The sequence below is a fragment of the Pseudomonas sp. Eqa60 genome (assembly GCF_018326405.1).
Classification (GTDB): Bacteria; Pseudomonadota; Gammaproteobacteria; order Pseudomonadales; family Pseudomonadaceae; genus Aquipseudomonas; species Aquipseudomonas protegens.
Genome location: NZ_AP024342.1, coordinates 1,371,435 through 1,429,105, shown reverse-complemented (window position 1 = coordinate 1,429,105; position 57,671 = coordinate 1,371,435). Strand labels below are relative to the sequence as shown.

The following is a 57,671-nucleotide window of genomic DNA, read 5'->3' as shown; positions in this document are numbered from 1 at the left end:
TGGCCTACGGCGAGCGCTTTATCGTGCCGCTGGTTACCCGGTTCATGAGCCTTTATCCGCAGTTGCGAGTGGATATAGAGCTCAGCAACCGCCCCCTGGACCTGGTGCATGAAGGGCTGGACCTGGCGATTCGCCTTGGGCGCCTGCAGGACTCGCGCCTGGTCGCCACTCGCCTGGCCCCACGCCGCATGTACCTATGCGCCTCGCCCTCCTACCTGGAACGCTATGGACGCCCGCACAGCCTGTCGGAATTGAGCCGGCACAACTGCCTGATCGGTAGCTCGGATATCTGGCAGTTGGAAGTCGATGGGCGCGAATTCTCGCAACGGGTGCAGGGTAATTGGCGCTGCAACAGCGGACAGGCGGTGCTGGATGCGGCCTTGCAAGGGGTGGGGCTGTGCCAGTTGCCGGACTACTACGTCCTGGAGCACCTGCAGAACGGTACGCTGATTTCCTTGCTGGAAGCTCACCAACCGCCAAACACCGCAGTCTGGGCGCTGTACCCGCAGCAACGGCACCTGTCACCGAAAGTGCGCAAGCTGGTGGATTATCTGAAACAAGGGCTGGCGCAGCGCCCGGAGTACCGCGACCTGTAGCTGCTGCCGCAGGCTGTGACAAGGCCCGCAGGGCCTTCAGGGCCTCAAGAGCGGCGCCTCCTTCGGAGGCGTTCGCAGCCTGCACCAGCAGCTACAAGGTGCAGCGCAAGCCGGCAGTCAGCGGCGGTTGGACCAGCGCTGGCGCAACCATTCCAGGTCTTCGGGACGGGTGACCTTGAGGTTATCCGAGCGGCCTTCGATCAGGCGCGGCGCCTGGCCGGCCCATTCCATCGCCGAAGCTTCATCGGTAATCGCCACATCGGCCACCAGGCTGTCAGCCAGGGCACGATGCAGGGCACCGAGGCGGAACATCTGCGGTGTGTAGGCTTGCCAGATCAAACTGCGGTCAACGGTTTCCAGCACTCGACCGTGCTTGTCCACACGTTTCAGGGTGTCCCGGGCCGGAACTGCGAGCAGCCCTCCCACAGGGTCATCCACCAACTCACCCAGCAGTTTGTCCAGGTCATCCCGGGAAAGATTGGGCCGGGCGGCATCGTGAACCAGCACCCAGTCGTCATCGGCAGCGCCCTGGGCATGCAGATGGAGCAAGGCATTGAGCACCGAGCCGGAACGCTCAGCACCACCTTCGACCCGCTGGATCCGCGAATCATGGGCGCAAGCCAGGGCTGGCCAGTAAGGATCATCAACCGCCAGGCTGACCACCAGCCCCTTGAGGCCGGGGTGGTCGAGAAAGCAGCCCAGGCTGTGTTCAAGAATTGTGCGTCCACCCAGTTGCAGGTACTGCTTGGGGCGGTCCGCGGCCATGCGGGCACCAACGCCCGCGGCAGGAATCACGGCCCAGAAGGCCGGCAATACGTCGCTCATTGGGCCAACTGGTAGAGGGTTTCACCCTCCTTGACCATACCCAACTCATGGCGAGCCCTTTCTTCCACGGTCTCCATGCCTTTTTTCAGCTCCATGACTTCCGCATCGAGTACGCGATTTCGTTCCAGCAAACGCTCGTTTTCAGCGTGCTGGTCGGCAATCTGCTGAGTCAGGTCAGCAACCTGGGCCAAGCTGCCGTTCCCCACCCACAGGCGGTACTGCAAGCCAGCCAGCAGCAAGAGCAAGACCAGGAACAACCAATTGGGACTGCGCATCGAATATCGGGTATCCAGTGAAAAAAGACAGCCATGCCAACAACTTCGGACCTACTGATAGCACGAAGCCTGGAAGACCCAGGCTTGTGCTCTTAAGGCATCAGATTAGTGGCAAAAAACTCGCTGTAGCGATTTTCCCGACACAATCCGGTGTCTTTTTACCATCTACTGCTTAGCCGCGAAACTCACCGCGACCGTTGTACTTGGCCTTGCCGTTCAATTGCTCTTCGATACGCAGCAATTGGTTGTACTTGGAAACGCGGTCGGAACGGCACAGGGAGCCGGTCTTGATCTGGCCAGCCGAGGTACCCACGGCCAGGTCGGCGATGGTCGAATCTTCGGTTTCACCGGAACGGTGGGAGATCACCGCAGTGTAGCCGGCAGCCTTGGCCATCTGGATGGCTTCCAGGGTTTCGGTCAGGGTGCCGATCTGGTTGAACTTGATCAGGATCGAGTTGGCGATCTTCTTGTCGATGCCTTCTTTCAGGATCTTGGTGTTGGTCACGAACAGGTCGTCGCCGACCAGTTGAACCTTCTCGCCGATCTTGTCGGTAAGGATTTTCCAGCCGGCCCAGTCGGACTCGTCCAGGCCGTCTTCGATGGAGATGATCGGGTAGCGCTGGGTCAGGCCTTTGAGGTACTCGGCGAAACCTTCGGCGGTGAACACCTGGCCTTCGCCGGACAGGTTGTACTTGCCATCTTCATAGAATTCGCTGGCAGCGCAGTCCAGGGCCAGGGTCACGTCGGTGCCCAGGGTGTAACCGGCGTTGGCCACGGCTTCGGAGATCACTTTCAGAGCGTCTTCGTTGGAAGCCAGGTTCGGTGCAAAACCGCCTTCGTCACCCACTGCGGTGTTCAGGCCACGGGCCTTCAGCACGGCTTTGAGGTGATGGAAGATTTCAGTGCCCATGCGCAGGCCTTCCGAGAAGGACTTGGCGCCAACCGGCTGCACCATGAACTCCTGGATGTCGACGTTGTTATCGGCGTGCTCGCCACCGTTGATGATGTTCATCATCGGTACCGGCATCGAGTAGACGCCCGGAGTGCCATTGAGGTTGGCGATGTGGGCGTACAGCGGCAGGTCCTGGTCCTGAGCGGCGGCCTTGGCAGCAGCCAGGGACACGGCGAGGATCGCGTTGGCGCCCAGGGTGGCCTTGTTCTCGGTACCGTCGAGCTTGATCATGGCCTGATCCAGGGCCTTCTGATCGATCGGGTCCTTACCCAGCAGCAGGTCGCGGATCGGACCGTTGATGTTGGCTACCGCCTTGAGCACGCCCTTGCCCAGGTAACGGCTCTTGTCGCCATCACGCAGCTCCAGCGCTTCGCGCGAGCCGGTGGAAGCACCGGACGGCGCGCATGCACTGCCGATGATGCCGTTGTCGAGAAGCACGTCCGCTTCGACAGTGGGGTTGCCACGGGAGTCGAGAACTTCACGACCTTTGATGTCGACGATTTTTGCCATTGTTGTAAACACTCCAAAGTTGACGAAAACGACGCAGCTGTAGGAAATCTTTTACCGTCGGCAAGGCGGGGAAAGCGGGCAGTCTTGCAGACGATAAGGCTCAGGCCCGGGGGCCTGAGCAATAATCGTGCGGTACTTTACCGGAGAAATCGGTTTTACGCGGTTTCTACCGTCGGAAAACTCTTGACCAGCTCGTCCAGGGCCTTGAGCTGGGCCAGGAACGGCTCGAGCTTGTCCAGGCGCAGGGCGCAAGGACCGTCGCACTTGGCGTTGTCCGGATCCGGATGGGCTTCGAGGAACAGCCCGGCAAGAGACTGGCTCATGCCGGCCTTGGCCAGGTCGGTGACCTGGGCCCGGCGACCGCCAGCGGAGTCGGCGCGACCACCCGGCATCTGCAGGGCGTGGGTCACATCGAAGAACACCGGGTATTCGAACTGCTTCATGATGCCGAAGCCGAGCATGTCCACGACCAGGTTGTTGTAGCCGAAGCTGGAACCGCGCTCGCAGAGGATCAACTGATCGTTGCCCGCCTCTTCGCACTTGCTCAGGATGTGTTTCATTTCCTGGGGTGCGAGGAACTGGGCTTTCTTGATGTTGATCACCGCGCCGGTCTTGGCCATGGCCACCACCAGGTCGGTCTGCCGCGAAAGGAAGGCCGGCAGCTGGATGATGTCGCAGACTTCGGCGACCACGGCAGCCTGGGCCGGCTCGTGGACGTCGGTGATGATCGGCACGCCAAAGGCCTGCTTCACGTCTTCGAAAATCCGCATGCCTTCTTCCAGGCCCGGGCCACGGTAGGAGGTCACCGACGAACGGTTGGCCTTGTCGAAACTGGCCTTGAACACGTAGGGGATACCGAGCTTCTCGGTGACCCGCACGTATTCTTCACAGACCTGCATCGCCATGTCGCGGCTTTCCAGCACGTTCATGCCGCCGAACAGCACCATCGGCTTGTCGTTGGCGATCTCGATGTTGCCTACGCGGATGATCTTCTGCGCCATCAGGGTCACGCCTTCTTCTGGTGTTGAGCCAATGCTGCTTTGACGAAACCGCTGAACAGTGGGTGGCCGTCACGGGGAGTCGAGGTGAACTCGGGGTGGAACTGGCAAGCGACGAACCATGGATGATCCTGGGCCTCGACCACTTCAACCAGCGCGCCGTCACCCGAGCGACCGGAGATCTTCAGGCCAGCTTCGATCAGTTGCGGCAGCAGCTTGTTGTTCACTTCGTAACGGTGACGGTGACGCTCGATGATCACGTCCTTGGCGTAGCAGTCGTGGACCTTGGAGCCCGCTTCCAGCAAGCATTCCTGAGCGCCCAGCCGCATGGTGCCGCCCAGGTCGGAAGCTTCGGTACGTACTTCAACGGCACCGGTGGCGTCTTCCCACTCGGTGATCAGGCCGACGACCGGATGGCCGCTGGTGCGATCGAACTCGGTGGAGTTGGCGTCTTTCCAACCCATGACATTACGGGCGAACTCGATGACCGCCACTTGCATGCCCAGGCAGATACCCAGGTACGGCACCTTGTTCTCGCGAGCGTATTGCACCGCGGTGATCTTGCCTTCCACGCCACGCAGGCCAAAACCGCCTGGAACCAGGATCGCGTCGACGCCTTCCAGCAGCGCGGTGCCCTGATTCTCGATGTCTTCGGAATCGATGTAGCGCAGGTTGACCTTGGTACGGTTGGTGATGCCGGCATGACTCATCGCTTCGATCAGCGACTTGTAGGCGTCCAGCAGTTCCATGTACTTGCCGACCATGGCGATGGTGACTTCGTGCTCTGGGTTGAGCTTGGCGTCCACCACTTTTTCCCACTCGGACAGGTCAGCACCGTTGCACTGCAGGCCGAAACGCTCGACGACGAAATCGTCCAGGCCCTGGGCGTGCAGCACGGCCGGGATCTTGTAGATGGTGTCAACGTCTTCCAGGGAGATCACCGCACGCTCTTCAACGTTGGTGAACAGCGCGATCTTGCGGCGCGACGACACATCCACCGGATGGTCGGAGCGGCAGATCAGCACGTCCGGTTGCAAGCCGATCGAACGCAGCTCTTTTACCGAGTGCTGGGTCGGCTTGGTCTTGGTCTCGCCAGCGGTGGCGATGTACGGAACCAGCGTCAGGTGCATCAGCATCGCGCGCTTGGAACCGACTTCCACACGCAGTTGACGGATGGCTTCGAGGAACGGTTGCGACTCGATGTCACCCACGGTACCGCCGATTTCCACCAAGGCCACGTCGGCATCGCCGGCGCCCTTGATGATGCGACGCTTGATCTCGTCGGTGATGTGCGGAATCACCTGGATGGTGGCACCCAGATAATCACCACGGCGCTCCTTGCGCAGCACGTGCTCGTACACGCGGCCGGTGGTGAAGTTGTTGTTCTGGGTCATGGTCGTGCGGATGAACCGCTCGTAGTGGCCCAGGTCCAGGTCGGTCTCGGCGCCGTCGTGGGTGACGAACACTTCACCGTGCTGGAACGGGCTCATGGTGCCCGGGTCGACGTTGATGTACGGGTCCAGCTTGAGCATGGTGACCTTAAGCCCCCGCGCCTCCAGGATGGCCGCCAATGAAGCCGAGGCAATGCCTTTCCCCAATGAAGAAACAACACCGCCCGTGACGAATATGTAGCGCGTCATGAAAAACCCTAGAAGTCTGCGTTAAAGCGGTCAGTGCCGCCGGGGAAAGCGAAGGAAGGCCGAAGCCCCCGATCACCTGCATTAATCACAGTGCACCTTTCAAAAAAACCGCCGCGTGGTGACAGACCGGATGCAAAAACACCGGTAGGTTGCTCGCTACACATTTTTTGGAATCGCCCAGCAAAGACTGCTTGGTAATCGGCAACTCCTGCAATTCAGGCGAATCCACAGAAGTTGTATCAAGAAGGGAGCGTAGTCTACCGGAAAGCCCCTTTCAGCTCAAACCTTGATCGCTGGTTGGTGGCAGCCATTGCAATGGCCAGCCACCCTGGGGGTTTGTCGCAAGTGCCGGCAGGTTCGCCACCGCGAGCAAGCGGTCGTCCTGATACAGCAGCGGCAATCTGCCACGGACGAAACCCGGCAGCCCGCTTTCATTGAGCAAACGCTTCAAGTCCCGATGGCCGCGGCCGGCCAGGTGCATGATCTCGCCCCCCTGGCGATAGCGGATATGCAGCGACCCGGTCGGCACTGGCCCAGGGAACGACACCTGACCGTTGCCCGGCAGATGCAAGGGCTTTTGCGGATCGAGCCACTGCAACCGTCCGTCGACCGGTTGCAGCCAGCTGCCGGACAGCCACCAGACTCGCCCTGCCGCACGATGCAAATCGCCATCGGCCAAACGCCACACCGGTCGCCCTTCGGCACCCGCATCTCGCAGGCTGTCCCAGCCGCGCCAGTGATCGGTATCCGGCAGACGGCCAAACCGGCTCAACCAATGGCTCAAGGCATTGCGTTGGCGCGCGCCCGACAAAGACTGCAAAGGTGCCAGGGCCAGTGAGGGCAGATCCAGCCAGGGCCAGACGCTAGCACCGCGGGCTGCATCCAGATCCATGATCGCCAGCTCATCGAGCAGGCCCTGGGCTTCATTCAAGTGCGCGGCGCTGCGGCTCATGCTGAGTGCCGCCTGGGGCCAGCGCGCGGTGATCGCCGGCATGACCTGGTGGCGCAGGTAATTGCGCGAATACTGATGATCGGCGTTGGATGGGTCTTCGACCCAGCTCAACTGATGCTCCGCGGCGTAGCACTGCAGTTCGGCACGTGACACATCAAGCAAGGGTCGCAGCAGCTGCCCGTCGCCCAACGGCCGCTCTGACGGCATTGCCGACAAGCCCCTGACTCCGGCACCGCGCAGCAGGCGGAACAGCAGCGTTTCCGCCTGGTCGTCACGATGCTGCGCCGTCAGCAGCACTTCACCGCTCGCTGTGAGCCGTGCGAAAGCGCCATAGCGTGCCTCGCGGGCGGCGCGCTCCAGGCTGGCACCGGCTGGCACCTGGACGCGAAGCACCTGCAGCGGCACCCCCAGCGCATCACAGAAGGCCTGACAATGCTCCGGCCAGGCGTCGGCCGCAGCCTGAAGTCCATGATGGATATGCACAGCCGAAAGTGGAGGAAGGCGATGGTGCTGCGCCAGATCGGCGAGCAAATGCAACAGGACGGTGGAATCCAGGCCACCGGAGAAAGCCACGCGCCAACTCCTGGAGTCGCGCCAGGGCGCGAGGCTTTGCAGTAGTTTGGCGGAGAGAGCGTTCATGACGTGTTCAAGACCTGTAGGAGCGGCCGAGTGGCGTACTGCTTGCCCGCATAAGCAACAACGCCGCCATCGAATCGATGGCGGCGCCTGGGTCGCGAACGAGCGTGCCCCTACAAGGGGAGGCAGTGCTCGATCAGAGACCGTAGCTCATCAGGCGGTCATAGCGACGGGCCAGCAAGGTGTCGTTGTCCATTTCCTTGAGCATGGCCAACTGCGTGCTGAGTTCGGCACGGATCGAGGCCGCCGCGGCAGCCGGATCCCGATGGGCACCGCCCAATGGCTCGCCGATGACCTTGTCGACAATACCCAGGCCTTTGAGGCGCTCGGCGGTAATGCCCATGGCTTCGGCGGCATCGGCAGCCTTTTCCGAGGTTTTCCACAGGATCGAGGCGCAGCCTTCCGGCGAGATCACCGCGTAGGTGGAGTACTGCAGCATGTTCAACTGGTCACAGACACCGATGGCCAAGGCACCGCCGGAACCACCCTCACCAATCACGGTAGCGATGATCGGGGTCTTCAGACGCGCCATGACCCGCAGGTTCCAGGCAATGGCCTCGCTCTGGTTGCGCTCTTCAGCATCGATGCCCGGATAGGCGCCGGGTGTGTCGATGAAGGTCAGGATCGGCATCTTGAAGCGCTCGGCCATCTCCATCAGGCGGCAGGCCTTGCGGTAGCCTTCCGGACGCGGCATGCCGAAGTTGCGGCGGACCTTCTCGCGTACTTCACGGCCTTTCTGGTGCCCGATGATCATCACCGGCTGCTCGTCCAGGCGAGCAACGCCGCCTACGATGGCGGCGTCGTCAGAGAAGTGGCGATCGCCATGCAGCTCGTCGAACTCGGTGAAGATGTGCTGGATGTAGTCCAGGGTGTACGGGCGACGCGGGTGCCGCGCCAGACGTGCGATCTGCCAGCTGGTGAGCTTGCCGAAGATGTCCTCGGTCAGGGTGTTGCTCTTGTCCTGCAGGCGGGAAATCTCATCGCCGATATTCAGCGAATTGTCATTACCGACCAAGCGCAACTCTTCGATCTTGGCTTGCAGGTCGGCGATCGGCTGTTCGAAATCAAGAAAATTCGGGTTCATAGGCGTCCGTCTGGGCTCGACGTCCAAGGGAGCTTGGGCCGGCCGGTTGTCTATTCGCGCCCTACCTTAAGGGACGGACGCGTTGAGGTCGAGATTAAAAATTCAAGTGACGATGAGGCGCAATGATGGCACCTCACCGTCAACGGTATTGGAGGAAGACGTTGTCTCGCCCGAACTGGTCACGCAGGGCTTGAATCAAGCTGTCCGCCGGATCGATCCGCCAGTTCTCGCCAAACTGCAGCAGGGCCTTGGCGTCATCCCGGGTGTACTCCATGGTGATCGGGCATGCGCCGCGGTGGCGCTTGAACAGATCACCCAGCCAGCGTAGCTGATCGCCCTTCAGGGCATCGCTGTGGATCTTCAGGCGCAGGCTTTCCGCCAGGTTGGTCCGCGCATCCTCCATGCTCATCACCCGCTTGACCCGCAGGCGCAGGCCGCCGGAGAAGTCGTCGTTGCTGACCTCGCCCTCCACCACCACCATGGCGTCGGTCTGCAGCAGCGACTGCGCCGAGTGGAACGCATCGGCAAACAGCGAGGCCTCGATCCGCCCCGAGCGGTCGTCGAGGGTGATGAAGCCCATCTTGTCGCCCTTTTTGTTCTTCATCACCCGCAGGGCGATGATCATGCCGGCCACGGTCTGGGTATCCCGGGCCGGCTTCAGGTCGATGATGCGCTGGCGGGCGAAACGACGGATCTCGCCTTCGTATTCGTCGATCGGGTGCCCGGTCAGGTACAGCCCCAGGGTATCTTTCTCGCCTTTCAGGCGTTCCTTGAGGGTCAGTTCCTTGGCCTTGCGATGGTTGGCGTAGACATCCGCATCCTCATCGACGAAGACCCCGCCGAACAGGTCGGCGTGGCCACTGTCGTGGGTACGGGCGGTCTGCTCCGCAGCCTTGATCGCTTCTTCCATGGCAGCAAGCAGCACGGCGCGGTTCTGGTCGATATTGGCCTGGTAGGCCTTGGGCTCATCGAAGAAGTGCGGACCCAGGCGGTCCAGGGCGCCGCTTCGAATCAAGCCGTCCAGGGTCCGCTTGTTGATGCGTTTGAGGTCGACCCTGGCGCAGAAATCGAACAGATCCTTGAAAGGTCCTGCCTCGCGGGCTTCGGTGATGGCTTCCACCGGCCCCTCGCCGACGCCCTTGATCGCCCCCAGGCCGTAGACGATGCGACCTTCGTCGTTCACCGTGAACTTGAACTCGGAGGTGTTCACGTCCGGCGCGTCGAGGCGCAACTTCATGATCCGCACTTCCTCGATCAAGGTCACGACCTTGTCGGTGTTGTGCATATCCGCGGAGAGTACCGCCGCCATGAACGGCGCCGGGTAGTGCGCCTTGAGCCAGGCGGTCTGGTACGACACCAGGCCGTAGGCGGCGGAGTGGGATTTGTTGAAGCCGTAGCCGGCGAACTTTTCCACCAGGTCGAAGATGTTGCCCGCCAGGTCCGCATCGATGTTGTTGCTGGCGCAACCCTCAATGAAGCCGCCACGCTGCTTGGCCATCTCCTCGGGCTTTTTCTTACCCATGGCCCGACGCAGCATGTCCGCACCGCCCAGGGTGTAGCCGGCCATGACCTGGGCAATCTGCATCACCTGTTCCTGGTACAGGATGATGCCGTAGGTCGGCGCCAGTACCGGCTGCAGGCCGTCGTACTGATAGTCCGGGTGCGGGTAGGCCAGCTCGGCGCGGCCGTGCTTGCGGTTGATGAAGTCATCCACCATGCCCGATTGCAGCGGCCCCGGACGGAACAGGGCCACCAGTGCGATCAGGTCTTCCAGGCAGTCGGGCTTGAGCTTCTTGATCAGCTCCTTCATGCCCCGGGATTCAAGCTGGAATACTGCGGTGGTTTCAGCTTTCTGCAACAGGCTGTAGGTCGGCTTGTCGTCCAGCGGGATAAAGGCGATATCCAGCGGCTCCTCGCCGACCTTGGCGCGGTCGCGGTTAATGGTTTTCAGTGCCCAGTCGATGATGGTCAGGGTCCGCAGACCGAGGAAGTCGAACTTCACCAGGCCAGCAGCCTCGACGTCATCCTTGTCGAACTGGGTCACCAGGCCGCCGCCTTCTTCGTCGCAGTAGATCGGCGAGAAGTCGGTAAGCTTGGTGGGCGCGATCACCACGCCCCCGGCGTGTTTACCGACGTTACGCACCACGCCCTCGAGCTTGCGCGCCATCTCCCAGATTTCCGCCGCCTCTTCATCGACCTTGATGAAGTCCCGCAGGATCTCCTCTTGCTCGTAGGCTTTTTCCAGGGTCATGCCGACTTCGAAGGGGATCATCTTCGACAGACGGTCGGCCAAGCCGTAGGACTTGCCCTGCACCCGCGCCACGTCACGGACCACCGCCTTGGCCGCCATGGAACCGAAGGTGATGATCTGGCTCACCGCGTTGCGGCCGTATTTCTCGGCCACGTAGTCGATCACTCGGTCGCGACCGTCCATGCAGAAGTCGACGTCGAAGTCGGGCATGGAGACCCGTTCCGGGTTAAGGAAACGTTCGAACAGCAGGTCGTATTCCAGCGGATCGAGGTCAGTGATCTTCTGCACATAGGCCACCAGGGAACCGGCACCCGACCCCCGGCCCGGACCTACCGGTACGCCGTTGCTCTTGGCCCACTGGATAAAGTCCATAACGATCAGGAAGTAACCGGGGAAGCCCATCTGGATGATGATATCCAGTTCGAAATTCAGCCGGTCGACGTAGACCTGACGCTTGGCCTCGTAGTCCTCGGTGGTGTCCTTGGGCAGCAGCACGCTGAGGCGCTCTTCCAGGCCGTCGAAGGAAACCTTGCGAAAATACTCATCGATGGTCATGCCATCGGGAATCGGGTAGTCAGGCAAGAAGTGCTTGCCCAGCTTGACCTCGATGTTGCAGCGTTTGGCGATCTCGACAGTGTTTTCCAGCGCCTCGGGCAGGTCACTGAACAGCTCGGCCATTTCTTCGGCGCTTTTCAGGTACTGCTGGTCGCTGTAGTTTTTTGAGCGGCGCGGATCGTCCAGGGCCCGGCCTTCACCGATGCAAACCCGGGTTTCGTGGGCTTCGAAGTCTTCCTGCTTGATGAAACGCACGTCGTTGGTAGCCACCAGCGGCGCGCCGATCTTGTCGGCCAGGGCCACGGCGGCGTGCAATTGCTCTTCGTCGTTGGGGCGGTTGGTACGCTGCACTTCCAGGTAGAAGCGCTCGGGGAATACGGCCATCCACTCCCGGGCCAGGGTCTCGGCAACCTCGAGATCGCCGGCGATCAGGGCCATGCCGATCTCGCCCTCCTTGGCCGCCGAGAGCATGATCAAGCCTTCCGCGGCCTCCGCCACCCACTCACGCTCGATGATGATCTGGCCGTTGCGCTGGCCATCGATGAAGCCACGGGAAATCAGCTCGGTCAGGTTGCGATAACCCACGGCGTTCATCACCAGCAGGCTGATGCGGCTCAGGGGGTTATCCGGGTCCTTGTTCGACAGCCACAGGTCGGCGCCGCAGATCGGCTTGATCCCCGCACCCATGCTGGTTTTATAGAACTTGACCAGGGAACACATGTTGTTCTGGTCGGTGACCGCCACCGCCGGCATGCCCATGCCGGCCAGCGCCTTGACCAGCGGCTTGATCCGCACCAGACCGTCGACCAGGGAATATTCAGTGTGCAGGCGCAGGTGAACGAATGAAGCCGGCATAGTGATCCTGTAATAAGCGCGAAAACAACAAGGCCCGGATTGTACCGGGCCTCGACTAAAACATCAGCCTCAGGACTGAATCTCGCCCAGCGCCTCGCGGGCTTCGTAGGCTTGCCGCACCGGAGCGAAAGAGCGCCGGTGAATCGGTGTCGGCCCCAGGCGGGCCAGGGCTTCCAGATGCACCGGGGTCGGGTAGCCCTTGTGGCCACCGATGCCATATCCCGGATAGATCAGCTCGAAAGCGGCCATTTCTCGGTCACGGCTGACCTTGGCCAGGATCGATGCCGCGGCAATCGCCGGAACCTTGCTATCGCCCTTGACCACCGCTTCAGCCGGCATCGCCAGCTTCGGGCAACGGTTGCCATCGATCATCGCCAGCTTCGGGGTCACACTCAGCCCCTCCACTGCGCGCTGCATGGCCAACATGGTGGCATGGAGGATATTCAGCTCGTCGATTTCCTCGACCTCAGCCCGGGCGATGCACCAGCTCAGGGCTTTCTCGCAGATTTCGTCGAACAGCTTCTCGCGCCGGGCTTCGGTGAGCTTCTTCGAATCGTTGAGGCCGAGAATCGGCCGCGTCGGGTCGAGAATCACTGCCGCGGTGACCACTGCACCACACAAAGGGCCGCGGCCGACCTCATCGACCCCGGCCACCAGGTCCTCGGCGTCCGCCACCAGGGTGAAATCCAGGCCCATTTGCATTTTCGGGTTACTCACAGTCATTTGCCGATCAGCCCAAGCACGGCTTGCGCGGCCTGGTTGGATGCGTCGCGACGCAAGGTTCGGTGGATCTCGTCAAAGCCGCGAGTCTGCTCTTCACCACCTTCGATCAGCGGCGACAAGGTCTGGGCCAGAGCATCGGCCGTGGCATCGTCCTGCAGCAGCTCAGGCACCAGGAGGCGCTGGGCCAGCAGGTTCGGCAGGGAAATGTACGGGCTCTTGACCATGCGCTTGAGAATCCAGAACGTCAGCGGCGCCAGGCGGTAAGCCACGACCATCGGGCGCTTGTAGAGCAAGGCTTCCAGGGTCGCGGTACCGGAGGCGATCAACACCGCATCGCAAGCAGCCAGCGCCTTGTGGGACTGGCCATCGAGCAACGTCAGTGGCAGATCACGATTGGCCAGCAACTGCTCCAGCTGGACCCGCCGCTCCGGGCTGGCGCAAGGCATGATGAAACGCACGCCGGGGCGCATGGCCCGCAGGCGCTGAGCGGCATCGAGGAACAAGGCGCCCAGGCGCCCTACTTCGCCACCGCGACTACCGGGCATCAAGGCCACCAACGGCCCTTCTGGCAACCCCAGCTCCGCGCGTGCAGCGGCTCGGTCGGCCTCCAGCGGAATGGCATCGGCCAGAGAGTGACCGACGAACTTCACCGGTACCCCCTTCTCTTCATAGAAGCGGGCTTCGAAGGGGAACAGGGTCAGCATCAGGTCGCAGCCTTCGCGGATCTTCAGCACCCGCTTCTGCCGCCAGGCCCAGACCGAAGGGCTGACGTAGTGCACGGTCTTGATCCCGGCCTGACGCAACTTGAGTTCGATATTCAGGGTGAAATCCGGGGCATCGATACCGATAAACACATCCGGCTTTTCAGCAACCAGGGTCTGGATCAGCTTCTTGCGTCGAGCCAGAAGCTCACGCAGGCGCCCAAGCACCTCTACCAGCCCCATGACCGCCAGGCGCTCCATGGGGAAGTAGGAAACAAGGCCTTCGGCCTCCATCAGCGGACCACCGACCCCTATGAATTCGACGGCCGGGTGCTGAGCCTTGAGAGCTCGCATCAAACCGGCGCCGAGAATGTCGCCGGAGGCTTCGCCAGCCACCAGCGCAATACGCAGAGTGCTCATGATTAACGGGTGATGCCGCGAGTCGAGGACTGGATCGAGTCACGAAAGACCGCGACTTCAGGGAACTGTGCAGCCGGCTCGGCCAGCTCGGCCAAGGCCTGATCAACCGTCAGCCCCTGGCGATAGACCGTCTTGTAGGCACGACGCAGCGCGTGGATCGCATCTTCGCTGAAGCCGCGACGGCGCATGCCTTCGAAGTTCATGCTGCGGGCTTCGGCGGGGTTGCCGAATACGGTGACGAATGCCGGCACGTCCTTGCCGATGGCGGTGCCCATGCCGGAAAAGCTGTGGGCGCCGATATGGCAATACTGATGCACCAGGGTGAAACCGGAGAGAATCGCCCAGTCATCCACATGCACATGGCCGGCCAAGGCGGTGTTGTTGACCAGGATGCAGTGGTTGCCGATAACGCTGTCATGGCCGATGTGGGCATAGGCCATGACCAGGTTGTGATCACCCAGAGTGGTTTCGGAACGATCCTGGACGGTGCCACGGTGAATGGTCACGCCTTCGCGGATCACGTTGTGGTCACCGATCACCAGGCGGGTTTCCTCGCCCTTGTATTTCAGATCAGGCGTGTCCTCACCTACCGACGAAAACTGGTAGATGCGGTTGTGCTTACCGATCCGGGTAGGGCCCTTGAGAATCACATGGGGCCCGATCACTGTACCCTCGCCGATTTCCACACCAGCGCCGACGATCGACCACGGGCCAACCTCAACGTCGTCGGCCAGGACGGCCGTCGGATCGATGATTGCGCGAGGGTCAATCAAACTCATAGTTTGCGTTCCGCACAGATGATCTCGGCAGAGCACACCGGCTTGCCGTCGACCGAAGCCTGGCATTCGAACTTCCAGATCTGGCGCTTGCAGCTGATGAACTTGGCTTCAAGGATCAGCTGGTCGCCCGGCAGCACCGGCTGGCGGAAGCGCAGCTTGTCGGAACCGACGAAGTAATAGAGGGTGCCGTCGGCGGGCTTCACGTCGAGCATCTTGAAACCGAGAATGCCCGCAGCCTGAGCCATGGCCTCGATGATCAGCACGCCCGGCATGATCGGGTGCGCAGGGAAGTGACCATTGAAGAACGGTTCATTGATGCTGACATTCTTGTAGGCACGAATGCACTTGCCTTCAACATCCAGGTCCACTACCCGATCCACCAACAGGAAAGGGTAACGGTGAGGCAAGTATTCGCGAATCTCGTTGATGTCCATCATTTCGGGGGGAAGCCTGTAGTAAAGAGTGGGAGCGCGCGACTAACGCACGCTCCTCTAGCAAATCAAGGAGGCAGTCTAGCGGCTGTGCACACTTGATATGGAAATGGTATCAGCCATCAGATGAAGCATTGCCGCCGGGGGTCACGTCCCCAACGCGCTTTTCCAACTGACGCAAGCGCCGTGCAAGGTCATCCAGCTGGCGGATGCGTGCCGCGCTTTTGCGCCACTCGGCAGCAGGCTGCATGGCCGTACCGGAAGAGTAGGCGCCCGGTTCGGTAATCGAGTGGGTCACCATGGTCATCCCGGTGAGGAATACGTTGTCGCAAATATCGATATGCCCAACCAGGCCCACGCCACCGGCGAGCATACAGTGCTTGCCGATCTTGGTACTGCCGGAGATCCCCACACAAGCAGCCATGGCGGTGTGATCACCGACCTGGACGTTGTGGGCGATCTGGATCTGGTTGTCCAGCTTCACGCCATTGCCAATGACGGTATCGGCCAGGGCACCGCGGTCGATCGCCGTGTTGACGCCGATTTCCACATCGTCACCGATGGTCACGCCGCCAATCTGGGCGATTTTCTGCCAGACGCCTTTTTCATTGGCAAAACCAAAGCCTTCACCCCCCAGCACAGCACCTGACTGAATGACCACACGCTTGCCGATACGCACGTCGTGGTACAGGGTCACCCGTGGTGCCAGCCAGCCACCTTCGCCGATTTCGCAGCGGGCGCCGATAAAGCAGTGAGCGCCGATGGTCACACCTGCAGCAATCCGCGCACCGCTCTCGATCACGGCAAAGGGGCCAATGCTGGCCGCAGGATCTACCTGCGCATCAGCGGCAATCACCGCAGAAGGATGAACACCTGCCTGTGCCTTTGGCTTGGGATCGAACAAATGGGAAATGCGCGCATAGGCCAGGTAGGGATCGTCCACTACCAGTGCATCACCGGCATAGGCTTCGGCATCCGCGGCCTTCAACAGCACCGCGCCGGCCTGACAATCCACCAGGTACTTGCGGTACTGGGGATTTGCCAAAAAGCTCAACTGAGCTGGGCCAGCCTCCTGCAAGGTGGCTAGCCCAGTGATTTCCTTCTCCCCGTCGCCACTCAAGGTGGCGCCGAGGAACTCGGCCAACTGGCCGAGCTTTATGGTCGCGGTCATGGCTTACTTCAGCTGATTCATACGCTCGATAACCTGGCGAGTGATGTCGTACTGAGGTTTGACATCAATCACTGCGCCACGCTCGAAGACCAGGTCGAAACCGCCTTTCTTGATGACTTCTTCCACAGCGCTGTCCAGCTTCGGCTTCAGCTGCTTGAGCATTTCGCGGTCGGCAACGGCTTTGGCTTCGTTCAGCTCCTTGGACTGGAACTGGAAGTCACGGGCCTTTTGCTTGAACTCGAGCTCCAGGCGTTCACGCTCGCCCTGCTGCATCTTGTCGCCACCGGCCACCAGACGGTCCTGGATGCCTTTGGCGCTGCTTTCCAGAGTCTTCAGCTTGGTCAACTGAGGGCCGAACTTTTTCTCGGCATCCACGGCGTACTTCTTGGCTGCGTCAGATTCCAGCAGGGCCATCTGATAGTTCAGGACGGCGATTTTCATTTCGGCAAATGCCGGGCTCGCGACCAGAACGGTGGCCAGGAGAACCAATTGAGTCAACTTACGCACGATGCACTCCTACAAAATCCATTGTCGTTATCTTGGATCAGGCTATTAGAAAGTCTGACCGAGAGAGAATTGGAACACCTGAGTTTCAGCGTCATCCGGTTTCTTGATCGGCATCGCCAGGGCGAAGCTCAATGGCCCCAGAGCGGTGACCCAAGTCACACCGACACCAACCGAACTGGCCAGATTGCTCAGGCTGATATCGTTGCACTGCGTTTTCACGTTCGACGCCGCAATGGTGTTGGACGTGCTTTCACAGCGAGAGTTGAAGACGTTACCCACATCCCAGAACAAGGAAGTACGCAGCGAGCGCTGATCCTTGACGAAAGGCAACGGGAACAGCAACTCGGCACCACCCTGGATCAATACGTTACCGCCGAATGGCAGTGGATCCTGGTCCGGGTCGGCAGCCGTACCGACGTTACCGGTTACACCAACACCACGACTAGGAGTACTGCGTGGGCCCAGAGTGCTGTCCTTGAAGCCACGTACCGAGTTGAAGCCACCAGCATAGTAGTTCTCGTAGAACGGCAAGCCCTTGGTATCACCAAAGCCGTCGCCATAACCCAGCTCGGTATGGAAGCGCATGGTGTAGTTCTCACTCAACGGCGTGAACAACTGGCCACGGTAGTCGAGCTTGAAGAACGACAGGTCGCTGCCCGGGGTAGTGGTTTCCAGCACCAGACTTTGCGAGTGACCGCGGGTCGCCAATACGCCTTTGTTCAGGGTCGACTCGGACCAGCCGGCCGAGGCCTTGAAGTTCAGGTAGCTGTCGCCCTGCTTGTTCACGAAGTCGAAGATTTCGTCGACGGTGTACAGGCCGGTCTTGATCTTGTCCTGCTGCGCGGTCAGACCGAAGGTCAGACGCGAAGTCTCGCTGATCGGGTAGCCCACGCTGACGCCGGCACCCAGGCTGTCCACCGCATAGCTGGCCACGTCGACGTCGAGGTCTTTGTAGTCAGTGGTGCGATAGAAGGCGTTGTAGCCCAGGCTCACGCCATCGGCGGTCCAGTAGGGGTCTACGTAGCCGAAGTTGTAGCGGCTCTGGTATTCGCTGCGGGTCAGGCCGATGCTGACCTTGTTACCGGTACCCAGGAAGTTGTTCTGGGTGATCGAACCACCGAGGATCAGGCCCGCGCTCTGAGCAAAACCGACGCTGGCGGTGATCGAACCGGATGCTTGTTCTTCAACCGCGTAGTTCACGTCTACCTGGTCATCCACACCCGGCACGGCCGGGGTCTCGACGTTGACTTCCTTGAAGAAGCCCAGGCGCTCAAGACGGGTCTTGGATTGATCGATCAGGTAGGTCGAAGCCCAGCCGCCTTCCATCTGGCGCATCTCGCGGCGCAGCACTTCGTCCTCGGACTTGGTGTTGCCACGGAAGTTGATGCGGTTGACGTAGGCACGCTTGCCCGGGTCCACCACAAAGGTGATGTCCACGGTGTGGTCTTCATCGTGAGGCTGAGGCACGCCGTTGACGTTGGCGAAGGTATAACCCTCGTTGCCCAGGCGGCGAGTGATGAGTTCGGAAGTGGTGGTCATCAGCTTGCGCGAGAACACCTGGCCCTTCTCCACCAGCAGCAGCGCCTTGACCTGGTCTTCAGGGACTTTCAGGTCACCGCTGAGCTTCACGTCACGAACGCTGTACTTCTCGCCTTCGTTGACGTTGACGGTGATGTAGACATGCTTCTTGTCCGGGGTGATGGACACCTGGGTCGAGGCGATATCCATGTTGATATAGCCGCGGTCCAGGTAGTAGGAACGCAGGCGCTCCAGGTCACCGGAGAGTTTTTCACGGGCGTACTTGTCGTCGTTCTTGAAGAACGACAGCCAGTTGGTGGTCTTGAGTTCGAACAGGCCGATCAGGTCTTCATCGGGGAAGACGGTGTTGCCTACCACGTTGATGTGCTGGATGGCTGCGACTGTGCCTTCGTTGATCTTGACCTTCAGGCCAACCCGGTTACGTGGCTGCGGCACGACTTCGGTTTCAACGCTGGCCGAGTAACGACCCTGAGCGACATATTGACGCTGCAGCTCGTTGCGCACGCCTTCGAGGGTCGCGCGCTGGAAGATTTCACCTTCCGCCAGGCCGGACTGCTTGAGCCCTTTCATCAGGTCGTCAGTGGAGATCGCCTTGTTGCCTTCGATCTCGATACTGGCAACCGACGGCCGTTCGACTACCGTGATGACCAGGACGTTGCCATCGCGGCCCAGCTGGATGTCTTGAAAGAAACCGGTTTTGAACAGCGCACGAGTGGATTCCACCAGGCGACGGTCGTCCGCCTGCTCGCCGACGTTCAACGGCAAGGCACCAAAGACGCTACCCGCGGAAACGCGCTGGAGGCCGTTGACGCGGATATCGGAGATAGTGAAGGACTCGGCGTGAACTTCGGCGATCATCAATACGGTGAGAACCGCAGTTAGCAGCAGACGTTTCATGAAGTCCTTTCTTATTCCAACTGGCAATAAACAAACTGCCGCAAAATGCGGCAGATTCGCAATTCAGCGAAGCGTTACAGACGACCCAGATCGTTGACCAGAGCAAGCAGCATGACTCCGACCACCAAGCTGATACCGATCTGTATCCCCCAACCTTGCACCCGATCCGACAAGGGACGACCACGCGCCCACTCGATCAGATAAAACAGCAAATGCCCCCCATCCAGTACCGGGATGGGCAACAAATTCAGAACACCCAGGCTAATACTCAGATAAGCAAGGAAATTCAAGAAATCAGCAATGCCCGACTGGGCAGAAGCGCCCGCCACTTTAGCAATGGTTATCGGTCCACTCAAGTTTTTTACCGAGAGCTCGCCGAACAACATTTTCTTCAGCGATTCGAGGGTCAGGACGCTCATGGTCCAGGTCCGTCGGGCCCCTTCACCAATCGCCTCTAACGGCCCGTAGCTGACCTCGCGAAGCATCTGCGGCGGCCAATCTACCGCTTTCACCCCGGCCCCCAGGTAGCCATTTGGCGCTTTGCTTTCGCCGCGGCTGGCCAAGGTCACGGGGACGTCGATTTGAGCACCATCGCGCTCGACATGCAGCACAATTTTCGTATCAGGGTGCACACGGACCCAGTCCACCACTTGCTGCCAGTCATTGAGCGACTGGCCATCAAGGGCCAACAGACGATCGCCGGTCTTCAGGCCAGCGGCCTGGGCCGGGCCCTTGGGGTCAAGTTCAGCCAGCACCGGCGGCAGGGCCGGACGCCACGGACGAATGCCCAGGGAGCGAATCGGATCCGGCTCATCAGCCCCTTTCAACCATTTGTCCAATTCCAGCTGGCGTGGCGAATCCACAGTGGCGCCCTGCTCACGCACCAGCACCTGCAGTGCACCGCTTTCACCCAGGCGCCGCACCAGTTGCAGGTTCACGGCCGCCCAGCCGGTAGTCGGCTCGCCGTCGATGGCGACGATTTCCTGGCCGGCACTGAGCCCGGCCTTGGCAGCAATACTGCCAGCCTCTACATCACCGATGACCGGCCGCACCTGCTGGCTGCCCAGCATCGCCAGGGCCCAGAAAAACACCAGTGCGAGGAGGAAGTTGGCAATCGGACCGGCAGCAACAATCGCGATACGCTGGCGAACCGACTTGCGGTTGAAGGACTGATTGAGCTCCTCGGCAGCTACCTCGCCTTCACGCTCATCCAGCATCTTCACGTAGCCGCCCAGCGGGATAGCGGCGATGACGAACTCGGTGCCGCGACGATCATGCCAGCGCAGCAAGGGCATGCCAAAGCCCACGGAGAAGCGCAGAACCTTGACGCCACAGCGACGGGCGACCCAGAAGTGACCGAATTCATGGAAGGTGACCAGCACACCCAGGGCTACCAGGGTGCCGACAATCATATAGAGCGCGCTCATCTACTTTCTCCGCAATCCTATTCGCCGCCACTCGCCCCGGTCGCGAATCCTATCGCCCGTTACGCTGCAACCATTGTTGCGCCAGGACTCGAGCCCTGGCGTCTGCCGCAAACACTGCGTCGAGTTCATTGACTGCGACCACAGACTCACGGGTTAAAACCTCATCGATGATACTCGCGATCTCCGGGTAGCGGATGCGCCGCTCGAGAAACGCCGATACCGCCACCTCATTGGCCGCATTCAGCATGGCCGGCGCGCTGTTACCCGCCTCGGCAGCTTGCCGTGCCAGGCGCAGGCAAGGGAACCGCTGCTCGTCGGGTGCCTGGAAATCCAGGCGAGCAATGGCGAACAGATCCAGCGGCGCTACACCGGAATCAATGCGCTCCGGCCAGGCCAGGGCATTGGCGATCGGGGTGCGCATATCCGGATTACCCAACTGCGCCAGGACCGAGCCGTCGACGTAATCCACCAGCGAGTGGATCACGCTTTGCGGGTGCACCACCACTTCGACCTGGGAAGGCCTGGCATCAAATAGCCAGCAGGCCTCGATCAGTTCCAGCCCCTTGTTCATCATGCTTGCCGAGTCCACGGAGATCTTGCGCCCCATGGACCAGTTCGGATGGGCACAGGCCTGTTCGGGGGAAACATGCTCAAGCTCTTCCAGAGGCGTCTGACGGAAAGGACCGCCCGAAGCCGTCAGAAGAATACGTCGCACACCGACCCGACTCAGCCCGCGGGAAAAATCCGCGGGCATGCATTGAAAGATCGCATTGTGTTCACTGTCGATAGGCAACAGCACGGAACCACTCTTGCCCACTGCCTGCATGAACAGCGCGCCAGACATCACCAGCGCTTCCTTGTTGGCCAACAGGATCTTCTTGCCAGCCTCAACCGCCGCCAGAGTCGGGCGCAACCCCGCCGCACCGACAATCGCCGCCATCACGGCATCGACTTCCGGAGCCGAGGCCACCTCGCACAACCCCTGCTCCCCCACCAGCACCTGGGTAGCCAGGCCGGCGGCGCGCAAATCTTGCTGAAGGCGGCCGGCGACCACGGCCTCGGGCACCACCGCAAAACGGGGCTCATGCTTTACGCACAACGCCAGCAGCTCGGCCAGACGCGTGAAGCCCGTCAGGGCAAACACTTGATAACGATCCGGATGACGGGCAATCACATCCAGGGTGCTCAGACCGATAGAACCGGTAGCCCCCAGAACCGTGATCTGTTGTACAGCCGTCACAGCGCAGCCATCCACAACAGCACGGCAAACACCGGAATGGCCGCGGTCAGGCTGTCGATGCGGTCCAGCACCCCACCATGACCGGGCAGCAGGTTGCTACTGTCCTTGATACCCGACTGGCGCTTGAACATGCTCTCGGTCAGGTCGCCGACCACCGAAATGAATACAACGATCGCCGCACCCAGCAGCCCCAGGATCATCTGCCCCAGGGGCCAGTCACGCACCAGCCCCACCACCGCGGTGATCACCAGGCTCAACGCCAGGCCGCCATACACGCCCTCCCAGCTCTTGCCCGGGCTGACCTGGGGCGCTAGCTTGCGCTTGCCGAAGGCCTTGCCGGAGAAGTAGGCACCGATATCCGCGCCCCACACCAGCACCATCACCGCCATGATCAACCAGTTGCCCAGTGGCAGCTGCTTGATGAACACCAGCCCTTGCCAGGCCGGCAGCAGGATCAGCAGGCCGATCAACAACTTGGGTGCGGCACCGGACCATTGCTCGCTGGAACGCGGATAGGTCAGCACCAGGTAGGTCGCCAGCGCCCACCACAGCACCGCAGCCCCCAGCACCCAGGGCGCAACGCCCGGAACCAGATGCATCAGGAACAACAGCGCCGCCACCACCACGGCGAAGGCCACCCGAGCCGGCTGCGCCTCGAAGCCCGCCAGGCGTGCCCATTCCCAGGCACCGAGGCTTACCACCAGGCCGATGAACAGGGCGAACCCCGAGCCTTCGAGCAGGAAGAACCCGCACAAGGCGATCGGCAGCAGGATCAGCGCAGTAATGATTCGTTGTTTAAGCATTAAACCCGGGCTCCAGCCTCGACCTGTTCGCTCGTCTTACCGAAGCGTCGCTGGCGAGATGCGTAATCGGCCAATGCGTTACGCATGGCTTCGTGTTTGAAGTCCGGCCAGAACAGGTCGGAGAAATACAGCTCGGCATAGGCCAGCTGCCACAACAGGAAATTGCTGATGCGATGCTCGCCGCCGGTCCGGATGCACAGGTCCGGCAGCGGCAGGTCGCCGGTCGCCAGGCAGGTCTGCAGCAGGCCCGGAGTGATGTCCTCGGGCCGCAGATGCCCGGCCTGGACCTCGCGCGCCAGGCGTTGGGCGGCCTGAGCGATATCCCACTGGCCGCCATAGTTGGCGGCGATCTGCAGGATGAAACGATCACTACCCGCGGTAATGGCCTCCGCTTCGCGCATCGCCGCCTGCAACTCGGGATGGAAGCGTGAACGATCGCCAATGATCCGCAGGCTGATGTTGTTCTCGTTGAGGCGCTTGGCTTCACGACGCAGGGCCTTGAAGAACAGATCCATCAAGGCACTGACTTCGTCAGCCGGCCGCTGCCAGTTTTCACTGGAAAAGGCAAACAGGGTCAGCACCTCGACCTTGGCCTCAGCGCACACTTCGATCACTGCACGTACCGCATCGACACCCGCCTTATGCCCGGCGACACCCGGCATAAAGCGTTTTTTTGCCCAGCGGTTATTACCATCCATGATGATTGCCACATGACGCGGCACCGAGGACAACACGGACTGCTTGGTCTTTTCCATGAAAACGCCTGACCCTTATACGGCCATCAAGTCCTTTTCTTTTTCCTCAGTCGCCTTGGCGATCTGAGCTTCAAAGTCCTTGATCAGCTTATCGATTTCGGCGCTGCCACGGCGCTCTTCGTCTTCGCTGATTTCCTTGTCCTTGGTCAGCTTCTTCAACTCACCCAGGGCATCGCGGCGAATATTGCGCACTGCAACCCGCGCATCCTCGGCGGCAGCACGCGCCTGCTTGGTGAAGCCCTTGCGGGTTTCCTCGGTCAGCGGTGCCATCTTGATCAGCAGCAGCTCACCCAGGTTGGTCGGATTGAGGTTAAGACCGGCACTGCCGATGGCCTTGTCGATGGCTCCGAGCATATTGCGCTCGAACGGCACTACCTGCAGGGTCTGGGAGTCCTTCACGGTAACGTTGGCAACGCCACTCAACGGTGTGTCGGTACCGTAGTAAGGCACCATCACACTGCCCAGGATGCTGGGGTGAGCCTTGCCGGTGCGAATCTGGCCGAATGCATGGGCCAGGGACTCCAGGGATTTCTTCATGCGCTCTTGAGCGTCTTTCTTGATTTCGTTGATCATTGCTCGCCTTCCTCGATCAGGGTTCCTTCAGCGCCACCATGCACGATATTCAGCAGGGCGCCGGGCTTGTTCATGTTAAATACCCGCAGCGGCATCTTGTGGTCGCGGCACAGGCAGATTGCCGTCAGGTCCATCACTCCCAGCTTGCGATCCAGCACTTCATCGTAAGTCAGATGATCGAACTTCTCGGCATGCGGGTCCTTGAACGGGTCTGCAGTGTAAACACCATCGACCTTGGTTGCCTTGAGCACCACGTCGGCATCGATCTCGATAGCGCGCAGGCAGGCTGCGGAGTCGGTGGTGAAGAACGGGTTGCCGGTACCGGCCGCGAAGATCACCACCTCTTTGGAGTTCAGGTGGCGCATCGCCTTGCGACGGTCATAGTGATCGGTCACGCCGACCATGGAAATAGCCGACATCACGATGGCCGAGATATTCGCACGTTCCAGTGCATCACGCATGGCCAGGGCGTTCATCACAGTGGCCAGCATGCCCATGTGGTCGCCCGTGACCCGATCCATCCCGGCCGCGCTCAATGCAGCGCCGCGGAACAGGTTGCCACCACCGATCACCAAGCCTACCTGGACGCCGATACCAACCAGCTGGCCGACTTCCAGCGCCATGCGATCCAGCACCTTGGGATCGATCCCGAACTCTTCCGAGCCCATCAGGGCCTCGCCGCTAAGCTTGAGTAGAATGCGTTTATAGCGAGCTTGATAACCACTGCCCTGCTGAGCCATTGCGAATCTCTCCTGCGGCGTATTTAAAAAATTCTTTGCGGGCTGTTTACAGCCTGCGTTCACTCTAGCTTGACGCTGTCACAGCGCCATCAGAACACGACTTTGTAAGGCGGTTCCGAGGATAAACAACTAAATTACCCTGCCCATTTGAAAAGAGGCTGCGCGCGTGAGCGGGCAGCCTCTTCTGGGCGACAGTTGAAAAAACCGTCTTACTGTTGCTTGGCAGCAGCCAGTTGTGCAGCAACTTCTTCGGCGAAGTTGTCTTCTTTCTTCTCGATGCCTTCACCTACCGCGAAACGGGTGAAGGAAACGATTTCAGCGCCGCCTTTCTTGGCCAGAGCACCTACGGTGATTTCTGGGTCCTTGACGAAAGCTTGCTCAACCAGGCTGGCTTCGGCCAGGAACTTGCTGATACGGCCAGCGATCATTTTTTCAACGATTTCGGCTGGCTTGCCTTTCATCTTGTCTTCGTTCAGCTGCAGGAACACAGCCTTTTCACGCTCGATCGCTTCAGCCGAAACTTGCGATGGCAGCAGGAACTCAGGGTTGCTGGCCGCTACGTGCATGGCGATGTCTTTGGCCAGCTCAACGGAACCGCCTTTCAGAACAACCGCAACACCGATCTTGTTGCCGTGCAGGTAGGTGCCGACCACGTCGCCTTCAACGCGAGCCAGACGACGGATGTTGACGTTCTCGCCAGTCTTGCCAACCAGGATCAGGCGGGCAGCTTCTTGAGCTTCGATCAGCGGAGCGGCGTCGGTCAGCTTGTCAGCGAAAGCCTTTTCCACGCTAGCGGCAACGAATGCCTTGAAATCGTCCTGCAGAGCCAGGAAGTCGGTCTGCGAGTTGACTTCCAGCAGGACAGCGGCTTTACCGTCGTCCTTGATGGCGATAGCGCCTTCAGCAGCAACGTTGCCTGCTTTCTTGGCAGCCTTGATGGCGCCGGAAGCACGCATGTCATCAATGGCTTTTTCGATGTCGCCGCCGGCCTTGGTCAAGGCCTTTTTGCAGTCCATCATGCCTTCGCCGGTACGCTCGCGCAGTTCTTTGACCAACGCTGCAGTAATCTCTGCCATTTTCAAAATCCTCTTGGATAGGTTTTCAACCATTCCACCCGATCGAACGGGCGCTCAATTCTTGGGCATTGCCCCGAAACCACTTCATAACAGCCCCGCATTACAGAAACTGTCGGGGCGCGACGACGAAATGATTTTCGAGTTGGCAAAAAGGGGGCCAAGCCCCCTTTTTGCGTGCTGAGTCAACGCTACGCGTCAGTTACTCAGGCTTCAGCCGCCGGTGCTGCAGCTTCTTCGAACACTTCGGTGCCGCCAGCAACGTTGTTACGACCACGGATCACAGCGTCAGCCATCGAACCCATGTACAGCTGGATGGCGCGAATGGCGTCATCGTTGCCTGGGATGATGTAGTCAACGCCTTCCGGGCTGCTGTTGGTATCGACAACGCCGATGACCGGGATGCCCAGCTTGTTGGCTTCGGTGATCGCGATGCGCTCGTGGTCAACGTCGATCACGAACAGTGCGTCAGGCAGGCCGCCCATGTCCTTGATACCACCCAGGGAACGATCCAGCTTTTCCAGATCGCGAGTGCGCATCAGCGCCTCTTTCTTGGTCAGCTTGGCGAAGGTGCCGTCTTCTGCTTGCACTTCAAGGTCACGCAGACGCTTGATGGAAGCACGGATGGTTTTGTAGTTGGTCAGCATGCCGCCCAACCAGCGGTGATCGACGTACGGCGAACCGCAACGTGCTGCTTCTTCAGCAACGATCTTGCCAGCGGAACGCTTGGTGCCGACGAACAGAATCTTGTTTTTGCCCTGGGCCAGACGCTCTACGAAAGTCAGAGCTTCGTTGAACATTGGCAGGGTTTTTTCAAGGTTGATGATGTGGATCTTGTTGCGCGCGCCGAAAATGTACTTGCCCATTTTCGGATTCCAGTAACGGGTTTGGTGACCGAAGTGCACACCGGCCTTCAGCATATCGCGCATGTTGACTTGGGACATGATAGTTCCTTAATAAGTCGGGTTAGGCCTCCACGTATCCCAATGACCAACCAACAGCTTGTGCTGAGGGCACCCAGGTCATCGTGTCGACACGTGTGTGGGTTTGAGCTTTTCGGGGCATCCCCGGAAAGCGGCGCATTTTATACCACAGCAAGGGCAAAAACGGAACCCGGATTCACACTCGGCGATCCGCAGGCATTTTGCCCGCCTCTTGGAATCGGTCCAGAATGCACCATTGTATGGAGAGAAGCGCCAGCAGAACCTCAGATTTGCGCTGAGCCTCTGTTAGAATCGCACCTTTGCGGCTTTTGAAAACCTTGCTGGCCCATCGTAGGCCAAGCCTTGCGCATGCGGGTTTTCGAGCCATTTCCGTGTTTATCGCGCCCCTGGGCGTCAAGAGAGCCTGTATGACCGTCACCCTCAAAACTCCCGAGGACATCGCCAAAATGCGTGTCGCCGGCAAACTGGCCGCCGACGTGCTGGAAATGATTGCCGAGCATGTCAAACCCGGTGTCACCACCGAAGAACTGGACCGCATCTGCCATGACTACATCGTCAATGTGCAAGGTGCGATCCCTGCCCCGCTGAACTACAAGGGCTTCCCCAAATCCATCTGCACCTCGATCAACCACGTGGTGTGCCACGGCATTCCCAACGAGAAGCCGCTGAAGGATGGCGACACCCTGAACATCGATGTGACCGTCATCAAGGACGGCTACCACGGCGACACCAGCCGCATGTTCCACGTCGGCACCGTGCCGGTCTGGGCCGAGCGCCTGTCGCAGATCACCCAGGAATGCATGTACAAGGCCATTGAACTGGTGAAACCGGGCTGCCGCCTGGGCGACATCGGCGAAGTGATCCAGAAGCACGCGGAAAAGAACGGTTTCTCGGTGGTACGCGAGTTCTGCGGCCACGGCATCGGCAAGGTGTTCCACGAAGAGCCGCAGATCCTGCACTACGGCCGTGCCGGTACCGGCATGGAGCTCAAGGCCGGCATGACCTTCACCATCGAGCCGATGATCAACCAGGGCAAGGCCGACACCAAGGTCCTGGGCGACGGCTGGACCGCCATCACCAAGGACCGCAAGCTCTCCGCGCAGTGGGAACACACCCTGCTGGTCACCGAGACCGGCTACGAGATCTTCACCCTGCGCAGCGATGACACCATCGCCCGGGTGTCAGCCTGATCCACAACGCTGCGTCCCGACCTTATAGATAGAAAGGAAAGCCAATCGATGCCGCAGGTGGACCCCGAACTCTTCGACCGCGGCCAGTTCCAGGCGGAACTGGCGCTGAAGGCCAGCCCTATCGCCGCCTTCAAGAAGGCCATCCGCCAGGCACGGGAAGTGCTCGATACGCGCTTTCGCAGTGGGCGGGAGATCCGCCGGCTGATCGAAGACCGCGCCTGGTTCATCGATAACATCCTGCAAAAGGCCTGGGACCAGTTCAGCTGGAGCGAAGACGCCGACATCGCCCTGGTGGCGGTCGGCGGCTACGGTCGCGGCGAGCTGCACCCCTATTCCGACATCGACCTGCTGATCCTCCTGGACAGCGCCGACCACGAAATTTTCCGCGACTCCATCGAACGCTTTCTTACCCTGCTCTGGGACATTGGCCTGGAAGTCGGGCAAAGCGTGCGCTCGGTGGACGAATGCGCCGAACAGGCGCGGGCCGACCTGACGGTGATCACCAACCTGATGGAAAGCCGCACCATTGCCGGCCCCGAGCACCTGCGCCAGCGCATGCTGCAAGTGACCAGCACCGAGCACATGTGGCCGAGCAAGGATTTCTTCCTGGCCAAGCGGGCCGAGCAGAAGGCCCGCCATCACAAGTACAACGACACCGAATACAACCTGGAGCCCAACGTCAAAGGCTCGCCGGGTGGGTTGCGGGACATCCAGACCATCCTCTGGGTCGCGCGCCGCCAGTACGGCACCCTGAACCTGCGGGCCCTGGCCGGCGAAGGCTTCCTGGTGGAAAGCGAAAACGCGCTCCTGGCCTCGTCCCAGGAGTTCCTGTGGAAGGTCCGCTACGCGCTGCACATGCTCGCGGGGCGCGCCGAGGACCGCCTGCTGCTCGACCACCAGCGCTCCATCGCCACCCTGCTGGGCTTCGAGGGCGAAGATGCGAAACAGAGCATCGAAAGCTTCATGCAGCAGTACTACCGGGTGGTGATGAGCATCGCCCAGTTGAGCGACCTGATCATCCAGCACTTCGAGGAGGTGATCCTCGCCCCCGAGGACGAGGCACCGCCACAGCCGATCAATGCGCGCTTCCAACTGCACGACGGCTACATCGAGGCGATCAACGACAACGTGTTCAAGCGCACTCCGTTCGCCATGCTGGAGATCTTCGTGCTGATGGCCCAGCACCCGGAAATCAAGGGCGTGCGCGCCGACACCATCCGCCTGCTGCGCGAACACCGGCACCTGATCGATGACGACTTCCGCCACGATATCCGCAACACCAGCCTGTTCATCGAGCTGTTCAAGTGCGAAATCGGCATCCACCGCAACCTGCGGCGGATGAACCGCTACGGCATTCTCGGACGCTACCTGCCGGAGTTCGGCTTCATCGTCGGGCAGATGCAGCACGACCTGTTCCACATCTATACCGTGGACGCCCACACGCTGAACCTGATCAAGCACCTGCGCAAAATGCAGTACACGCCGATCTCCGAGAAATTCCCGCTGGCCAGCAAGCTCATGGGCAAGCTGCCCAAGCCCGAGCTGATCTACCTGGCCGGTCTGTACCACGACATCGGCAAGGGCCGTCATGGCGACCACTCGGAAATCGGCGCCGTGGATGCCGAAGCCTTCTGCGTGCGCCACCAGTTGCCGCAGTGGGATACCCGGCTGATCGTCTGGCTGGTGCAGAACCACCTGGTGATGTCCACCACGGCTCAGCGCAAGGACTTGTCCGACCCGCAGGTGATTCACGATTTCGCACAGATCGTGGTCGACCAGACCCGCCTCGACTACCTCTACGTACTGACCGTCGCCGATATCTACGCCACCAACCCGACGCTCTGGAACTCCTGGCGCGCCAGCCTGTTGCGCCAGCTCTACACCGAGACCAAGCGAGCCCTGCGCCGCGGCCTGGAAAACCCGGTGGACCGCGAAGAGCAGATCCGCCAGACCCAGAGCGCCGCCCTGGACATCCTGGTGCGCAACGGCACCGACCCGGACGAAGTGGAACAACTCTGGTCCCAACTGGGGGACGACTACTTCCTGCGCCACACCGCCGGCGACGTGGCCTGGCACAGCGACGCGATCCTCCAGCAGCCGGCCGATGGCGGGCCACTGGTGCTGATCAAGGAAATCACCCAGCGCGAGTTCGAGGGCGGCACCCAGATCTTCATCTACGCCCCGGACCAGCACGACTTCTTCGCGGTGACCGTGGCCGCCATGGACCAGCTCAACCTGAACATCCATGACGCGCGCATCATCACCTCCAGCAGCCAGTTCACCCTCGACACCTACATCGTCCTGGACAACGACGGCGAATCCATCGGCAACAACCCGCAGCGAGTCGAGCAGATCCGCAAGGGCCTGACCGACGCCCTGCGCAACCCCGACGACTACCCGACCATCATCCAGCGCCGGGTGCCGCGCCAGCTCAAGCATTTTGCCTTCGCCCCCGAGGTGACTATCCACAACGACGCCCAACGCCCGGTGACCGTGCTGGAACTCAGCGCCCCGGATCGCCCGGGTTTGCTGGCGCGGATCGGCAAGATCTTCCTGGAGTTCGACCTGTCGCTGCAGAACGCCAAGATCGCCACCCTGGGCGAGCGCGTGGAAGACGTGTTCTTCATCACCGATGCGCACAACCAGCCCCTGTCCGACCCCCAGCTGTGCAGCCGCTTGCAGGATGCGATCGTCGAGCAGTTGAGCGTCAGCCACGAACCGACTATCGAAATGACCCGCCTGAGCATCTGACGGGTCCGAACCACCGCTTTGAGTGAGATACCGCCTCCATGAACAACGCTCTGAACCAGTTGCAGCCCTACCCGTTCGAAAAGCTGCGCGCCTTGCTCGGCACCGTGACGCCCAACCCGGACAAGCGCGCCATCGCCCTGTCCATCGGCGAACCCAAGCACCGCTCGCCAAGCTTTGTCGCCGAAGCCCTGGCCAGCAACCTCGATCAGATGGCGGTCTACCCCACCACCCTGGGCATCCCGGCCCTGCGCGAAGCCATCGCCGGCTGGTGCGAGCGGCGCTTTGGCGTGCCCGCGCTCTGGCTCGACCCGGCGCGCAATGTACTGCCGGTCAACGGCACCCGCGAAGCGCTGTTCGCCTTCACCCAGACCGTGGTCAACCGCGGCGAAGACGCCCTGGTGGTCAGCCCCAACCCCTTCTATCAGATCTACGAAGGCGCAGCCTTCCTCGCCGGGGCCAAGCCGCACTACCTGCCGTGCCTCGACGAAAACGGCTTCAACCCGGACTTCGACGCCGTGCCGGTGGAGATCTGGCAGCGCTGCCAGATCCTCTTCCTGTGCTCGCCGGGCAACCCCACCGGCGCGCTGATCCCGCTGGACACCCTGAAGAAGCTGATCGCACTGGCCGACGAGCACGACTTCGTGATCGCCGCCGACGAGTGCTACAGCGAGCTGTACTTCGACGAACAGACACCGCCGCCGGGCCTGCTCAGCGCCTGCGTCGAACTGGGCCGCAAGGACTTCAAGCGCTGCGTGGTGTTCCACAGCCTGTCCAAGCGCTCCAACCTGCCGGGCCTGCGCTCGGGCTTCGTCGCCGGTGATGCCGAGATTCTCAAGGGCTTCCTGCTGTACCGCACCTACCACGGCTGCGCCATGCCGGTGCAGACCCAACTCGCCAGCGTCGCCGCCTGGAACGACGAAGTGCACGTGCGCGCCAACCGCGCCTTGTACCGGGAGAAATTCGACGCGGTGCTGGCGATCCTTGCGCCCGTGATGGATGTGCAGCGCCCGGACGGCAGCTTCTACCTGTGGCCGAACGTGGCCGGGGATGACGCAGCCTTCTGCCGCGACCTGTTCGAACAGGAGCATGTAACCGTGGTTCCGGGCTCCTACCTGTCGCGGGATGTGGACGGCACCAACCCGGGCGCCGGCCGGGTACGCATGGCGCTGGTAGCGCCGCTGGCGGAATGCGTGGAAGCCGCGGAACGGATTCGCGATTTCGTGCTGCGTCGCACTTGAGGCCTTTCGCCGGCAAGCCGGCTCCCACAGCAGGAGCCGACTGCCGGCGAACGCCTCACTTCACCTGCCCCAGATTGGCCTCGCTCATATCCAGGTCGGCCAGTACTTCGCGTAGCACATCGTCGCCAATCTGATGCTGGCGGCTCAGCCGATACAGCTCCAGCCGTTGCGCACGCAGGGCCTTGATCCGCAGGCGCCGCTCCAGCAAGTCCATCTGGAACGCCAGGGCCTGGGCCTCGGCGGAATCGTTGTAGACCTCCAACTGATGCCGGTACTCGGCCATCAAGCGCCCCTTGAGTTCGGTGGCCAGGGCCGACTGGGCGGCATCCGGGGTTTCACCGGTGTCAGCCACCTCTTCGGCCTCCAGGGCATGGATCGCCGCTTCGGCAGTCTTGCGCCAGGCATCCCGCACTTCCCCACGGCGCTTGTCGTCAGGGCTCTTCACAATGCCGCGCAGCAGCAGCGGCAGGGCAATGCAGGCCGCCACCAGGGACAGCAGGATCACCCCGGCAGCGATGAAGATCAGCAGGTCGCGCTCCGGAAAGGCTTCACCGGCACCGAGAAACAACGGTACCGACATCACACCGGCCAGGGTTACCGCCCCGCGCACTCCACCCACGGTCAGCAACCAGCAGGAACGGGCGGTCGGCACCAGGGTCAATTCGCCCTTGCCGCGCCAGCGCCGCAGCAGGCCGGACAGGCGCCAGATGCTCTGCACCCAGATGAAACGCAACACCAGCAGCACCAGGAAAATCGCCACCACATCCAGGCAACGGTAGAACAGGGTCGGCCACAGCGAGGTCTCGTGACTGACCACGGCCTTGATGATGTCCGGCAGCTGCAACCCCAGGAGCAGGAAGATCAGGCCGTTGAAGGCGAACTCCAGCAGTGACCAGACGCTGCGATTGAGCAGCCGGGTGCTGGTCTGGCGCGGCAGCAGGTCGAGCCAGCTCTGCATCATCCCCGCCGCCACCGCCGAGAGAATGCCCGAGGCCCCCAGGCGCTCGGCCAGCACATAGGCGGCGAACGGCAAAAGCAGCATGAACACCACGTGGGTCGCCGGGTCATCCCAGCCTCGGGCGATCATCCAGGCCCGCAGGCGCCCCACCAGCCAGCTCAGTGCCACCCCGACCGCCAGGCCGCCCACCGCCACCAGGACAAAGGTCAGGCTGGCGTTGGCCAGGGAGAACACCCCGGTCACCGCCGCTGCCAGGGCGAACTTGAAGGTCACCAGGCCCGAGGCGTCATTCATCAGCGCCTCACCCTGGAGCATGTGCATCAGGGGCGTGGGCAAGCGGTTCTGGGAAATCGCCGACACTGCCACGGCGTCGGTGGGCGAAAGCACGGCGGCCAGGGCAAAGGCCACCGGCAACGGAATGCTCGGCAGCAGCCAATGGATGAAGTAGCCGGCGCCCACCACGGTGAACAGCACCAGCCCTACTGCCAGGGTCAGGATCGGCCCGCGCAGGCGCCAGAATTCGCGCTTGGGCATGCGCCAGCCATCGGAAAACAACAGCGGCGGCAAGAACAGGAAGAGAAACAGCTCCGGGTCCAGGGCCACGTGCAGCCCCAGGGTCGGCCAGGCCAGCAAGGCGCCGGCGGCAATCTGCACCAGGGGCAGCGGCAGTGGAATCACCCGTCCGACAAGACGCGAGAGGCTCACCAGCATCAGCAGGATGAGGACGGTATAGGCGGTTTGCATAAAGCGGGCTTCCCGATCTGAAACTTCAAAGCAGACACACAACAGCGGCAGGAATTCACCGCAGAAGTGCCATATTAGCCGCTTAAGCTGCGTTTACGCCGCTGCACAAAAGTCGCAACGGCGCCCGGGCGTGGAAACACAATGCGACAAAGCCCCGCAGCAGCCGACGCCGAATCGGCGCGGTCGTGGCATAATCCGTGACCTTTCATCTCCAGCATCTCCAAAGGGGGCAATTCCTTGACCGCTTCAAGCAAAACGTTGCACCTTTTCGGCATCAAAGCCTGTGACACCATGAAAAAGGCGCGCACCTGGCTCGATGAACACGCTGTCAGCTATGACTTCCATGATTACAAAACCTCCGGCATTGACCGTGAGCACCTGAATCAGTGGTGCGACGAGCACGGCTGGCAGGTGGTGTTGAACCGCGCGGGCACGACCTTTCGCAAACTCGATGACGAAAGCAAAGCCGATCTCGACCAGGCGAAAGCCGTTGAACTGATGCTCGCGCAACCTTCGATGATCAAGCGCCCGGTGCTCGATCTCGGAGACAAGACCCTGATTGGCTTCAAGCCAGACCTTTACGCAGCGGCGCTCAAGTAAGCCTGCTCAATCAATTTCGCAAGAGGTAACTGCATGTCCACTACCCTGTTCAGCCTGGCATTCGGTGTCGGCACCCAGAACCGCCAAGGCGCTTGGCTGGAAGTGTTTTACGCATCGCCCCTGCTCCAGCCTGCGGCTGAAATCGTCGCTGCCGTAGCGCCGATCCTCGGCTACAGCGAAGGCAACCAGGCCATCACCTTCACCACCGCCCAGGCCGCGCAAATGGCCGACGCACTGAAAAGCATCGACGCTACCCAGGCCGCCCTGCTGACCCGCCTGGCCGAAAGCCACAAGCCGCTGGTAGCGACCCTGCTGGCCGAAGATGCCCAGCTGACCTCCACTCCAGAGGCCTACCTGAAGCTGCACCTGCTGTCCCACCGCCTGGTCAAGCCGCACGGCCTGAGCCTGGCCGGCGTGTTCCCGCTGCTGCCGAACGTGGCCTGGACCAGCCAGGGCGCGATCGACCTGGGCGAGCTGGCCGAGCGTCAACTGGAAGCGCGCCTGCGCGGCGAGCTGCTGGAAGTGTTCTCGGTGGACAAGTTCCCGAAAATGACCGACTACGTGGTGCCGAGCGGCGTGCGTATCGCTGACAGTGCGCGGATCCGCCTGGGCGCCTACATCGGCGAAGGCACCACCGTGATGCACGAAGGCTTCGTCAACTTCAACGCCGGCACCGAAGGTCCGGGCATGATCGAAGGCCGGGTTTCCGCGGGCGTGTTCGTCGGCAAGGGCTCGGACCTGGGCGGCGGTTGCTCCACCATGGGCACCCTGTCGGGTGGCGGCAACATCGTGATCAAGGTCGGCGAAGGTTGCCTGATCGGCGCCAACGCCGGTATCGGCATCCCGCTGGGCGACCGCAATACCGTGGAGTCGGGCCTGTACGTGACCGCCGGCACCAAGGTGGCGCTGCTGGACGAGAACAACCAGCTGGTCAAAGTGCTCAAGGCCCGGGAACTGGCCGGCCAGCCGGACCTGCTGTTCCGTCGCAACTCGGAAACCGGCGCCGTGGAGTGCAAGACCCACAAGTCGGCCATCGAGCTGAACGAAGCGCTGCACGCTCACAACTAAGCAGCGATTCGGTTTCACTGGAACCGGCCAGGCGCTTATCATCGGCGCCCGGCCTGTTCAAACGAGTTCTGCCACCATGCTTGTAGCCTCCCCCTGGCGCGCCGACTTCCCGGCCATCGCCGCCCTGCATCGCCAGGACCAGACGTACCTGGACAACGCCGCCACCACGCAAAAACCCCAAGCCCTGCTGGACGCGCTGGCGCACTACTACGCCAATGGCGCGGCCAATGTGCATCGTGCGCAACACCTGCCCGGCGCCCACGCCACCCAAGCGTTCGAAGACAGCCGCAGCAAGGCCGGCCAATGGCTGAATGCCGGTGACAGTGGGCAGATCGTCTTCACCCACGGCGCGACCTCCGCGCTGAATCTTCTGGCCTACGGCCTGGAGCACCAATTTTCCCCGGGCGATGAAATCGTCATCAGCGCCCTGGAGCACCACGCCAACCTGCTGCCCTGGCAGCAACTGGCCCAACGTCGCGGGCTCAAGCTGATGGTCCTGCCCCTGGACCCGGACGGCCTGATCGACGTCGACGCGGCAAGCCGCTTGATCGGCCCGCGCACCCGTTTGCTGGCGGTGAGCCAGCTGTCCAACGTGCTTGGCGCCTGGCAACCCTTGACCCCACTGCTGGCCATGGCCAGGGCCCAGGGCGCACTGACGGTGATCGACGGCGCCCAGGGCGTGGTCCATGGCCGCCACGATGTGCAGGCCCTGGGCTGCGACTTCTATGTGTTCTCCAGCCACAAGCTGTACGGCCCGGATGGGGTCGGCGTGCTGTTTGGCCGTCATGCAGCACTCAAGGGCCTGCGCCACTGGCAGTTCGGCGGTGAAATGGTCCAGGACGCCGATTACCAGCACGCCAGCTTCCACCCCGCCCCCCTGGGCTTCGAGGCCGGTACACCGCCGATTGCCGGGGTCATCGGCCTGGGTGCCACCCTGGATTATCTCGCCGGCCTGGATCAGCAAGCACTGGCCGACCATGAAGCAGCGCTGCACGCCTACCTGCTGCACGGCTTGCAGGCGCGCAATGGCATCCGCTTGCTGGGCTCGCCGCAAGTGGCCCTGGTCAGTTTTGTCGTGGATGGGGTGCACAACGCCGACCTGGCGCACCTGCTGACCGAACAAGGCATTGCCGTACGCGCCGGGCACCACTGCGCCATGCCGCTGATGAAGAGCCTGGGGTTGGCCGGAGCGATTCGCGTGTCATTGGCGCTGTACAACGATTCCGAGGACCTGGAGCGTTTCTTCGAAGCCCTGGATCAGGCCCTGGAGCTGCTGCGATGAGCCTGCCGGCGGATGCCGTCGCCGCCCTGGAGATTTTCCAGGGGGCTGCCGGCTGGGAACAGCGGGCGCGCCTGCTGATGCAATGGGGCGAGCGCCTGCCGCCCCTGAGCGAGGCCGACCAGGTCGAGGCCAACCGGGTGCACGGCTGTGAAAGCCAGGTCTGGCTGGTGGCGGCCCTGGAAAACGGTCATTGGCAGTTTGCCGCGGCCAGCGACGCGCGGCTGATTCGCGGGCTGGTGGCCCTGCTCCTGGCGCGGGTCAATGGCCTGACGGCACAGCAGTTGCGGGAAGTGGACCTGGCCGACTGGTTCAACCAGTTGGGCCTGTCGCGCCAACTCTCGCCTTCACGCAGCAATGGCCTGAACGCCGTCTTGCAACGCATGAGCGAACTGGCCAGCGCCCCCTAACTCCGTAGGAGCCAGCTTGCTGGCGAACAGGCTCATAAGCCTTGCACCCTCCTCGCGGCCCTCTTCGCTGGCAAGCCAGCTCCTACGGGGCGGCGGGTTTGCTGCGTTCCGACGGGCGGCGCACGCCGGCGACAATCTTGTCCACCGCCTTGGTCGCCGCCACCATGCCGAAGGTCGCGGTCACCATCATCACCGCGCCAAAGCCGCCGGCACAGTCGAGCTTGACGCCATCGCCGACAAAACTCTTCTGCAGGCAGATGCTGCCGTCCGGCTTCGGATAACGCAGCTGTTCGGTGGAAAACACGCAAGGCACGCTGTAGTGCCGGGTTACGGTGCGCGAGAAACCGTAGTCGCGGCGCAGGGTGGAACGCACCTTGGAGGCCAACGGGTCATTGAAGGTACGGTTCAGGTCGCAGACCTGGATCAGCGTCGGGTCGATCTGCCCCCCGCGCCGCCGGTGGTGATGATCTGGATCTTGCGTCGCTTGCACCAGGCAATCAGCGCCGCCTTGGCATTGACGCTGTCGATGCAGTCGATCACGCAATCGATGTCTGGGGTGATGTACTCGGCCATGGTCTCGCGGGTGACGAAGTCCGGCACCGCGTGCACCTTGCAGTCCGGATTGATGCCGCGCAGGCGTTCGGCCATGACCTCGACCTTGGGCTTGCCCACAGTGCTGTCCAGCGCGTGCAACTGGCGGTTGCTGTTGCTGACGCAGACGTCATCGAGGTCGAACAGCGAGATCTCGCCCACCCCGCAACGGGCGATGGCTTCCGCCGCCCAGGAACCGACCCCGCCGACGCCGACGATCGCCACATGGGCCGCCCGCAGCCGCTCCAGGCCTTCAATGCCATACAAACGGGCGACGCCGGCAAACCGTGGATCTTCTGTACTCATGACCATCACCTAAAAAACCGGCGCGCATTATAGGGCCTCAACGCGACAAGTTTTAACCTTGAAGCTACAAGTAAAGAACTTAAACCCGAATACAGTGCCCAAGGTCTGGCTTTCCTCTGTGCGCTGTACGCTCAGTTGAGGGCCGGTGTAGGATGCCCGCCGTTTGGCGCCTGCCAACCCTTCCCTCGTTCCACACCTTTTGGAACCCGAAATAGCTATGTCATCGCGTAAATTTGGACTCAACCTGGTGATAGTGCTGGCCATTGCCGCGCTGTTCACCGGTTTCTGGGCGCTGATCAATCGCCCGGTCTCGGCCCCCGACTGGCCGGAACAGATCTCCGGTTTTTCCTACTCGCCTTTCCAGCAGGGCCAGTTCCCGCAGAAGGACCAGTACCCGTCCGACGATGAAATGCGTCGCGACCTGGAGATCATGAGCAAGCTGACCGACAACATCCGTACCTATTCGGTGGACGGCAGCCTGGAAGACATCCCGAGGCTCGCGGAAGAGTTCGGCCTGCGCGTGACCCTGGGGATCTGGATCAGCCCGGACCTGGAGCGCAACGAGCGGGAAATCATGCGTGCCATCGAACTGGCCAATACCTCCCGCAGCGTCGTGCGGGTGGTGGTGGGTAACGAGGCGATCTTCCGCAAGGAAATCACCGCCGACCAACTGTCGGTGATTCTCGACCGGGTGCGTGCCGCGGTAAAAGTTCCGGTCACCACCTCGGAGCAATGGCACGTCTGGGAGGAAAACCCGGGGCTGGCCAAGCACGTCGACCTGATCGCGGCGCACATCCTGCCCTACTGGGAGTTCATCCCGGTGGACAAGGCCGAACAGTTCGTCCTCGATCGCGCCCGGGACCTGAAGAAGATGTTCCCGAAAAAGCCGCTGCTGCTGTCCGAAGTGGGCTGGCCGAGCAACGGCCGCATGCGTGGTGGCGCCGACGCCAGCCCGGCGGACCAGGCGATCTACCTGCGTACCCTGGTCAACAAGCTCAACCGCCAGGGCTACAACTACTTTGTCATCGAAGCCTTCGACCAGCCGTGGAAGGCCAGCGACGAAGGTTCGGTGGGCGCCTACTGGGGCGTGTTCAACGCCGCGCGCCAGCAGAAATTCAACTTCGAAGGCCCGGTGGTCGCGATCCCGCAATGGCGGGTGCTGGCCATCGGCTCGGTGGTGCTGGCGCTGCTGTCGCTGACCCTGCTGATGATCGACGGCTCGGCCCTGCGCCAGCGCGGCCGGACCTTCCTGACCTTTATCGCGTTCCTCTGCGGTTCGGTGCTGGTGTGGATCGGCTACGACTACAGCCAGCAATACAGCACCTGGTTCAGCCTGACGGTGGGCTTCCTCCTGGCCCTCGGCGCGCTGGGGGTGTTCATCGTACTGCTGACCGAGGCCCATGAACTGGCCGAAGCGGTGTGGATCCACAAGCGCCGGCGCGAATTCCTGCCGGTGGAGGGGGACTCCAGCTACCGGCCGAAAGTCTCGATCCACGTGCCCTGCTACAACGAGCCGCCGGAGATGGTCAAACAGACCCTCAATGCCCTGGCCAACCTCGATTACCCGGACTTCGAAGTCCTGATCATCGACAACAACACCAAGGACCCGGCGGTCTGGGAACCGGTGCAGGCCTATTGCGAGACCCTCGGCCCGCGCTTCAAGTTCTTCCACGTCGCGCCCCTGGCCGGCTTCAAGGGCGGTGCGCTGAACTATCTGTTGCCGCACACCGCCAAGGACGCCGAAGTGATCGCGGTGATCGACTCCGACTACTGCGTCGACCGCAACTGGCTCAAGCACATGGTGCCGCACTTCGCCGATCCGAAGATCGCCATCGTGCAGTCGCCCCAGGACTATCGCGACCAGAACGAAAGCACCTTCAAGAAGCTCTGCTACGCGGAATACAAAGGCTTCTTCCATATCGGCATGGTCACCCGCAACGACCGTGACGCGATCATCCAGCACGGCACCATGACCATGACCCGGCGCACAGTGCTCGAAGAGCTGGGCTGGGCCGACTGGTGCATCTGCGAAGACGCCGAGCTGGGCCTGCGGGTGTTCGAGAAAGGCCTGTCGGCGGCGTACCACCACGAAAGCTACGGCAAGGGCCTGATGCCCGACACCTTCATCGACTTCAAGAAGCAGCGTTTCCGCTGGGCCTATGGCGCGATCCAGATCATCAAGCGCCACACCGCCAGCCTGCTGCGCGGCAAGAACACCGAGCTGACCCGTGGCCAGCGCTACCACTTCCTCGCGGGTTGGCTGCCGTGGGTAGCGGACGGCATGAACATCTTCTTCACCGTCGGCGCCCTGCTGTGGTCGGCGGCGATGATCATCGTGCCGCAACGGGTCGACCCGCCGCTGCTGATCTTCGCCATCCCGCCGCTGGCGCTGTTCGTGTTCAAGGTGGGCAAGATCATCTTCCTCTACCGCCGTGCAGTGGGGGTCAACCTCAAGGACGCGTTCTGCGCGGCCCTGGCGGGCCTGGCCTTGTCCCACACCATCGCCAAGGCGGTGCTGTACGGCTTCTTCACCAGCAGCATTCCGTTCTTCCGCACCCCGAAGAACGCCGACAACCACGGCTTCTGGGTGGCGATCTCGGAAGCCCGGGAAGAGCTGTTCATCATGCTGCTGTTGTGGGGCGCGGCGCTGGGGATCTTCCTGGTGCAGGGCCTGCCGAGCAACGACATGCGCTTCTGGGTGACCATGCTCCTGGTGCAGTCTTTGCCTTACGTGGCAGCGCTGGTCATGGCCTTCCTTTCGTCGCTGCCAAAACCGGCGGAAGAAAGCCAGCCGGCTCCCGCAACCTAAATCGATCCAAAGCACTAAACGGCGGCCTCTGGCCGCCGTTTTGCTTTAAGATATCCGCCATTTTGCGCGCCTCGCCCAACCCTGTAGGAGCTGGCTTGCCAGCGAACCAAGCAACGCGGTGTATCGATTAAACCGCCCTCGCCGCCCCGCCGGCTCCTGCACAATGCCTTGCACCGGAGTTACCCATGACGGCCCATGCCGAGCTTTCGCCGACCCTGCAACTTGCCTGTGATCTGATCCGTCGCCCCTCGGTGACGCCGATCGACGCCGACTGCCAGAAGCTGATGATGCAGCGCCTGGGGGATGCCGGCTTCAAGCTGGAACCGATGCGCATCGAGGACGTGGACAACTTCTGGGCCAGCCATGGCCAGCATGAAGGCCCGGTGCTGTGTTTTGCCGGCCACACCGACGTGGTGCCTACCGGCCCGGTCCAGGCCTGGCAGAACGACCCGTTCGACGCTCTGATCGACGAGCACGGCATGCTCTGCGGCCGTGGCGCAGCGGACATGAAGGGCAGCCTGGCGGCCATGCTGGTGGCCGCTGAGCGTTTCGTCACCGACTACCCGGACCACAAGGGCTCGGTAGCCTTCCTCATCACCAGCGACGAAGAAGGCCCCGCGCACCATGGCACCAAGGCCGTGGTGGAGCGCCTGGCGGCACGCAAGGAGCGCCTGGACTGGTGCATCGTCGGTGAGCCTTCGAGCACCAGCCTGGTGGGCGACGTGGTCAAGAACGGCCGCCGCGGCTCCCTCGGCGCCAAGCTCACCGTGCGCGGGGTACAGGGCCACGTGGCCTACCCGCACCTGGCGAAGAACCCGATCCACCTGGCGGCCGCAGCCCTGGCGGAACTGGCGGCGGAGCACTGGGACGACGGCAACGCCTTCTTCCCACCCACCAGTTTCCAGATCTCCAACCTCAATTCAGGGACCGGCGCCACCAACGTGATTCCCGGTGAACTGACCGCGCTGTTCAACTTCCGCTTCTCCACCGAATCCACGGTGGAAGGCCTGCAGCAGCGGGTCGCGGCCATCCTCGACAAGCACGGCCTGGACTGGCATGTGGAGTGGGCCCTGTCCGGGCTGCCGTTCCTCACCGAACCCGGCGCCCTGCTGGACGCGGTATCGGCCAGCATCAAGCAGGTCACCGGGCGCGACACCAAGGCCTCCACCAGTGGCGGCACCTCCGACGGGCGCTTCATCGCCACCCTGGGCACCCAGGTGGTGGAACTGGGCCCGGTCAACGCCACCATCCATCAGGTCAACGAGCGGGTACTGGCCAGCGACCTCGATGTGCTGACCGAAATCTACTACCAGACCCTGATCAAGTTGCTCGCCTGATGCTTGCCTGTCCTCTCTGCAGTGCCCCGCTGAACGCCGTGGACAACGGCGTGGTCTGCCCGGCCGGGCATCGCTTCGACCGTGCACGCCAGGGCTACCTGAACCTGCTGCCGGTGCAGCACAAGAACAGCCGTGACCCGGGCGACAACCAGGCCATGGTCGAGGCCCGCCGCGACTTTCTCAACGCGGGGCACTACGCCCCGGTGGCCCGGCGCCTGGCGGAGCTGGCGGCAGAACGCGCGCCCCAGCGCTGGGTCGACATCGGCTGTGGCGAGGGTTACTACACCGCGCAACTGGCCCAGGCCCTGCCCGCTGCCGATGGCTACGCCCTGGATATTTCCCGGGAGGCGGTGAAGCGCGCCTGCCGCCGCGCGCCGCAACTGACCTGGATGGTCGCCAGCATGGCGCGCATCCCCTTGGCGGACGCCAGCTGCCAGTTCCTGGCCAGCGTCTTCAGCCCCCTCGACTGGCTGGAGGCCAAGCGCCTGCTCAGCCCCAGCGGCGGCTTGATGAAGGTAGGTCCCACCAGCGGCCACCTGATGGAACTGCGCGAACGCCTGTACGACGAAGTGCGCGAATACACCGACGACAAGCACCTGGCCCTGGTGCCCGAAGGCATGGCCCTGGCCCACAGCGAAACCCTGGAGTTCAAGCTGCACCTGGAACGCCCGCAAGACCGCGCCAACCTGCTGGCCATGACGCCCCATGGCTGGCGCGCCAGCGCCGAGCGCCGCGCCGCGGTGATCGAGCAGGCCGAGCCTTTCGAGGTCAGCGTATCGATGCGCTACGATTACTTCGTGCTGCAATAACCCACTAAAACCCAAGGCCCCGAGCCTGTGCTCGCGGCCGAAGAAATCCGCGAATGGATTTTTCAGACCGGCAATGAGGACATCCATGCGCCAGCCCGATATCGAGATTTACCTGAAAGACGCCGACGTCGACTACAAGGCCATCGCCGCCTGGCTGGGCGCCGTGCTTGGCCCGTGCAGCGACTGGGTACAAAAAGGCCAGACCTACAAATGCACCGCCGGCCAGGTGCCCGTGACCTGGCTGCCCAAGGCCGTGGGCAAGTGGAACAGCCTGTACCTGGAAAGCGACCAGACCCCGTGGGATGACGACATCGCCTGCGCCCGCGCCGCCTTTGCCGCGTTGAATGTGGAGGTGCGCTGCGCACCGGGCAGCTGGGTCGAGGAAGAGGGTGAAGAGTCCGCCGATCGCTGGATTCGCATCAGCGCCGACGGTGAAGAAGAGATTACCTGGCGCACTGCCTGAACAGTGCATACCCGTAGGAGCCGGCTTGCCGGCGAAGAGGCCTTCAAGACTTGCGTTCGATAGACGGGCGCCTTCGCTGGCAAGCCAGCTCCTACAGGGTGGGTTACAGGCCGACGACGTCTTCGGCTTGCAGACCTTTCTGGCCTTCGACCACAGCGTATTCCACCTGCTGGCCTTCGGTCAGGGAGCGGTGGCCTTCGCCACGGATCGCCCGGTAGTGGACAAATACGTCCGCCCCGCCTTCACGCTGGATAAAACCGTAGCCCTTGGCGTCGTTGAACCACTTCACGTTGCCTGTCTCACGAGTAGTCATGAATCCATACCTCATTTTTTTATTATTGGATTGGCGCACTGCAACCAAACCCTGAGAACTTTCCCCCAGCCTGCCTCTCTATGAGTGAAAGCGATACGACCGCGGGAGAGTCGGCCGAGTATATGACAGGCGTAAAAACTCTCAACTCAATCTTGTTTCGGCGCTTTTTTGCCGATTTTCGGCGAATCCGGCACACTACCGGCCCCGAGCAGTTGCTCGGTTTTCTACTCACTCACGCAGAAGCCGTATGACCCGCTCCCCGATCCGCCGTCTTGTGTTTGGCACCTTGCGCCGACTGCTGTACCTCTGGGTCCGCTCGGAAACCATCAACCAGTCGTCCTTCACCCTCGACCTCGACCGCAGCCGACCGGTGTTCTACGTCCTGCAAAACCCGTCCCTGACCGATCTCGCCGTGGTCGATACCGAATGCACCAAGGCTGGGCTGCCACGTCCGGTACTGCCGGTGTCGGTGGGCAACCTGCTGGAACCGGCGGCCTTCTTCTACCTGACCCCGGAGCCCGACTGGCTTGGTCGCCAGGACAAGCGCGGGGCGCCACCGACCCTGACCCGGCTGGTCAGCGCCCTGACCCAGAATGCCGCCGAAGATGCACAGATCATTCCGGTCAGCGTGTTCTGGGGCCAGTCGCCGGACAGCGAGTCGAGCCCGTGGAAGCTGCTGTTCGCCGACAGCTGGGCGGTCACCGGGCGCCTGCGCCGGCTGCTGAGCATCATGATCCTGGGACGCAAGACCCGGGTGCAGTTCTCCGCACCGATCAACCTGCGCGAGCTGATCGAACACAACAAGGGCCACGAGCGCACCGTGCGCATGGCCCAGCGCATCCTGCGGGTGCACTTTCGCAACCTCAAGGCTGCGGTCATCGGCCCGGACATTTCCCACCGGCGCAACCTGGTCAAGGGCCTGCTGAACCAGCCCCTGGTGAAACAGGCGATCCTCGACGAGGCCGAGCGCGAAAAGATTTCCCCGGAAAAAGCCAAGGCCCAGGCCCTGCGCTACGGCAACGAGATCGCCTCGGACTACACCTACACCGCGATCCGCTTCCTGGAAGTGGTGCTGAGCTGGTTCTGGAACAAGATCTACGACGGGATCAAGGTCAACCACCTCGAAGGCGTGCAGAAGATCGCCCAGGGCCACGAAGTGATCTACGTGCCCTGCCACCGCAGCCATATCGACTACCTGCTGCTGTCCTACCTGCTGTTTCGCAACGGCCTGACCCCGCCGCACATCGCCGCCGGGATCAACCTCAACATGCCGGTGATCGGCGGCCTGCTGCGTCGCGGCGGGGCCTTCTTCATGCGCCGCACCTTCAAGGGCAACCCGCTCTACACCTCGGTGTTCAACGAATACCTGCACACCTTGTTCACCAAGGGTTTCCCGGTGGAGTACTTCGTCGAGGGCGGCCGTTCGCGCACCGGGCGCATGCTGCAACCCAAGACCGGGATGCTGGCCATCACCCTGCGCAGCTTCCTGCGCTCCTCGCGCATGCCCATCGTCTTCGTACCGGTGTACATCGGCTATGAAAGGGTGCTGGAAGGCCGGACCTACCTGGGCGAGCTGCGCGGCGCGAGCAAGAAGAAAGAGTCGATCTTCGACATCTTCAAGGTCATCGGCGCCCTCAAGCAGCGCTTCGGCCAGGTGGCAGTGAACTTCGGCGAACCGATCAAGCTGGCGGAATTCCTCGACCAGGAACAGCCGGACTGGCGGACCCAGGAGCTGGGCCCGCAGTACCGCCCGGCCTGGCTCAATGAAACCACCAACCGTCTCGGCGAGCGGGTGGCCCAGCACCTCAACGAAGCCGCGGCGATCAACCCGGTGAACCTGGTGGCCCTGGCCCTGCTCTCCACCACCCGCCTGGCCCTGGACGACCGCGCCATGGCGCGGGTCCTGGACCTGTACCTGGCGCTACTGCGTCGCGTTCCCTACTCGCCCCACACCACCTTGCCCGAAGGCGACGGCCGGGCTCTGATCCAGCACGTCAAGGACATGGACCTGCTGGCCGAACAGAGCGACGCCCTGGGCAAGATCCTCTACCTGGACGAGCAGAACGCCGTCCTGATGACCTACTACCGCAACAACGTGCTGCACATCTTCGCCCTGCCGGCGTTGCTGGCGAGCTTCTTCCAGAGCTCGTCGCGCATGAGCCGCGAACAGATCCTGCGCTATACCCGCGCGCTCTATCCCTACCTGCAATCGGAGCTGTTCATCCGCTGGCCGCTGGATGAGCTGGACGCGGTGGTGGACCAGTGGCTGGAGGCCTTTGTCGAACAGGGCCTGCTGCGCTTCGAGAAGGACCTGTACCAGCGTCCGGCCCCGAGCTCGCGGCATTTCGTCCTGCTGACCCTGCTGTCCAAGAGCATTGCCCAGACCCTGCAACGCTTCTACATGGCCATTTCCCTGTTGCTCAACAGCGGCCAGAACAGCATCAGCGCCGAGGAGCTGGAAGACCTGTGCACGGTCATGGCCCAGCGCCTGTCGATCCTGCATGGCCTCAATGCCCCGGAGTTCTTCGACAAGAGCCTGTTCCGCCACTTTATCCAGACCCTGCTGGACCAGGGAGTGCTGCGCCGCGACGAAGCCGGCAAGCTGAGCTACCACGAAGCACTGGGGGAACTGGCCGAAGGTGCCGCCAAGCGCGTGCTGCCGGCAGAAATTCGCCTGTCGATCCGCCAGGTCGCCCTGCACCGCAGCGAAGACGCCGCCGACCAGCTCGCGGCACCTGCGCAAAACGACTAGATTCTTACGGGCGCCGGAGCAGCTGCGGCGCCCTCGATACGGAGATCCGCGATGAAAAAGCTCAGCCTGCTGGCCGCCACCGCGCTGCTCGGCGCTTGCCAGTCCATGAATCCCGCTGCCAAGGCCAGCCTCGACGGCGAAGTCTTCTACTTGCAGCGCATCGCCCTGCCTCCGGCCGCCACCCTGAGCGTGAGCCTGCAGGACGTGTCACTGGCCGATGCCCCTGCCGTGGTCCTGGCCGAGCAGAGCGGTCCGGTCAAGGGCCAGGTGCCGCTGCCCTTTCACCTCAGCTACGACCCGGCCCAGGTCAAGCCCGGCCACCGCTATTCGGTCAGCGCGCGGATTGAAGTGGCTGGCCATCTGGTCTTCATAACCACCGAAAACAACGCCGTTAAACTCGACGGCAGCGACCCGCAGCCCTTGAAGCTGCGGGTCGACGCTGTTCGTTAATTCTTATTGCACAAGGAAGCCGCCATGCTCCGTACTTCGCTTCGTTTCACCAGCCTGTGCGCTGGCCTGTTGATCTCCGCCAGCGCCCTGGCCCTGTCCCTGAGCGACCTGTCCCAGGGTGACGCCAGCGGTGGCCTGAAAGATGCCCTGACCCAGGGTGCGCAGATCGCCGTCAAACAGCTGGGCACCCCAGGTGGTTTCAGCAACAACCCCGAGGTGCGCATCGAGCTGCCGGGCAACCTGGGCAAGGTCGCGAAAAAAATGAAACAGTTCGGCATGGGCGACCAGGTCGATCAGCTTGAAACCAGCATGAACAAGGCTGCCGAGGCCGCTGTGCCGCAAGCCCAGGCCCTGTTGGTGGATGCCGTGAAGAAGATGACCGTGGCTGACGCCAAGGGCATTCTTGCCGGCGGCAAGGACTCCGCCACCCAATACCTGGACAAGAGCAGCCGCGAGCAGATCCGCGCCAAGTTCCTGCCGATCGTCAAGCAGGCCACTGACCAGGTCGGCCTGGCCAAGCAGTACAACTCCTTCGCCGGCCAGGCTGCGACGCTCGGCGTGCTGGATGCCAAGAGCGCCAACATCGAGAGTTACGTGACCGAACAAGCCCTCAATGGCCTGTTCGAAATGATCGGCAAGCAGGAAGAAACCATTCGCCAGAACCCGGCGGCAGCCGCCACTAGCCTGGCCAAGAAAGTCTTCGGCACCCTGTAAGCCTCCCCGCTACCTGTAGGAGCCAGCTTGCCGGCGAAGACGTCGCCAGGACAAGCGCCTGCCCCAAGGGCCTCTTCGCCGGCAAGCCGGCTCCTACAGGATGTATTCCCGCATACCGGTTCCTAGGTTTTCTTGACCCTGAACCAGGCCGCATACAGCGCCGGCAGGAACAACAGGGTCAGCGCCGTCGCCACGATCAGCCCACCCATGATGGCCACTGCCATCGGCCCGAAGAACACACTGCGCGACAGCGGGATCATCGCCAGCACCGCCGCCAGGGCGGTCAGCACGATGGGCCGGAAACGCCGCACCGTGGCTTCGATGATCGCATCCCAGGGCTTGTGCCCCGCCTTGATGTCCTGCTCGATCTGGTCCACCAGGATCACCGAGTTGCGCATGATCATCCCCGACAGGGCAATGGTGCCGAGCATGGCCACGAAGCCGAAGGGCTGGCGGAACACCAGCAGGAACAAGGTGACCCCGATCAATCCCAGGGGCGCCGTGAGGAACACCATGGCCGTGCGCGAGAAACTGCGCAGCTGGATCATCAGCAAGGTCAGCACCACCACGATGAACAGCGGCACGCCGGCCTTCACCGAGTTCTGGCCCCGGGTCGAGTCCTCGACCGTGCCACCCACTTCCAGCAGGTAACCATCGGGCAGCTCGGCGCGAACCGGCTCCAGGGTCGGCAGGATCTGCTGCACCAGGGTCGCCGGCTGCTCCTTGCCGTAGATATCGGCGCGCACGGTGACGTTGGGCAGGCGGTTGCGGTGCCAGATCACCCCTTCCTCGAAGCCGTACTCCAGGGTCGCCACCTGGGACAGGGACACGCTCTGGCCATTCTCGGTAGGCACCGCCAGGCTCGGCAGCAACGACAGTTCGGTGCGTTCCTCGCGGGTGCCCCGCAGCAGGATCTCGATCAGCTCGTTGTCTTCCCGGTACTGGCTGACGGTGGAACCGATCAGCGAACTCTGGAGGAATTTCGACAGGTTGGCGGTGCTCACTCCCAAGGCCCGGGCCCGGTCCTGGTCAATGTTCAGGTAGACCACCTTGCTGGGCTCTTCCCAATCCAGGTGCACGTTGACCACATGGGGGTTCTCTCGCACCTTGGCCGCTACCTTGCGCGCCAGGGCGCGGACTTCCTCGATGTGCTCGCCGGTGACCCGGAACTGCACCGGGTAGCCCACGGGCGGCCCGTTCTCCAGGCGCGTGACCCGCGAGCGCAGCGCCGGGAACTGCTCGTTGAGGGTTTCGATCAACCAGCCGCGCAGCTCTTCACGCTCCTCGATGCTCTTGGCCAGCACCACGAACTGGGCAAAGCTGGTGGCGGGCAGTTGCTGGTCCAGCGGCAGGTAGAACCGCGGCGAACCGGTGCCCACGTAGGCCACGTAGTTGTCGATGCCCGCATGCTCCTTGAGCAAGGCTTCCAGGCGCTTGACCTCATCGGCGGTGTTGCTCAGGGACGCGCCTTCCGCCAGCTTCAGGTCGACCATCAGTTCCAGGCGACCCGAGGCCGGGAAGAACTGCTGGGGAACGAAACGGAACAGCATCACCGAGCCGACGAACAGCAGGATGGTCAGGACGATCACCGTCTTGCGCCGCTCCACGCACCAGCCCACTACCCGCCGGACCCGCTGGTAGAAGGGTGTACCGTGGGGATTGGATTCGGCGCCGTGCTTGGCGGCGTGGATCTTCGCCAGGTCCGGCAGCAGTTTTTCCCCCAGGTACGGCACGAACACCACGGCTGCAATCCACGAGGCCACCAGGGCAATGGTCACCACCTGGAAGATCGAACGGGTGTATTCGCCCGTGCCGGACTGGGCCGTGGCGATCGGCAGGAAGCCCGCCGCAGTGATCAGGGTGCCGGTGAGCATGGGGAAGGCGGTACTGGTCCAGGCGAAGCTGGCGGCCTTGATCCGGTCGAAACCCTGCTCCATCTTGATCGCCATCATCTCTACCGCAATGATCGCGTCGTCCACCAGCAAGCCCAGGGCCAGCACCAGCGCTCCCAGGGAAATCTTGTGCAGGCCGATCCCCAGGTAGTACATGGTGGCGAAGGTCATCGCCAGCACCAGGGGAATCGCCAGGGCCACCACCATCCCGGTCCGCACTCCCAGGGAGAAGAAACTCACCAGCAGCACGATGATCAGGGCCTCGGCCAGCACCCGGACGAACTCGCCCACCCCGGTCTTCACCGCCGCCGGCTGGTCGGACACCTTGCGCAGTTCCATCCCCGCCGGCAGGCTTTTCTGCAGGCGCGAGAACTCGCCTTCCAGGGCCTTGCCCAGCACCAGGATGTCCCCCCCTCCTTCATCGCCACAGCCAGGCCGATGGCGTCTTCACCCATGAAGCGCATGCGCGGCGCGGGCGGATCGTTGAAACCACGACGCACGTCCGCCACATCACCGATGCGGAAGGTACGACCGGCGACGCGGATCGGGAAATTGCGGATCTGCTCCACGGTCTGGAAATTGCCCGACACCCGCAGTTGCACCCGCTCGCTCGGAGTCTCGAAGAACCCGGCGGTGGACACTGCGTTCTGTTCTTCCAGGGCCTGCTGCACCGCCGCCAGGGGCAGGCCCAGGGTCGCCAGCTTGACGTTGGACAGCTCGATCCAGATTTTCTCGTCCTGCAGGCCCAGCAGGTCGACCTTGCCCACGTCCTTGACCCGTTGCAGCTGGATCTGGATGCGGTCGGCGTAGTCCTTGAGTACCGCGTAGTCAAAGCCCTGCCCGGTCAACGCATAGATATTGCCGAAGGTGGTGCCGAACTCATCATTGAAGAACGGCCCCTGGATACCGGGCGGCAGGGTCTGCCGGATATCACTGATCTTCTTGCGTACCTGGTACCACAGCTCGGGAACCTCGTTGGAGTGCATCGAGTCCCGGGCGATGAAGGTCACCTGGGACTCCCCCGGCCGCGAGAAGGACACGATGCGGTCGTACTCGCCAGTCTCCATCAGCTTCTTTTCAATGCGCTCGGTGACCTGGCGCGACACTTCCTGGGCCGTGGCCCCGGGCCAGTTGGTGCGGATCACCATGGCCTTGAAGGTGAAAGGCGGATCCTCGCTCTGCCCCAGCTTGGTGTAGGACAGCGCACCGACAATGGCCAGCAGCAACATCAGGAACAGAACGATCTGGCGATTGCGCAACGCCCAGGCGGAAAGGTTGAAACCCATCGGGGATTACTCCTTGGCCGCCAGATTGACCACGCGGTTGGAACGATCCACCGGGCGCACCTGCAAGCCCTCATGGAGCACATGCACCCCCGCGGCCACCACCCAATCGCTGGCGCTCAGCCCTTCCAGCACCGGCACGCTCTTCTCGCCGAAGGCGCCGACCCGCACCGGGGTCTTGTGCAGGGTATTGTTGGCATCCACACGCCAGACATAAGTCGCCCCGCCTTCCGCGGACAACGCCGACAGCGGCACCGACAGCGGCACCGCATCGCCGCTCTGGATGAACACCCGGGCACTCTGGCCCAGCTCGGCGGGAACCTTTCCGGCAGTGAAGGCAATACGCGCGGCGAAGGTCCGGGACTTGGGATCGGCAGCAGGCGACAGCTCGCGGATGCGCCCGTCGAAACGCTGGCCCGGCTGGGTCCAGAGCTCCACCGATACCGGCTGGCCGACCTTGAAGCGGCCGTAGTTCTGCTCGGGGAAGCTGATCAGCACCTCACGCTCGCCATCGGTGGCCAGGGTGAAGACCGTCTGCCCGGCCGCCACCACCTGCCCCACTTCCACCGCGCGCTTGGCCACCACGCCGTCCTGCGGCGCGCGCAGCACCGCGTAGCCGGCCTGGTTGTTGGCCACATCGAACTCGGCCTTGATCTGCTTCAGGCGCGCTTCGCCGGAACGGTAGAGGTTCTCAGCGTTGTCGTATTGGGAATGGCTGACCATCTGCCGCTCCAGCAGGGTCTTGTAGCGATCACGCTCGGCGCGCACCAGGTTGAGGTTGGCGCTGGCTGCAGTGACCTGGGCCCGGGTGGCTTCAAGTTGCAGGCGCACGTCCTGCGGGTCGAGCTCCGCCAGGGGCTGGTTGGCCTTGACCCGCTCGCCCTCCTCCACCAGCCGTCGGCTGACCTTGCCGCCGATACGGAATGCCAGGTCCGGCTCATAGCGGGCGCGCACCTCGCCCGGGTAGCTGTCCGAAGCTCTTGCCGAAGGCTCTGGCTGGACCACCATGGCCGGCCGGATGCCAATTTGAACGGGCTCTTCGTGCCCACAAGCAGACAGAAAAAAAGCCAGGCTGACTGGCAAGGCATAGCGGAACATGGCGGCGACCTTTCGCTAATGGTGCTTGGAATATTTATACTGGCCGGTATGTTATTAATAGCAAACTCACCAGTCCAGTATTAACAGCGAAAAAATGTCCGACAATATTTCCGCAAACGTTGGGCCAGGCAGGCCCAAGGATCTGGCCAAGCGCCAGGCCATTCTCGAAGCAGCCAAAGTCCTGTTCTTGAGCAATGGCTACGCCAGTACCAGCATGGATGCGGTCGCCGCTGAGGCCGGGGTTTCAAAGCTCACGGTCTACAGCCATTTCAATGACAAGGAGACCTTGTTCACCGCCGCTGTGGTGGCCAAGTGCGAAGAACAGCTGCCCACGCTGATCTACGAACTGACCCCCGAAACGCCGGTGGAGAATGTTCTGCTGAACATCGCCCGGGGCTTTCACCATCTGATCAACAGCGACGAGTCGGTGAACCTGCACCGCCTGATCATGACGCTGGGCAGCCAGGACCCCAAGCTCTCGCAGATCTTCATCGAGGCCGGTCCCGAACGGGTGCTGCAGGGCATGGAGCGGCTGCTGGCGAAGATCAATCAGTTGGGCACCCTGCGCATCGACAAGCCGCGCAACGCCGCCGAGCACTTTTTCTGCATGCTCAAGGGCGGGGCGAATTTCCGCCTGCTCTACGGCTGCGGCGAACCCTTGAGGGGCGCCGCCGCAGAGGAGCATGTGCAGGAAGTGGTGGCGCTGTTCATCCGCGCCTACCGGCCGTAGAAACCGGCAGGTGCAGGAGCTGGCTGATGTAGGAGCGGGCTTGCCAGCGAAGCGGACTGAAGACCGCCTTCGCCGGCAAGCCGGCTGCTACAGGGGGGCTCAGGCCTTGAGGGCCTTCTTCGGGTAGATGTCGTAGCGGCTGGATTTGCCCTCCAGCCCATGGCTGGGCTTGGGCCCTTCGATGCACGGCGCCTTGCGCGGACGCTTGACCACCACCCGGTGGCTGGCCAGGGCCAGGGCTGCGGCGAGCAGGGCCGGGGCGTCGTTGTCATCGCCCACCAGTGGCCGGAACAAGCGCATTTCCTTCTTCACCAGGGCACTTTTCTCCCGATGGGGAAACATCGGGTCGAGGTAGATCACCTGGGGCGGTTCACCCTGCCAGTTGCGCATCAGCTCGATGGAATTGCCCTTGAGCAGGTGCATGCGGGCCACGATAGGCCCTACCTCGGCGTCCTGCGCAGCGCGGGCCAGGCCGTCTTCCAATAGCGCACCAATCAATGGCTGGCGCTCGATCAGGCTCATCTCGCAACCCAGGGTCGCCAGCACGAAGCCATCCTTGCCCAGACCGGCCGTGGCATCCAGCACCCGTGGTCGCACGCCCTGGGCCACGCCCACCGCCTTGGCGATCATCTGCCCGCTGCCGCCGCCGTACAGCCGCCGATGGGCTGCACCACCCTCGACGAAATCCACCCGTACCGGCCCGGGCGCGTCCGGTCCCAATTGCTGCAACTGCAGGCCCTGTTCACCCACTTGCAAGGCGAACTCGGCCTCATCGACCTGCAGCGCCAGCCCCAGGCGCTCGGCCCATTGCTCGGCCGCTGGGGCGAATCCGGCGCCCAGGGCCTCGACTTTGATGCGGCAGGCTGCGGGTTGCTCATTCATCTGAAAACACACTCAAAAAATTAATGATCGGCAAAAACTGCCGATAACAGGACTATCGGCCATTTTGCCAGAGCTCAAGCGTCGACCGAGAGCAATGTCAGACATTCAACGCACATCGATAGGTTATATCTCGCCCCACGGCGACTATGGCCTGCGCAACTCCCAGGCACTGAGCGGCGTCAGCCATCTGTGGCAGGACTTCTTTGCCCAGGCCCTGGCCGAGCAACGGGGTGAAGGTGCGAGCGTTGAATCGGTACCGGCGGTGGCCATCGATGGCCCGGTTGAACCGGCTGGCGGCAGCGATGTGCTGGCGCAGATCGTCAACCAGCGTCATTGCGACGTGCAAGACACCGAGGTCCGCCCGCCGGAGCCGCTGTTCCTGCCTATCGCCGAGTTTGAAATGGACCTGCTGGATAAACCCGCCCCGCCCTTCCCGCCAGAAGAGATCGTGGCCCAGCAGCGCCAGCAGGATTTCGAAAGTGGCTGGGTACGCCCGATCGTGCTCAACGCCGGCCAGCCGATTCCTGCTCCAGGCCCTGCGCCGGAGCCCCGCCCACTGCACCTGCCGATCGCCGAATTCGAACTGGACCTGCTGGACAAACCCGCCGAGCCGTTCCCGCCTCAGGAACTCATCGAGCAACAGCGGGCGATGGACTTCGATATCGGCTGGGCCCGCCCACTGATCCTGCAGAACCTGCGCATCGCCGCCTGAGCCCAGCCTCAGCGACACACCCACCAAGGCCCTACATCCAGATGAAAGTGGTTGCGATGGGCATTGTTGTAGTCCGGCCCCAGCACCACGTTGAACGCGTCACAGGCGCCATCCCGGGCCAGGCGCAGAAATCGGCCTTCATTGCTGTCCTTGGGCCAATCCCGGAGCACGCTGATGCTGCGCCCATCCCCCAGGCGAAAGCCGGCGATGTCCAGGGCATTGGCACTGGCATGCTGGCTGCGGGCACCGCTCTCGCGGCTGTACATGTTGCGGCAGGCGAAACTGCCCAGGTGATCGACTCGCGCCACCCGCTGGCCGTACACCGCCTGCGCGGCCGACTGCAGGCCGTGGCGCTCATACAGGGCAAAGGCCACCGCCAGCGGGCAACTGGCAAGAAAGCTGCTGCTCAGGGCTACGTCGCCACCCTGTACACGCAGGGTATTGCTCAATGGGCAAGCGACGTCCGTGCGGCTGTCGAGCTGGCGGCTGGTACGCAAACCCGAGCCCGCCAGCACCTGGTCGCACAGTTGCGGGTCATCCCGCAGCCGCGCCAGCTTGAAACGGGTCAACAGGTTGGGCTTGGCCCGCACGTCCAGCGGCGCCCAGGGATTCCAACTGTCCGCGACGGGCAACCAGCCCAGGCGAACACCGATCAACAACAGGGCGCCCAGCAACAACAAGGCGCCCAGGACTTTCACTACCCGCACAGACACTCCCGTTTCACGGCTGCTTGAACATTTGATTGATCTGCCCGAACGGCATCGCCCGGTCGGCAAAATCGAAACGCCCGTGGCTATGGATATCTAGCGCAGCCCGGTAGAAGGCTCCGTAAGCGGCCCGCGCCAGGGCCGAACCGACACTGATGCGCTTGACGCCCAGTTCCGCCAGTTGCGCCACGCTGAGGTTGAGGCCTCCCGACATCAGCACGTTCACTGGCTTGGGCGCCACCGCTCGCACCACCTGCTGGATATCCTCGGCACTGCCCAGGGCCGGGGCATAGAGCACATCGGCACCGGCCTCGGCAAAGGCCTGCAAGCGGCGAATGGTGTCTGCCAGATCATCACGCCCGTGCAGCAGGTTTTCCGCCCGGGCGGTCAGGGTAAAGGGAAAGGGCAGACTGCGAACGGCCGCCACGCAGGCCTCGATGCGTTCCACCGCCAGCTGGAAATCGTAGATCGGCTGCTCGGCATGGCCCGTGGCGTCCTCGATCGAAGCACCGACCACACCGCTGGCCGCCGCAAGAAGCAGCGCCTGGGCACAGCCTTCGGGGCTGTCGGAAAACCCGTTTTCCAGGTCCGCCGCCACCGGCAGGCTGCTGGCGCCGACGATGCTGCGCACGTTGTCCAGCGTGTCCTCCAGGCTGAGTGCACCTTCGGCATCCGGGCGCCCCAGGGAAAAGGCATAGCCGGCGCTGGTGGTGGCCAGGGCCTCGAAGCCGAGGCTGGCGAGCATCTTCGCCGAACCGGCATCCCAGGGGTTGGGAATGACGAAGGCTCCGGCACGTTCATGCAGGGCCCTGAAGGTAGTGGCTCGAAGGGTTTGCGCGTCCATTGGCTCGCTCCTGAAGAAGGCCGTGAAGGCGCTTCAGAGCAAGCCGAGTTGCTCCGCAGCGGGCTCTCTGTATAACTCAGGCAATGCGGGCAAGCCAGGCAAACGTTGCATCAGCCGGGCGTGAAAACGCCGCGCCAGTTCAGCCGCCAGACGGTTGTCCGAAGTGTGCAGGAACACGTAGGGCGTACGCCCCTCTTCGATCCAGCCGGCGACCTTGTCGATCCAGGGTTCAAGGAAAGGATCGTTGGCCTCAAGCTCCGGATGACCGATGAAGCGCACCTGGGGAAACTGGGTGAAGGCTGCGGGGCGCGGTGGCACCTTGGGCTTTTTCGACTGCGCATGCAGCACCGCAGGAGCGGTCGACGTGCAACTGAACAGGGCCCGCGGGTCGAGGCAGATGCGTTCCACGCCACGCTCGCGCAGCAGCCGGTTGAGCATGCGTTCGGCATCGCCCTTGGTGAAGAACTCCGGGTGCCGCACTTCCACCGCCAGCGGCCGCTCCAGGCCATCGATGAACCCGGCCAGTTCCGCCAGACGCTGTGGCGCAAAGCTGGCCGGCAACTGCAGCCACAGCGGCGACACCCGCTCACCCAGGGGGCTGAGCAGCTGGATAAAGGACTCAGCGGCGCTCAACTGCTCGCGCAGGTCGCCGCCGTGACTGATGTCACCGGGGAACTTGGCGGTAAAGCGAAAGTGCTCGGGCATGATCTCGGCCCAGCGCTGCACGGTTCCGGGCGCCGGCCGTGCATAGAAGGTGGTATTGCCTTCGACGGCGTTGAAGACCTGGCAATACAGGCCGAGGAAATCATTGGGCCGGGCGTCTTCCGGGTACAGGTAGTCACGCCAGGCGTTTTCGCTCCAGGAAGGACAACCGAGGAAATAAGGCAGCATCAGATATGCAGGTCGAGACCCACCACTTCCATATCCCAATCGACAAAGCCGGCGGTGGTCAGGTAGCTGGCCAGGGCGTTGGCCACGCTCTTTTTCATCGCCCGCTGGAAGATCATGTCCTGGGGGCGGGCGGGAAGATTGCCGGTACGTGGGGAAGAAGCCTGGGAACGGCTCTGGGTCGAAGGCTCGGGCTGCACTTCAATGGCGTCGGCATCGTCCAGGGACTCGTCTACCAGCGCACGGCCTTTGCGAGACTTGCGCTTGATGGGGTAGGACTGAGAGGAGATGCCGTCTATACGCATACAGAAAAGCCCGGGGTCGATGATGGCAATTTAGCGGCACCGCTTCGACTTAGCAAATGCCCAAGTGATAACTAGAACACAGAAAAGCCAAAAGGTTTAAAACCGGGCAGGTTCAGGCTGAAAAAACGGACGATTGGCGGGCGTATGCGGGAGTTATCCGCATAACCGCGCACATTTGTTCTGGGTTCAACGGGCCTTGGGAGTAGCGACCTTGTCCCGCAGATAGACAGGTTGGGCCTGGTCGGCAACGATCGCCTCGCCGCGCTCCCAGGCAAACTGCGCCAGGGTCAGCAGGTCGACCGCATGGGGCAGCATGCCGGCGTCCTGGCCGCTGAGTTCGACGGCAATGCGCTCGCCATACCCCCAACCGGTGCCCGCACCGAACCAGTCGCCGCTGGAGCCTTCGGGCAGGGCCGCGACTTCCGGCGGCAATACCGCTTCCGCGCCCACCTGGCGCATCTCGCCGGCAACTTCCTGGTAGCAGCCCCAATAGACTTCATCCATGCGCGCATCGATGGCCGAAGCCACCTGGGTCGCGCCATGCTCGCGCAGAGCCCGCTGGGCCAGCACCGCCAGGTTGGATACCGGCAGCACCGGGCGCTCCAGGGCAAAGGCCAGGCCCTGCACCACGCCGATGGCGATGCGCACCCCGGTGAAGGCGCCCGGGCCACGGCCAAAGGCAATGGCCTCGACCTG

General features: G+C 62.4%; 49 protein-coding genes and 2 pseudogenes (2 of these 51 cut by a window edge). 17 read left to right on the top strand and 34 right to left on the bottom strand.

The genetic code is table 11. From position 1 onward, the window contains the following. A protein-coding gene (locus KI242_RS06300) for a LysR substrate-binding domain-containing protein (RefSeq protein ID WP_047284122.1) crosses the window boundary here: on the top strand, positions 1-596 show its 3' portion. It extends 304 nt beyond the left edge of the window; the window shows 596 of its 900 coding nt (coding positions 305-900); its start codon lies beyond the left edge, outside the window; its stop codon occupies positions 594-596. A gap of 117 nt (positions 597-713) precedes the next feature. Here the strand turns inward: KI242_RS06300 and ispD are convergent, their stop codons facing one another. The 23 genes from ispD to rpsB all read right to left on the bottom strand — a co-directional run bounded on the left by ispD (position 714) and on the right by rpsB (position 26,852). Then, a complete protein-coding gene (ispD, locus tag KI242_RS06295) occupies positions 714-1,421 on the bottom strand; it encodes a 2-C-methyl-D-erythritol 4-phosphate cytidylyltransferase (protein ID WP_019093200.1) in 708 nt (235 codons plus the stop codon). After that, positions 1,418-1,696, bottom strand: a complete 279-nt coding sequence (gene ftsB / locus KI242_RS06290; RefSeq protein ID WP_011059544.1) for a cell division protein FtsB — start codon at positions 1,694-1,696, stop codon at positions 1,418-1,420. Before ftsB ends, ispD begins: the two co-directional genes overlap by 4 nt. Before the next feature lie 172 nt (positions 1,697-1,868). After that, positions 1,869-3,158, bottom strand: coding sequence for a phosphopyruvate hydratase (gene eno, locus KI242_RS06285; RefSeq protein ID WP_011059543.1), 1,290 nt, complete (start codon positions 3,156-3,158; stop codon positions 1,869-1,871). 155 nt (positions 3,159-3,313) lie between these two features. Further along, positions 3,314-4,159 (bottom strand): 3-deoxy-8-phosphooctulonate synthase, encoded by an 846-nt coding sequence (gene kdsA / locus KI242_RS06280; protein ID WP_011059542.1) that lies wholly within the window; start codon positions 4,157-4,159, stop codon positions 3,314-3,316. A gap of 5 nt (positions 4,160-4,164) precedes the next feature. After that, a complete protein-coding gene (locus KI242_RS06275; RefSeq protein ID WP_011059541.1) occupies positions 4,165-5,796 on the bottom strand; it encodes a CTP synthase in 1,632 nt (543 codons plus the stop codon). A gap of 274 nt (positions 5,797-6,070) precedes the next feature. After that, a complete protein-coding gene (gene tilS / locus KI242_RS06270; protein ID WP_123473866.1) occupies positions 6,071-7,387 on the bottom strand; it encodes a tRNA lysidine(34) synthetase TilS in 1,317 nt (438 codons plus the stop codon). Positions 7,388-7,520: 133 nt separating this feature from the next. Continuing rightward, on the bottom strand, positions 7,521-8,468 hold the full coding sequence (locus KI242_RS06265) for an acetyl-CoA carboxylase carboxyltransferase subunit alpha (RefSeq protein ID WP_011059539.1): 948 nt from the start codon (positions 8,466-8,468) through the stop codon (positions 7,521-7,523). A 139-nt stretch (positions 8,469-8,607) separates the two neighbouring features. Next, positions 8,608-12,129, bottom strand: a complete 3,522-nt coding sequence (gene dnaE, locus KI242_RS06260) for a DNA polymerase III subunit alpha (RefSeq protein ID WP_053156549.1) — start codon at positions 12,127-12,129, stop codon at positions 8,608-8,610. Positions 12,130-12,198: 69 nt separating this feature from the next. Further along, positions 12,199-12,831 carry a ribonuclease HII gene (gene rnhB, locus KI242_RS06255; RefSeq protein WP_015634336.1) on the bottom strand — a complete coding sequence of 211 codons (633 nt, stop codon included), beginning with the start codon at positions 12,829-12,831 and terminating at the stop codon, positions 12,199-12,201. Between the two features lie 17 nt (positions 12,832-12,848). Continuing rightward, complete coding sequence (gene lpxB, locus KI242_RS06250; protein ID WP_210458859.1) at positions 12,849-13,976, bottom strand: lipid-A-disaccharide synthase; 1,128 nt, start codon at positions 13,974-13,976, stop codon at positions 12,849-12,851. Next, positions 13,976-14,752 (bottom strand): acyl-ACP--UDP-N-acetylglucosamine O-acyltransferase, encoded by a 777-nt coding sequence (lpxA, locus tag KI242_RS06245; RefSeq protein ID WP_011059535.1) that lies wholly within the window; start codon positions 14,750-14,752, stop codon positions 13,976-13,978. Before lpxA ends, lpxB begins: the two co-directional genes overlap by 1 nt. Beyond that, complete coding sequence (gene fabZ / locus KI242_RS06240) at positions 14,749-15,189, bottom strand: 3-hydroxyacyl-ACP dehydratase FabZ (protein WP_007924058.1); 441 nt, start codon at positions 15,187-15,189, stop codon at positions 14,749-14,751. Before fabZ ends, lpxA begins: the two co-directional genes overlap by 4 nt. A gap of 109 nt (positions 15,190-15,298) precedes the next feature. Continuing rightward, a complete protein-coding gene (gene lpxD, locus KI242_RS06235; RefSeq protein ID WP_015634334.1) occupies positions 15,299-16,354 on the bottom strand; it encodes a UDP-3-O-(3-hydroxymyristoyl)glucosamine N-acyltransferase in 1,056 nt (351 codons plus the stop codon). A gap of 3 nt (positions 16,355-16,357) precedes the next feature. Continuing rightward, positions 16,358-16,861 (bottom strand): OmpH family outer membrane protein, encoded by a 504-nt coding sequence (locus KI242_RS06230; protein ID WP_011059533.1) that lies wholly within the window; start codon positions 16,859-16,861, stop codon positions 16,358-16,360. Between the two features lie 45 nt (positions 16,862-16,906). Next, positions 16,907-19,297 (bottom strand): outer membrane protein assembly factor BamA, encoded by a 2,391-nt coding sequence (bamA, locus tag KI242_RS06225; protein ID WP_011059532.1) that lies wholly within the window; start codon positions 19,295-19,297, stop codon positions 16,907-16,909. Positions 19,298-19,371: 74 nt separating this feature from the next. Further along, entirely contained in the window at positions 19,372-20,724 is a 1,353-nt protein-coding gene (rseP, locus tag KI242_RS06220) for a sigma E protease regulator RseP (RefSeq protein ID WP_212805990.1), read from the bottom strand. A gap of 49 nt (positions 20,725-20,773) precedes the next feature. Beyond that, complete coding sequence (gene ispC, locus KI242_RS06215) at positions 20,774-21,964, bottom strand: 1-deoxy-D-xylulose-5-phosphate reductoisomerase (RefSeq protein ID WP_041116214.1); 1,191 nt, start codon at positions 21,962-21,964, stop codon at positions 20,774-20,776. Beyond that, positions 21,961-22,767: a phosphatidate cytidylyltransferase gene (locus tag KI242_RS06210; RefSeq protein WP_041116212.1), complete on the bottom strand. Its 807-nt coding sequence runs from the start codon at positions 22,765-22,767 to the stop codon at positions 21,961-21,963. Before KI242_RS06210 ends, ispC begins: the two co-directional genes overlap by 4 nt. Next, complete coding sequence (gene uppS / locus KI242_RS06205) at positions 22,767-23,522, bottom strand: polyprenyl diphosphate synthase (RefSeq protein ID WP_011059528.1); 756 nt, start codon at positions 23,520-23,522, stop codon at positions 22,767-22,769. Before uppS ends, KI242_RS06210 begins: the two co-directional genes overlap by 1 nt. A 15-nt stretch (positions 23,523-23,537) precedes the next feature. Beyond that, a complete protein-coding gene (gene frr / locus KI242_RS06200) occupies positions 23,538-24,095 on the bottom strand; it encodes a ribosome recycling factor (protein WP_011059527.1) in 558 nt (185 codons plus the stop codon). Then, the gene (gene pyrH, locus KI242_RS06195) at positions 24,092-24,835 is read right to left on the bottom strand and encodes a UMP kinase (RefSeq protein ID WP_011059526.1); all 744 of its coding nucleotides are present in this window, start codon (positions 24,833-24,835) and stop codon (positions 24,092-24,094) included. Before pyrH ends, frr begins: the two co-directional genes overlap by 4 nt. A gap of 209 nt (positions 24,836-25,044) precedes the next feature. Beyond that, a complete protein-coding gene (tsf, locus tag KI242_RS06190; RefSeq protein ID WP_011059525.1) occupies positions 25,045-25,911 on the bottom strand; it encodes a translation elongation factor Ts in 867 nt (288 codons plus the stop codon). Between the two features lie 203 nt (positions 25,912-26,114). Next, positions 26,115-26,852: a 30S ribosomal protein S2 gene (rpsB, locus tag KI242_RS06185; protein WP_011059524.1), complete on the bottom strand. Its 738-nt coding sequence runs from the start codon at positions 26,850-26,852 to the stop codon at positions 26,115-26,117. Between the two features lie 407 nt (positions 26,853-27,259). Here rpsB and map point away from each other — a divergent pair, with 407 nt between their 5' ends. The 3 genes from map to dapC are packed head-to-tail and all read left to right on the top strand — an operon-like array spanning position 27,260 to position 32,031. Beyond that, the gene (gene map, locus KI242_RS06180; RefSeq protein WP_011059523.1) at positions 27,260-28,042 is read left to right on the top strand and encodes a type I methionyl aminopeptidase; all 783 of its coding nucleotides are present in this window, start codon (positions 27,260-27,262) and stop codon (positions 28,040-28,042) included. A 48-nt stretch (positions 28,043-28,090) separates the two neighbouring features. Further along, a complete protein-coding gene (locus tag KI242_RS06175; protein WP_011059522.1) occupies positions 28,091-30,793 on the top strand; it encodes a [protein-PII] uridylyltransferase in 2,703 nt (900 codons plus the stop codon). Positions 30,794-30,831: 38 nt separating this feature from the next. After that, the gene (gene dapC, locus KI242_RS06170; protein ID WP_077933417.1) at positions 30,832-32,031 is read left to right on the top strand and encodes a succinyldiaminopimelate transaminase; all 1,200 of its coding nucleotides are present in this window, start codon (positions 30,832-30,834) and stop codon (positions 32,029-32,031) included. A 55-nt stretch (positions 32,032-32,086) separates the two neighbouring features. Here the strand turns inward: dapC and KI242_RS06165 are convergent, their stop codons facing one another. After that, the gene (locus tag KI242_RS06165) at positions 32,087-33,733 is read right to left on the bottom strand and encodes a Na+/H+ antiporter (RefSeq protein ID WP_077933416.1); all 1,647 of its coding nucleotides are present in this window, start codon (positions 33,731-33,733) and stop codon (positions 32,087-32,089) included. A gap of 237 nt (positions 33,734-33,970) precedes the next feature. On the opposite strand from KI242_RS06165, the gene KI242_RS06160 reads away from it, so the two are divergent. From KI242_RS06160 to KI242_RS06145, 4 genes are all read left to right on the top strand, one after another. Then, positions 33,971-34,333 carry an ArsC family reductase gene (locus KI242_RS06160; protein ID WP_011059519.1) on the top strand — a complete coding sequence of 121 codons (363 nt, stop codon included), beginning with the start codon at positions 33,971-33,973 and terminating at the stop codon, positions 34,331-34,333. Between the two features lie 33 nt (positions 34,334-34,366). After that, positions 34,367-35,401 (top strand): 2,3,4,5-tetrahydropyridine-2,6-dicarboxylate N-succinyltransferase, encoded by a 1,035-nt coding sequence (dapD, locus tag KI242_RS06155; protein ID WP_011059518.1) that lies wholly within the window; start codon positions 34,367-34,369, stop codon positions 35,399-35,401. Between the two features lie 76 nt (positions 35,402-35,477). Beyond that, a complete protein-coding gene (locus tag KI242_RS06150; protein WP_212805989.1) occupies positions 35,478-36,683 on the top strand; it encodes an aminotransferase class V-fold PLP-dependent enzyme in 1,206 nt (401 codons plus the stop codon). Further along, complete coding sequence (locus tag KI242_RS06145; protein ID WP_011059516.1) at positions 36,680-37,090, top strand: SufE family protein; 411 nt, start codon at positions 36,680-36,682, stop codon at positions 37,088-37,090. Before KI242_RS06150 ends, KI242_RS06145 begins: the two co-directional genes overlap by 4 nt. 82 nt (positions 37,091-37,172) lie before the next feature. Here KI242_RS06145 and tcdA read toward each other — a convergent pair. Next, positions 37,173-37,993: pseudogene (gene tcdA / locus KI242_RS06140) on the bottom strand (tRNA cyclic N6-threonylcarbamoyladenosine(37) synthase TcdA). 211 nt (positions 37,994-38,204) lie between these two features. Here tcdA and KI242_RS06135 point away from each other — a divergent pair. The 4 genes from KI242_RS06135 (at position 38,205) to KI242_RS06120 (ending at position 43,405) form a co-directional block, all read left to right on the top strand. Beyond that, entirely contained in the window at positions 38,205-40,796 is a 2,592-nt protein-coding gene (locus KI242_RS06135) for a glycosyltransferase (RefSeq protein ID WP_015634324.1), read from the top strand. Between the two features lie 185 nt (positions 40,797-40,981). Then, complete coding sequence (gene dapE, locus KI242_RS06130) at positions 40,982-42,133, top strand: succinyl-diaminopimelate desuccinylase (protein WP_065364553.1); 1,152 nt, start codon at positions 40,982-40,984, stop codon at positions 42,131-42,133. Further along, positions 42,133-42,942 (top strand): putative RNA methyltransferase, encoded by an 810-nt coding sequence (locus tag KI242_RS06125; RefSeq protein ID WP_123430120.1) that lies wholly within the window; start codon positions 42,133-42,135, stop codon positions 42,940-42,942. Before dapE ends, KI242_RS06125 begins: the two co-directional genes overlap by 1 nt. Positions 42,943-43,027: 85 nt before the next feature. Next, positions 43,028-43,405: a hypothetical protein gene (locus KI242_RS06120; RefSeq protein WP_011059511.1), complete on the top strand. Its 378-nt coding sequence runs from the start codon at positions 43,028-43,030 to the stop codon at positions 43,403-43,405. 103 nt (positions 43,406-43,508) lie between these two features. On the opposite strand, the gene KI242_RS06115 is transcribed toward KI242_RS06120, so the two are convergent. Then, positions 43,509-43,718, bottom strand: a complete 210-nt coding sequence (locus KI242_RS06115; RefSeq protein WP_011059510.1) for a cold-shock protein — start codon at positions 43,716-43,718, stop codon at positions 43,509-43,511. Positions 43,719-43,965: 247 nt separating this feature from the next. On the opposite strand from KI242_RS06115, the gene plsB reads away from it, so the two are divergent. From plsB to KI242_RS06100, 3 genes are read left to right on the top strand one after another with little or no spacing between them, the layout of a single operon-like run. Further along, positions 43,966-46,470: a glycerol-3-phosphate 1-O-acyltransferase PlsB gene (gene plsB, locus KI242_RS06110; protein WP_011059509.1), complete on the top strand. Its 2,505-nt coding sequence runs from the start codon at positions 43,966-43,968 to the stop codon at positions 46,468-46,470. A gap of 51 nt (positions 46,471-46,521) precedes the next feature. Next, on the top strand, positions 46,522-46,920 hold the full coding sequence (locus tag KI242_RS06105; RefSeq protein WP_053149248.1) for a YbaY family lipoprotein: 399 nt from the start codon (positions 46,522-46,524) through the stop codon (positions 46,918-46,920). Between the two features lie 24 nt (positions 46,921-46,944). Further along, the gene (locus KI242_RS06100; protein WP_011059507.1) at positions 46,945-47,634 is read left to right on the top strand and encodes a DUF4197 domain-containing protein; all 690 of its coding nucleotides are present in this window, start codon (positions 46,945-46,947) and stop codon (positions 47,632-47,634) included. A gap of 122 nt (positions 47,635-47,756) precedes the next feature. On the opposite strand, the pseudogene KI242_RS06095 reads toward KI242_RS06100, so the two are convergent. Together KI242_RS06095 and KI242_RS06090 are read right to left on the bottom strand one after the other, a co-directional pair. Then, a pseudogene (locus tag KI242_RS06095) lies at positions 47,757-50,812 on the bottom strand (efflux RND transporter permease subunit). 6 nt (positions 50,813-50,818) lie between these two features. Continuing rightward, positions 50,819-51,907 carry an efflux RND transporter periplasmic adaptor subunit gene (locus KI242_RS06090; protein ID WP_011059505.1) on the bottom strand — a complete coding sequence of 363 codons (1,089 nt, stop codon included), beginning with the start codon at positions 51,905-51,907 and terminating at the stop codon, positions 50,819-50,821. A gap of 94 nt (positions 51,908-52,001) precedes the next feature. On the opposite strand from KI242_RS06090, the gene KI242_RS06085 reads away from it, so the two are divergent. Continuing rightward, a complete protein-coding gene (locus KI242_RS06085) occupies positions 52,002-52,637 on the top strand; it encodes a TetR/AcrR family transcriptional regulator (RefSeq protein WP_011059504.1) in 636 nt (211 codons plus the stop codon). A 99-nt stretch (positions 52,638-52,736) separates the two neighbouring features. Here the strand turns inward: KI242_RS06085 and KI242_RS06080 are convergent, their stop codons facing one another. Continuing rightward, the gene (locus KI242_RS06080; protein WP_011059503.1) at positions 52,737-53,519 is read right to left on the bottom strand and encodes a class I SAM-dependent methyltransferase; all 783 of its coding nucleotides are present in this window, start codon (positions 53,517-53,519) and stop codon (positions 52,737-52,739) included. Between the two features lie 94 nt (positions 53,520-53,613). Here KI242_RS06080 and KI242_RS06075 point away from each other — a divergent pair, with 94 nt between their 5' ends. Then, a complete protein-coding gene (locus KI242_RS06075) occupies positions 53,614-54,231 on the top strand; it encodes a hypothetical protein (protein WP_015634318.1) in 618 nt (205 codons plus the stop codon). A gap of 8 nt (positions 54,232-54,239) precedes the next feature. Here the strand turns inward: KI242_RS06075 and KI242_RS06070 are convergent, their stop codons facing one another. The 5 genes from KI242_RS06070 to tsaB all read right to left on the bottom strand — a co-directional run. After that, positions 54,240-54,938: an extensin family protein gene (locus KI242_RS06070; protein ID WP_015634317.1), complete on the bottom strand. Its 699-nt coding sequence runs from the start codon at positions 54,936-54,938 to the stop codon at positions 54,240-54,242. A gap of 13 nt (positions 54,939-54,951) precedes the next feature. After that, a complete protein-coding gene (locus tag KI242_RS06065; RefSeq protein ID WP_093404461.1) occupies positions 54,952-55,782 on the bottom strand; it encodes an isocitrate lyase/phosphoenolpyruvate mutase family protein in 831 nt (276 codons plus the stop codon). 33 nt (positions 55,783-55,815) lie between these two features. Then, positions 55,816-56,676: a DUF72 domain-containing protein gene (locus tag KI242_RS06060; protein WP_212806362.1), complete on the bottom strand. Its 861-nt coding sequence runs from the start codon at positions 56,674-56,676 to the stop codon at positions 55,816-55,818. Continuing rightward, on the bottom strand, positions 56,673-56,975 hold the full coding sequence (locus KI242_RS06055; RefSeq protein ID WP_212805988.1) for a hypothetical protein: 303 nt from the start codon (positions 56,973-56,975) through the stop codon (positions 56,673-56,675). Before KI242_RS06055 ends, KI242_RS06060 begins: the two co-directional genes overlap by 4 nt. A gap of 186 nt (positions 56,976-57,161) precedes the next feature. Further along, positions 57,162-57,671, bottom strand: the 3' portion of a protein-coding gene (tsaB, locus tag KI242_RS06050) for a tRNA (adenosine(37)-N6)-threonylcarbamoyltransferase complex dimerization subunit type 1 TsaB (RefSeq protein WP_041116183.1). Its footprint extends 165 nt past the window's final position; 510 of the gene's 675 nt are visible here — the last part of the coding sequence; its start codon lies beyond the right edge, outside the window; it ends in the stop codon at positions 57,162-57,164.

Excerpts from the sequence above, each read along its gene's own strand:
- KI242_RS06135 (WP_015634324.1), top strand. The coding sequence starts at position 38,205 with ATGTCATCGCGTAAATTTGGACTCAACCTGGTGATAGTGCTGGCCATT.
- rnhB (WP_015634336.1), bottom strand. The coding sequence starts at position 12,831 with ATGCAAATGGGCCTGGATTTCACCCTGGTGGCGGACGCCGAGGACCTG.
- plsB (WP_011059509.1), top strand. The coding sequence starts at position 43,966 with ATGACCCGCTCCCCGATCCGCCGTCTTGTGTTTGGCACCTTGCGCCGA.
- KI242_RS06145 (WP_011059516.1), top strand. The coding sequence starts at position 36,680 with ATGAGCCTGCCGGCGGATGCCGTCGCCGCCCTGGAGATTTTCCAGGGG.
- tilS (WP_123473866.1), bottom strand. The coding sequence starts at position 7,387 with ATGAACGCTCTCTCCGCCAAACTACTGCAAAGCCTCGCGCCCTGGCGC.
- KI242_RS06120 (WP_011059511.1), top strand. The coding sequence starts at position 43,028 with ATGCGCCAGCCCGATATCGAGATTTACCTGAAAGACGCCGACGTCGAC.
- lpxA (WP_011059535.1), bottom strand. The coding sequence starts at position 14,752 with ATGAGTTTGATTGACCCTCGCGCAATCATCGATCCGACGGCCGTCCTG.
- kdsA (WP_011059542.1), bottom strand. The coding sequence starts at position 4,159 with ATGGCGCAGAAGATCATCCGCGTAGGCAACATCGAGATCGCCAACGAC.
- dapD (WP_011059518.1), top strand. The coding sequence starts at position 34,367 with ATGTCCACTACCCTGTTCAGCCTGGCATTCGGTGTCGGCACCCAGAAC.
- ftsB (WP_011059544.1), bottom strand. The coding sequence starts at position 1,696 with ATGCGCAGTCCCAATTGGTTGTTCCTGGTCTTGCTCTTGCTGCTGGCT.
- KI242_RS06125 (WP_123430120.1), top strand. The coding sequence starts at position 42,133 with ATGCTTGCCTGTCCTCTCTGCAGTGCCCCGCTGAACGCCGTGGACAAC.
- rpsB (WP_011059524.1), bottom strand. The coding sequence starts at position 26,852 with ATGTCCCAAGTCAACATGCGCGATATGCTGAAGGCCGGTGTGCACTTC.
- dapE (WP_065364553.1), top strand. The coding sequence starts at position 40,982 with ATGACGGCCCATGCCGAGCTTTCGCCGACCCTGCAACTTGCCTGTGAT.
- pyrH (WP_011059526.1), bottom strand. The coding sequence starts at position 24,835 with ATGGCTCAGCAGGGCAGTGGTTATCAAGCTCGCTATAAACGCATTCTA.
- KI242_RS06175 (WP_011059522.1), top strand. The coding sequence starts at position 28,091 with ATGCCGCAGGTGGACCCCGAACTCTTCGACCGCGGCCAGTTCCAGGCG.
- KI242_RS06115 (WP_011059510.1), bottom strand. The coding sequence starts at position 43,718 with ATGACTACTCGTGAGACAGGCAACGTGAAGTGGTTCAACGACGCCAAG.
- KI242_RS06105 (WP_053149248.1), top strand. The coding sequence starts at position 46,522 with ATGAAAAAGCTCAGCCTGCTGGCCGCCACCGCGCTGCTCGGCGCTTGC.
- dnaE (WP_053156549.1), bottom strand. The coding sequence starts at position 12,129 with ATGCCGGCTTCATTCGTTCACCTGCGCCTGCACACTGAATATTCCCTG.
- KI242_RS06150 (WP_212805989.1), top strand. The coding sequence starts at position 35,478 with ATGCTTGTAGCCTCCCCCTGGCGCGCCGACTTCCCGGCCATCGCCGCC.
- KI242_RS06065 (WP_093404461.1), bottom strand. The coding sequence starts at position 55,782 with ATGGACGCGCAAACCCTTCGAGCCACTACCTTCAGGGCCCTGCATGAA.
- KI242_RS06075 (WP_015634318.1), top strand. The coding sequence starts at position 53,614 with ATGTCAGACATTCAACGCACATCGATAGGTTATATCTCGCCCCACGGC.
- KI242_RS06080 (WP_011059503.1), bottom strand. The coding sequence starts at position 53,519 with ATGAATGAGCAACCCGCAGCCTGCCGCATCAAAGTCGAGGCCCTGGGC.
- ispD (WP_019093200.1), bottom strand. The coding sequence starts at position 1,421 with ATGAGCGACGTATTGCCGGCCTTCTGGGCCGTGATTCCTGCCGCGGGC.
- rseP (WP_212805990.1), bottom strand. The coding sequence starts at position 20,724 with ATGAGCGCGCTCTATATGATTGTCGGCACCCTGGTAGCCCTGGGTGTG.
- KI242_RS06085 (WP_011059504.1), top strand. The coding sequence starts at position 52,002 with ATGTCCGACAATATTTCCGCAAACGTTGGGCCAGGCAGGCCCAAGGAT.
- KI242_RS06055 (WP_212805988.1), bottom strand. The coding sequence starts at position 56,975 with ATGCGTATAGACGGCATCTCCTCTCAGTCCTACCCCATCAAGCGCAAG.
- lpxD (WP_015634334.1), bottom strand. The coding sequence starts at position 16,354 with ATGACCGCGACCATAAAGCTCGGCCAGTTGGCCGAGTTCCTCGGCGCC.
- KI242_RS06165 (WP_077933416.1), bottom strand. The coding sequence starts at position 33,733 with ATGCAAACCGCCTATACCGTCCTCATCCTGCTGATGCTGGTGAGCCTC.
- KI242_RS06275 (WP_011059541.1), bottom strand. The coding sequence starts at position 5,796 with ATGACGCGCTACATATTCGTCACGGGCGGTGTTGTTTCTTCATTGGGG.
- eno (WP_011059543.1), bottom strand. The coding sequence starts at position 3,158 with ATGGCAAAAATCGTCGACATCAAAGGTCGTGAAGTTCTCGACTCCCGT.
- KI242_RS06100 (WP_011059507.1), top strand. The coding sequence starts at position 46,945 with ATGCTCCGTACTTCGCTTCGTTTCACCAGCCTGTGCGCTGGCCTGTTG.
- KI242_RS06210 (WP_041116212.1), bottom strand. The coding sequence starts at position 22,767 with ATGCTTAAACAACGAATCATTACTGCGCTGATCCTGCTGCCGATCGCC.
- frr (WP_011059527.1), bottom strand. The coding sequence starts at position 24,095 with ATGATCAACGAAATCAAGAAAGACGCTCAAGAGCGCATGAAGAAATCC.
- uppS (WP_011059528.1), bottom strand. The coding sequence starts at position 23,522 with ATGGAAAAGACCAAGCAGTCCGTGTTGTCCTCGGTGCCGCGTCATGTG.
- map (WP_011059523.1), top strand. The coding sequence starts at position 27,260 with ATGACCGTCACCCTCAAAACTCCCGAGGACATCGCCAAAATGCGTGTC.
- tsf (WP_011059525.1), bottom strand. The coding sequence starts at position 25,911 with ATGGCAGAGATTACTGCAGCGTTGGTCAAAGAACTGCGCGAGCGTACC.
- KI242_RS06090 (WP_011059505.1), bottom strand. The coding sequence starts at position 51,907 with ATGTTCCGCTATGCCTTGCCAGTCAGCCTGGCTTTTTTTCTGTCTGCT.
- bamA (WP_011059532.1), bottom strand. The coding sequence starts at position 19,297 with ATGAAACGTCTGCTGCTAACTGCGGTTCTCACCGTATTGATGATCGCC.
- dapC (WP_077933417.1), top strand. The coding sequence starts at position 30,832 with ATGAACAACGCTCTGAACCAGTTGCAGCCCTACCCGTTCGAAAAGCTG.
- KI242_RS06265 (WP_011059539.1), bottom strand. The coding sequence starts at position 8,468 with ATGAACCCGAATTTTCTTGATTTCGAACAGCCGATCGCCGACCTGCAA.
- fabZ (WP_007924058.1), bottom strand. The coding sequence starts at position 15,189 with ATGATGGACATCAACGAGATTCGCGAATACTTGCCTCACCGTTACCCT.